Source organism: Rhodococcus sp. 14-2483-1-2, assembly GCF_002259405.1.
In the GTDB taxonomy this organism is placed as follows: Bacteria; Actinomycetota; Actinomycetes; order Mycobacteriales; family Mycobacteriaceae; genus Rhodococcoides.
The window spans coordinates 230686-288356 of sequence record NZ_NPFW01000022.1 but is presented as its reverse complement, the minus strand read 5'-3'; the positions used below and the strand labels follow the sequence as shown (position 1 = coordinate 288356).

The following is a 57671-nucleotide window of genomic DNA, read 5'->3' as shown; positions in this document are numbered from 1 at the left end:
CGCTGCCGCAGATGGCGCAGGGCGATGCGAACAAGGTGTGGATGATTCCGAGCGATTTCGGCGATGCGCTCAAGGGCTTCGCCAAGACGCTCGGTGCGCCCGGCGAGGACGGTGTGTTCCGCTACGAGCCCAACGAGTCGGCCGGCAACGAGCCCAAGCCCGAGGACGACTCGGACGAGGTGGCCGAATGGTTCGAGACCAAGACCGATCCGGCGGTCGCCGAGGCGGTCAAGGCTGCAGAAGCAGTGGCACGCAAGCCGGTAGACACCTCGTTGGCTGCGTCGCCCGAACTGTCGAAGGGTTTCGACGTCGGTGCCTTGGCGGCGTCGCCGGAGGCGGAGCCGGAACAGCGCTGAGGTCTGCCTCGGTCAGCTGATCAAGGCGGTTCCGACGCCGGCAGCGGCGAGGGCCCACAGCACGCTGGCGAAGGTGCCGATGATGAATTGTTCGGAGGCATGGGATTCGCGCAGTTCGGGATAGCGCGCGAGTCCCTTGACTGCCAGCACGATGGCGATCCCTTCCGGCCAGCCGGCGAGGATCGACACGGCGACGGCCACGCGTTCGAGGATGCCGATGGTCAGTCCACCACGAAGCGGCTCGACCGGATTTTCTCCGGTCGAGTCGTTCTGTCGTCGTGCGACACGAAACACTGTGGGTACCACTGCTGTTCCACCGAGGGCGGCAGCGGCGACGCTCAGGACGACTCCGATGGCATGGCCGAGACCGTAGGCCGGTCCGGCCACCGTGGCCAGGACTGCCGCTGCCGCGAGCAGACTCGACGCGGCCACGGTCGGCAACCATCGGCGAATTCCGGTCCCGGCGGGGACTGTGGCGGCAACTGCGGCCAGCGCGAGTAGCACCAGGGTTGCGACGATCATGGCCGATGGGTTCCCGTCGTGTTCGCGGCGTCGAGCAATCGAGTCGCCAGGGTGCGGCCCGCGTTCTCGACGTGCCAGCCGGCTACCGAGAGTCGCTGCGACATGGCTTGTTTGCTGATCTTCAATCGTTCGGCCGCGTCGGTCTGCGACAACCCTCGTGCCATGAGTTCGACCGCTTCTCGGCCCTGGTCCGAGCGTCTGATGACGAGCAGCGCAACCAACGTCGATGCGGTTTCCGCATCCTCGGCGGCAGCGGCGTCGGGTCCGCTGACGGCGAGTGCGGCCGGGGCGTTCTTGGCTCTGGTCACGGCGTCTCGGGCTGCCTCGAACGCCGGTCCGCGGCCGGCGCGCGTCGTCTCGGGGAGCGGGAGTTCGACGGAGCCGACGCCGACGCCGACGCTCCAGTGCGGGGTCGAGACCAGTTCGAGGGCGATCGAGACGACAGTGGCGGCGTCCTCGCACACTGCTTGCACTTCGTCCCCTGCGGTGCGCTCGAAGGGCCGGATCAGTTCGTGGTCGCGATAGTGATCGAGCAATTCGGGCACGCGATCGATGTCGCGTCTACTGCGTCGCTGGTCCACGGTCAGTACGAACATCTGGACAAGGCTAGATCGTTGATGTAATCAAGTCAAGCTTCAAGGCTTGATTCGTCCGAATCAAGGTTCCCGACCTGTCGACCGCCGACGGGTGCAGGCACGGACCGCGAACCGCGCGAGAGACGCCAATCCACGACCAGCCCACTCAAACCGATCGCGATACAGACCGCAGACAACACCAGCAGCGCCGGATGCGTCTCGCCTCCGATCGCTCCGCCGATCACGACGATTCCGAGAGTGCCCGGCAGCATCCCGACGGCCGTCGCCAGCGCGAACGGGACGGGCCGGACCGCCGACACACCACACGCGTAGTTCACCACCGAGAACGGCACCGGCGCAATCAGGCGCAGAGAGCCGACGGCCAGCCAGCCTCGTCGCCGCAAACTCTCGTCCACCGAATCCAGGACCGAATGGGACATCCGCGCTGCCACGGCGTCGCGGCCGATCGCGCGGACCAACAGCAACGCCAGAATCGCGCTGACCGTCGACGCGCCGATGGTGACCGCCAGACCGGTCAGGGGCCCGAACAGAGCTCCTGCACTGAGCGTGAACAGGGTTCTCGGGACGGGCGCGACGGTCACGATCGCGTGCACGGCGAAGAACACGAGCGGGAACGCCGGGCCGACGGAGACGCCCCAATCACGAATCTGTTCGACACTCGGATGGGGAGCGAACACCGCCACGAGAGCGAAGACGGCAACAACCGCCAGCAGCGCGATCAGTCGAACGTCACGCAGGTGCCGGGTCACGAGAGACCAGCGTACCGGCGCGAGACGACACCTCGGGGTTTAGGCGAGTTCGAGAGGGGAGCGGCACGACCGAACGTGAGGTGATCCTCACGATAACCTGCTATGCGGTGGGGTTAGCATCACTTCAAGTCGGGCTCAGTACTACCCGCCGAACCGAGGGAGCAGCACACGTGTCCATCGCGTCGCACGAAGATGCCGCACGCAGCGCTCATGCGGCCTGGCAGAAGGCAGTGGCCGGTGTTCTGGCCAAATCTCGTCGGGTCGAGGTGGCCGATCTGCCCGCCGACGCCGAACGTCTACTCGATTCCACGACGTACGACGGGATCACCGTGTCCCCGCTCTACACCGCATTCGACGAGCGACCGGAAGGTCCGCTACCCGGCCGATTCCCCTACCTGCGGGGACGTGACCCGCACCGCGACGTCAACGCGGGCTGGAAGGTGTGCACCCGCCACGGTTCGATCCGCGGTGACGGCGCCGACGACGCCTCCACACTCAACACTCAGATACTCGATTCGCTCTCCAACGGCACCAGTGCCCTGTGGTTGACGGTAGGCACCGGAGGTGTCGATCCGACTGCTCTGCCCGAGGTTCTGAGTGGTGTGTTCCTCGAGCTCGCCCCGCTGACGCTCGATGCGCGCGGGGATGTTCGCGCAGCGGCAGCCGCGGTGTTCGGGGTGCTCGATTCGGCCGAGGTCGACGAGCGCGCCGCAGTGGACATCCGGCTCGGCGTGTCCACTCTCACAGCCGGATTGGGCGGAACCGAGTCGATAGAGATGGCCGAGGCACTCGAGTTGGCTCGCGAGTCGATCGGTCGTGCCGAGACGGTTCGTACGATCACGGTCGACGGCACCGTGTTCCACAACCTCGGTGGCGGCGATGCACAGGAGCTCGGTGCGGCGATCGCCGCAGGTCTCGAGTACGTGCGGTCCATGACCGATGCCGGTATCGGCATCTCGGATGCTCTGCGCCAGATCGAGTTTCGATTGGCCGCCACCGACGATCAGTTCCAGACCATCGCCAAGTTCCGGGCCGCTCGCACGCTGTGGGCGCGCATCGCGCAGGTGTGCGGAGCGCCGGACGCCGGCGACGCTCCTCAGCATGCGGTGACCTCGGAAGCGATGATGTCGCAGCGGGATCCGTGGGTGAACATGCTGCGGACCACGCTCGCCTCGTTCGGAGCGGGAGTCGGCGGTGCCGATTCGGTGACCGTGCTCCCGTTCGATGCGGCACTCGACGGCGGCGCAGCCGGGGTGTCGAAGACGTTCGCGGCCCGCATCGCCCGAAACACCCAGCTGCTCCTGCTCGAAGAAGCGCATCTCGGCCGCGTTCTGGATCCGGGTGCCGGGTCCTGGTACATCGAAGAACTGACGGCAGCGGTCGCCGCGAAGGCCTGGGAGTTCTTCCAGACCGTCGAAGCGTCGGGTGGATTCCGAGCCGCCGTCGACGACGGTTCGCTCGTGGCTGCGATCGAGAAGACTCGCGCCGAACGAGATTCCGACATCGCCCACCGAGTGACTCCGCTGACCGGTGTCAACGAATTTCCCAATCTGGCCGAGGCACCACTGACTCCCCAGCAGACCGAACAGCAGGGCTCGGCCACCGTGTATCGCTACGGCCGGGCGTTCGAGTCCCTCCGGGACCGTTCCGATGTTTTTCTGGCCGAGCACGATGCGCGCCCCACCGTCCTCCTGGTACCGCTGGGCAGCGTCGCCGAACACAACGTCCGAACGACGTTCGCGTCGAATCTGTTGGCGTCGGGCGGAATCGAGGCCGTCAATCCCGGCCCCCTGACCGTCGACGGAATCGCCGGATCGGTCGAGACGTCCGGAGCTCACACAGCGGTGGTGTGCGGAACCGACAAGAGATACGCCGACGAGGCAGCCACTGCCGTGGATGCACTGCGGGCCGCAGGCGTCACGCAGGTGCTGCTCGCCGGCCCCGAGAAGATCTTCGCCGGCATCGAGGGCACCACACGTCCCGATGGATTCCTGACCGCGAAGGTCGACGCCGTCGCAGTGCTGACCGAACTTCTCGACACCCTGGGAGCCTGAGATGAGCGAGCCTGACATGAACAACGACGAGCGCCGAATCTCGCACACCATCGGAAGTTTCGCCGAGGTGCCACTGGTCGATCCCGACGAGCCGACTCCGCCGCCGCCGTCGACCGAGGACGTCACCGCCCATGTGCAGCAGGGCGCGAAGGCCAACTTCTACACACCCGAGCAGGTGGTGTGGTCCACCCCCGAGGGTATCGACGTCAAGCCGGTGTTCACCGAGGCCGACCGCGCAGCCGCCGAGGCCGAGGGCTACCCGTTGCACAGCTACCCGGGTGCCCCGCCGTTTCTCCGCGGGCCGTACCCGACGATGTACGTCAACCAGCCGTGGACGATCCGCCAGTACGCCGGCTTCTCCACCGCGGCCGAGTCCAACGCGTTCTATCGCCGTAACCTGGCGGCCGGCCAGAAGGGTCTGTCGGTTGCGTTCGACCTGGCCACCCACCGCGGCTACGACTCCGATCACCCGCGGGTGCAGGGCGACGTCGGAATGGCCGGAGTCGCCATCGATTCCATCTACGACATGCGGCAACTGTTCGACGGCATCGACCTCGGTAGCGTCTCGGTCTCGATGACGATGAACGGTGCGGTGCTGCCGATCCTGGCGCTGTACGTCGCGGCCGCCGAGGAGCAGGGCGTCGGGCCGGAGAAGCTCGCCGGCACCATTCAGAACGACATTCTCAAAGAGTTCATGGTGCGCAACACCTACATCTATCCGCCGAAGCCGTCGATGCGCATCATCTCGGACATCTTCGCGTACACCAGCGAGAAGATGCCCAAGTACAACTCGATCTCCATCTCCGGCTACCACATCCAAGAGGCCGGTGCCACAGCCGATCTCGAACTCGCCTACACCCTCGCGGACGGTGTCGAGTACATCCGGGCCGGTCTGGATGCGGGCATGGACATCGATACCTTCGCGCCGCGACTGTCGTTCTTCTGGGCCATCGGAATGAACTTCTTCATGGAGGTCGCCAAGCTGCGGGCCGGGCGTCTGCTGTGGGCCGAGCTCGTCCAGCAGTTCGAGCCCAAGAGCGCCAAATCCCGTTCGCTGCGCACTCATTCGCAGACGTCGGGTTGGTCGTTGACGGCACAGGACGTGTTCAACAACGTCGCCCGCACCTGTGTGGAGGCGATGGCGGCAACCCAGGGTCACACCCAGTCGCTGCACACCAACGCCCTCGACGAGGCACTCGCCCTACCGACGGACTTCTCGGCGCGGATCGCCCGCAACACCCAGCTGCTCATCGCTCAGGAGTCCAACACCGTTCGCCCGATCGATCCGTGGGGCGGCTCGCACTACGTCGAGTGGCTCACCCATCAGCTCGCGAATCGGGCCCGGGCACACATCGCCGAGGTCGAGGAAGCGGGCGGAATGGCTCAGGCCATCGGCGAGGGCATCCCCAAGCTGCGCATCGAGGAGGCCGCGGCCCGCACCCAGGCGCGCATCGACTCCGGCCGTCAGCCCCTGGTGGGCGTCAACAAGTACGTGCCCGACGAGCCCGACACCATCGAGGTGCTCAAGGTCGAGAACTCCAAGGTTCGGCGTGAGCAGATCGAGAAGCTCGAGCGGCTGCGGGCCGAGCGGGACACCGCAGAGGTCGAGGCCGCCCTGGCGAATCTGACCAGAGCTGCGGCGTCGGATCAGCCGGGGATGGAGAACAATCTGCTCGCACTCGCCATCGACGCGGCACGCAAGATGGCCACCGTCGGCGAGATCTCCGACGCGCTCGAGAAGGTCTACGGGCGCCATCAGGCCGAAATCCGGACAATCAGTGGTGTGTACCGCGACGAGGCAGGCAAATCCGAGAACATCACCCGCGCCACCGCGCTGGTCGAGCAGTTCGCCGAGGACGAGGGCCGTCGGCCTCGCGTCCTGGTGTGCAAGATGGGTCAGGACGGGCACGACCGTGGTCAGAAGGTCATCGCCACGGCGTTCGCGGACATCGGCTTCGACGTGGACGTCGGCCCGCTGTTCCAGACCCCCGAGGAGGTGGCCCGCCAGGCCGCCGACAACGACGTTCACGTCGTCGGAGTGTCGTCGCTGGCAGCAGGCCATCTGACGCTGGTGCCCGCCCTACGACAGGCCTTGGCCGACGTCGGCCGCGAGGACATCATGATCGTCGTCGGTGGCGTCATTCCGCCCGGCGATTTCGACGAGCTCTACGCGGCGGGTGCCGCGGCGATCTTCCCTCCGGGCACCGTCATCGCCGACGCAGCGATCGGCCTGGTGGAGAAGCTGTCCGTTGCGCTCGGGCACGCACCACGCGAGGCCAACGCCTGAGTATGGGTTCTCCGAACGACAACACGAGTTCCCCGACCGGAGCAGCGTCGCCGAGAGGCCGAACCATCGACATCGATGCGGTGGCCGACGCGGTCCGAGCGAACGAGAGATCCGGGCTGGCGCGTGCCATCACCCTGGTCGAGTCCACCCGATCGGATCATCGAGACCTGGCTCAGCAGTTGCTTCTTCGGGTTCTGCCCGATGCGGGTGGTTCCCATCGCGTGGGAATCACCGGCGTGCCGGGGGTCGGCAAATCGACCTTCATCGACGCGCTCGGAATGCGGTTGATCGAGAAGGGGCACCGGGTCGCCGTGCTGGCCGTCGATCCGTCGTCGACGCGGACCGGTGGTTCCATCCTGGGTGACAAGACCCGGATGTCGCGCCTCGCGGTGCAGGAGAACGCATACATTCGGCCGTCTCCGACGTCGGGAACCCTGGGCGGGGTCGCACGTGCGACGAGGGAGACGATCGTGCTCCTCGAAGCGGCAGGCTTCGACGTCATTCTGGTGGAGACGGTGGGCGTCGGGCAGTCCGAGGTGACGGTCGCGAACATGGTCGATTGCTTCACGTTCCTGACGCTTGCGCGCACCGGAGATCAGTTGCAGGGCATCAAGAAGGGCGTTCTCGAACTCGCCGATCTGGTGGCTGTCAACAAGGCCGACGGCAAGCATGCGACCGACGCGAAGAACGCGGCGCGGGAATTGGCGGGCGCGCTGCGGCTGATCTATCCGCACGACGCGATCTGGAAGCCCCCGGTGCTGACGATGAGTGCCATCGAGGGCACCGGACTCGACGAGTACTGGGACACAGTGCTGCGCCATCAGCAAGTGCTCAGTGACGCAGGCGAATTCGCAGAGAAGCGTCGCAAGCAGCAGGTCGATTGGACGTGGACGATGGTCAACGATCAACTGTTGCGAAGGCTGGCGCAGAATCCCTCCGTCAAGGCCATCCGCGGCGACGTCGAAGCCCGGGTACGCGACGGTTCTCTGACTGCCGCGCTGGCCGCCCAGGAGCTACTCGACGCCTTCGATTCCTGAACCTGCCTCGGCGACCGGGACCGCGGGATAGAGCCGGGCGGCGAGCGCTCCGACCCGTTCGATCAGTCGGTCGAAGAATGCCTCGGGATCGGTGTGCACGGCGATCGCCGCATTGGGGGCCTTGCCCCACATGCCGCGCCAGTCCGCGACGGTCGTTCCCCGCGTGAGGGTTCCGACGAGTTCGACGTCGACGGTCGCATGTCGATACTCGGCGATGTTCGGTTGCAGTGCCACCGCCGCCGCGAAGGGATCGTGCATGTGCGCCAGGAAACCCTGATCGTGATCGCGATGGAACTCCATGTAGAACCGCACCGCGTCGGAGAAGTGCCGCACGATCGGGTTCGACGCGATCGATCGAACACCCGGTGCGTCGTCGGTGGAGATCGACTCCACCGGAAGGCTTTCCGCCCGCGCGGCCAGTCGACCGACGTGTTCGGGAGTCATTTCGATGGTCTCGGTGATGTCGAGCGCGCAGACGACGGGATGCCGTTCCGGCGGTAGTCCGGAGAAGGCCGCGAACACTTCTGCGGCGGCCTCGGGGTCGACGGCAATGTTCCATTCGCTGGTCGGTGTCGTGTTGCCCTGGTGCTGAAATGCGCCGCCCATCAACACCAGTCGCTTCAGCAGTCGAGGTAGCTCGGGATCCCGACGGATCGCGAGAGCGAGATTGGTCAGCGGACCGGTGACCAGCCCGGTGATCTCGCCCGGTCGCGAACGAACCAGCTCCACCCACATCGTGGTGGCGTCCCGGTCGGACAGCGGCCGCGCCGACGTCGGAAGCTCCGCGTACCCGATACCTTGCGGGCCGTGGGTGTCCTCGGTGGTCATCAGCGGTGCGACGAGGGGTACCTGTGCGCCGAGCGAGACCTCGACATCGCCCGCGCGGCACAGGTCGAGCCAGGCGAGATTGTTCGCGGCAACCTGGTTCACCGGCACATTGCCCGCAGTGGATGCGATGCCGAGGATCTCGGCATCCTCGCTGGCCAGCAGGTACAGCAAGGCGAGAGAATCGTCGATTCCGGTGTCCACGTCGACTATCAAGGGGACGGTCACGACGCCACCTCCGTCGTCGGGGTGTGCCGCACCGGGAAATTGACCGATCGCGCGATGAAGCACTTCGACGACGCGGACGCGTGCAGTTTCTCGGCGCGCGGCACCATCGACGGGTCCACGACGGTCACGACCGGAGCCAGGGTGACCTCGACGAACTGACCCGAACCGTCGGATTGCTCGGTCATCACTCCGGTGGGGGAGTCGGTGTAGTCGGTGACGACCACTCCCGATGCAGCGGCGAGCCCGAGGTACCACAGCATGTGGCAACTGGACAGCGAGGCGACGAGCATCTCCTCGGGATTCCAGCGTTCGGGATTGCCGCGAAAGCTCGGATCGGAGCTCGCGTGCAGGTCGGGTTTCCCTGGTGCCGAGACGATGTGATCGCGGTCGTAGGCTGCGGCACCGGTGGTACCGGCGCCGCGGTTGCCCGTCCAGTTCAGCGTGAGTCCGTAGTTGTGGTTCGGCACGGGTCCATCGTGCCAGTACCCGCCCGTCCGGTGACAATCCGCCGCGGAGGCAGCTGTCCGCATTGACCGTAATGCCTCGATTGCCAAGGTGCTGTGGCACATTCGTCGTTGCACCCGTTCACCTGGGCATTCGTCGAGGTGTGTGCATCGATCTGCACCGCGGTCGTTTGAAAACGAATCGTTTGTCTGGCTAACGTTGAACGAATGACATCAGCGCCCAGTCTCGAACCCAGCCGAGAACAGGCCACGTGGGGACGCCGCCACGTCCAGCATCTTCGCCGCGACGCGTTCTCGAAACGGATGCGCACCAAGCCTGCGCTCTCGGAGGAGAGCATCACTGTCGTCGATCAGCCGATGCTCAAGCGCGCCGTCTCGGCAGCTGCTCTCGGCAACACGATGGAGTGGTTCGACTTCGGCGTCTACGGCTACCTGGCCGCGACGTTGGGCAAGGTGTTCTACCCCGACGCGACACCGGCAGTGCAGCTCATCTCGACGTTCGCCACGTTCGCGGCAGCGTTCGTCGTTCGTCCGCTCGGAGGTCTGTTCTTCGGACCGCTCGGGGACCGAATCGGGCGGCAGAAGGTGTTGGCCGCCACCATGATCATGATGGCGATCGGCACGCTTGCCGTCGGCCTCATCCCCAGTTACGCGACCATCGGTATCTGGGCACCGATTCTTCTTCTAGTCGCACGATTGGTCCAAGGATTCTCGACCGGCGGCGAGTACGGCGGTGCCACCACGTTCATCGCCGAATACTCACCGGACAAGCGGCGCGGCTTCCTCGGTAGCTGGCTCGATTTCGGCACCTTCGTCGGTTACGCCATGGGCTCGGGCCTGGTGACGATCCTCAACGCGGTGTTGGGCGACGCCACGATGGTCGAATGGGGTTGGCGCATACCGTTCTTCGTCGCAGGCCCGATGGGTCTGATCGGGCTGTACCTGCGACTCAAGCTGGAAGACACGCCCGCGTTCCGCAAACAACTCGACGAACACGACAACAAGGTCAAGGCGCAGGAGAGCGGTCGGAGGTCGATCGGAAAGATCTTCACCGATCATTGGCGGGCGCTGTTGATCTGCATGGGAATCGTGTTGCTGTACAACGTGACCAATTACATGGTGACGTCGTACCTACCCACGTACTTCACCGAGGTCGTCGGCCGCAGTCAGCTCAGTGCGGACTTGCTCGTCCTGTCGGCGATGGTCGTCGTGGTGAGCGTCATCGTGGGTGTCGGCAGGCTCACCGACCGAATCGGACGCAAACCGGTGTTCGTCTTCGGTGCCGTCGGGCAGATCGTTCTCGCCGTACCCTGCTTCTTGTTGCTGCGTAGCAGCGGGTGGCTGGGGCCGTTGATCGCATGCTTGCTGCTTGGCCTCGTTCTGGCCTGTTTCGCGGCGCCGAGCGCATCGACGCTACCGGCCCTGTTTCCGACCCGGATTCGCTACGCGGCGCTGTCGATCGGCTTCAACCTGTCGGTGTCGATCTTCGGAGGTACGACGCCACTGGTCACCTCCGCGTTGGTCAGCGCAACGGGTAGCCCGATGATCCCTGCGTACTACCTCGTCGTGAGCGGTCTCGTCGGCCTCGTCGCCGTCGGATTTCTGCGTGAGTCTGCCACCCAGCCTCTGGACGGCTCACCGCCACAGGTCGACTCGACCGAGGAAGCCAAGGAGCTCTATTCCGAGGTCTCCTCGGCCTCCGCGCGGTCGTAGCGGCCGTCGATCAGTTCCGCTTGGCCCAGATCTCCATTCCGGCCGCATTGAGACGGTCCACGAGGACGTCGCCGATCGCAGTGGCGGGAGTGAGCACTCCGCTGGCCTTCGGCAGGGCGTCGCCGCCGTATACGAGTGCGAGTGCCGACTCGGCCAGCATGATCGCGGTGGCCTTGTAGCCGGGGTCTCCCGACGCCTTGACCCGGGCCCGGTAGCGAGCCCCCGACGTGGTGAGGGTGTACAGGTCGACCGTGAAATGTCCCTTCTCGCGGGCTTTTTCACTGGGGCCGGTGCCCGGCTTGGGCAGAATGCGATCGAGCACCTTGGCCGGAAGCACAGTCATGGCGGACACGCCGACGAAGAGCCCCGCGGACAGAGCCCCGGCGAGGACGGGGCTGGCGAACGACGAGCCGACACTCATCACCTCGCTGTAGCGGAACTGCTTTCCGTAGGCCCAGTCGCGAAGTGCGTTGGTCCGCCGGACGACTCGCGTGTTGTACGAGGCCATCACGAAGGGGGCTTTCCAGCCACGCAGGCTCGGGTCGATCTTCTTGCCGTCGATCAGCACGGTGTCGAGCTGGCGACCGAGTTGCGGCTCGAGGCCGCGATCGGGACTGAGCGAGTACGGCCGCGCGGCGATGCGTCGGGCCCGCTTGTCCTTCTTCATCGCCTCGATCTGCCCACGCAGCGAGTCGATGGTGCCGCCGCTGACCCCACCGGACATCGACGTGACCACCAGGGTCGTGTCGGTCAGCTCACCGGCGTTGTCCGCGGTCACGGCCTCGTACAGGGCGTGTACGCCGATGTCGGACGGGATGGAATCGAAGCCGCACGAGTGGACGATGCGGGCTCCGGTGCGCTGAGCGATCTCGTGGTTGGTATCGATACTCTCGCGGGCGAACAGGACTTCGCCCGTGAGGTCGACGTAATCCGTCCCGGCCTCTGCACATGCCGTTGCCAGTTCCAAGCCGTACTTGGCGTACGGACCGACCGTGGTGATGACGACTCGGGTCGATCGGGCCATGGCCTCGAGCGATGCGACGTCGGTGGCGTCGGCCTCGAGAACGGACCACTGCTGAGCCCTGGAGCCCAGTTCCTTCCTGGCGGCCTCCACCCGCGCCGTCGAGCGCCCGGCAAGGGCGATCCGGGTGTCTGCCGGCGCGTGCTCGGCGAGGTATTTCGCCGTCAATTTCCCGACGAAGCCGGTGACGCCGTAGACGACGATGTCGTGAGTGCGATCGGGGGAGTCGGATGCAGGCGAGTTCATACCAGCGACACTAACGCGGGTCACCCCAGCGAGTCGACGCGCCGTCAGTTCGTCCAGGTGTGCACGGGTTCTCCGGCATTCATGAGGGTGACGTAATCACCGAGCATTCCCGCAAGCGCTCTATCGCGCTTCTCACCGGCGCGTTCTCGGGCGACGACGGCGTTGCGCTGCCACACCGAGCCGGACTGCTTGGCCAGGCACCGCGCTTCGATCACCCCGAGATAGCGGTCGCGGACCGTCGCGTCCACGCCGTAGGCGGCCAGCCCGGCGTCGGCCAGTGGCAGCAGCCGACGCAACACCAGTTCCTGCGGACTCACCCAGCCCACCTCGGGCCAGTAGAGCATCGAATCGAACCCGCCGCGGGCCGCAGAGTGCACGTTCTCCTCGGCGGCGTCGAACGACATCTGGGACCACAGCGGGCGGTCTGCATCGGCCAGTGCGCGGACGGTTCCGTAGTAGAACGCCGCGTCGGCGAGAGTGTCCACCACCGACGGTCCGGCCGGGAGTACACGATTCTCGAGCCTGATGTGGTGGCCGTCGCCGGACCGGTCGTAGATCGGCCGGTTCCACCGGTAGACGGTGCCGTTGTGCATGCGCAGTTCGGACAGCGACGGTGTCTTGCCCTCGGCCAGCGCAGCCTTGGGGTCCTCCTCGCTGCAGACGGGAAGCAACGCAGGGAAGTAGCGCGAATTCTCCTCGAACAGATCGAAGATCGAGGTGATCCACCGTTCGCCGAACCACACCCGTGGTCTGACTCCCTGATTCTTGAGCTCCTGCGGCCTGGTGTCGGTGGCCTGCTCGAACAACGGAATACGGGTCTCGTGCCACAGCGCGCGACCGGCGAAGAACGGTGAGTTCGCGGCGAGTGCCACCTGTACGCCCGAAAGAGCTTGCGCTGCATTCCAATACGATGCGAACTCGTCCGGAGCCACCTGCAGGTGCAGCTGAACCGACGTGCAGGCCGCCTCGGGCAGGATCGTGTCGGTCACGATGTCGAGGTCCTCGGCCGCAGCGGCACCGGGCAGCCGAACTCCGCCGATCTTCAGTTCGATGTCCTCGCCACGAGCGGCGAAGATCTGTTGGTTGAGGAGGTCGTAGCGCGGATTCGCCGAGAGCCACCGGTGCTCGAAGTGCTCCTCGTCCAGAGTCGGGAGCATGCCGATCATGGCGAGACGACTACCCGAGGTGCGGGCGCGTTCGTCCGCTGCATTCAGCGATCTGCGCAGGTCCGTCTCCAACTCGGCGATCGAGGCACCGCGCAGTGGCCGAGGGTCGACGTTGATCTCGATGTTGAACTGGCCGAGCTCGGTTTGATAATCGGGGTCGGCGATGGCGTCGAGCACCGCCGCGTTGGCCATGGACGGCTCCATGTCGTCGTCGACGAGATTGAGCTCGATTTCCATGCCGATCTGGGGTTCACCGACGTGGAAGGTCTCGTCGGCCAACATGACCGCCAGGGCATCGAGACAGTCCTGGACCTTCTGGCGGAACTCGTGCCGGTCCTGCCTGCTGAACTTACGGCGCTCGACGTCCTCGCCCATGGTGACCGCCTATCGGTGCGTGAAGAAGGGCCGTTCGCTCACGCGCAACGACCTCGAGTTACGAGTATCGCAGTCCGCGTTCACCGAGGGGGACGCACGCGAAAATCACCAGGGTGACGGCTGGTAGTCCTTGAGGAACGAGCCGTACAGATCGTTTCCGAGCTCTCCCTGCACGATCGGGTCGTACACCCGGGCGGCTCCGTCCACCAGGTCGAGTGGAGCGTGGAAACCTTCGTCGGCGAGCCGCATCTTGGTGGGGTGCGGTCGTTCGTCGGTGATCCAGCCGGTGTCGACGGCGGTCATCAGGATTCCGCTCTCGAGCATCTCCTTCGCGCTGGTGCGCGTCAGCATGTTCAGCGCGGCCTTGGCCATGTTGGTGTGGGGATGCCCCGGCCCCTTGTAGGCGCGGCCGAATTGGCCCTCCATGGCCGAGACGTTCACGACGTACTTGCGTCGTGCCTCCGAGGCCTCCATCGCGGTACGTAGCCGTGAGACCAGGATGAAGGGTGCGACGGAATTGCAGAGCTGGACCTCGAGCAGTTCCACCGGGTCGACCTGCTCGACGGTGTGGATCCAGCTGTTGGTCTCGGCGAGATCGGGCACCAGACCCCCGGCGTCGATGGCGAGCCCGCTCTCGATCCTCTCGGCCGTGACCGAGCCGGCGACCATGGCGAGCGAGGCCACGTCGTCCGCGCTCAGGGCAGCAGTCGATGTGCCGCCGATCGCGGTGGCGGGCAACGAACTCGCCAGTGACGCGGGGTGCGCATCGCTGGTCTTGCCGAACGTGATGCGCTCCGGACCTGCACCCTCGGTCAGGGCCGCGGGCAACGGTTCGGCTTCCGCATCGGCCAGTGCGCTGTAGGAACCGGGGGAGCGCTTGACGGTCTGTGCGGCGTTGTTGATCAGGATGTCCAGAGGTCCCTCGGCCGCGACGGAATCGGCAAGTGCCACAACCTGAGCCGGATCGCGAAGATCGATACCGACGACGCGCAGACGGTGCAGCCACTGATCGCTGTCGTCCATCGCGGCGAAGCGACGTACGGCATCGTTGGGGAAGCGAGTGGTGATCGTGGTGTGAGCACCGTCGCGGAGCAGTCGAAGTGCGATGTACATGCCGATCTTCGCTCGACCGCCGGTCAGCAACGCCCGCCGTCCGGACAGGTCGGTTCGAGCGTTGCGCTTGCCGCGATTGAGCGTCGCGCACCCCGGGCACAGCTGGTGATAGAACGAGTCGACGTGGGTGTAGCGCTGCTTGCAGATGTAGCAGGGGCGGGCCTTGATGAGCGTGCCTGCGATGTCCCCCTCGGCGCGGGAGGTGAGGGAGAGGCCTGCGGTCTCGTCGTCGATCCGGTCAGGGGATCCTGTTGCGGTGGCGGCGACGACGGCACGGTCGGCTGCGTTGACGGCGTTGCGCGCCGCGACGCGTCGAGCACGCTTGAGGTCCTTGAACATGGCACCGGAGGCGCGCTGGACAGCGATCGAATCGGGATGGTTCTTGTCCAGCTCTGCGGCCTGCTTCAGCACGCGCAGGCACGTCTCGAGATCGGTTGGGTCGATCGCGTTCATCGTCGGTCTCCTAGCATCGGCCCCTTCGAGCCGAAAGAAGCGAGTGCAGAACGAAAAAGACCCCGATTCCGAAGAATCAGGGTCCGTTTCGTCTGTCTCAACTCAGATCTGTGAAAATCTCTGTCTGGCTACATCTTTCAGACGGTGTCCGAGGGGGGACTTGAACCCCCACGTCCGTTAATAGGACACTAGCACCTCAAGCTAGCGCGTCTGCCATTCCGCCACTCGGACAAGTGCGACCACTGCCGCATATTCTTTTGTTGCTTTCACAGCCGGCCGCTGTGTGCTGCGTAAGATTATCCGACGGGTTCCCGATAACCCAAATCCCCACGTCAGTTCATGCTCGAGGCCGTTTCTCATGGTGCCCGGAGCGGATTCTGGTGGTAGGAACGACGTGTGCCCAACGATGTGAGCAATCCCGGAAACACAACCGATATCGACGCCACCGTTGCCCTCGACGAAGTCGTGGATCTCGTCAGTTCCCTCATCCGGTTCGACACCTCGAACACGGGGGAGCTCGACACCACGGTCGGCGAGAAGGAATGTGCCGAGTGGGTGGCGAGCAAGCTCGAGGAGGTGGGGTACGAGACGGAGTACGTCGAGTCCGGGGCCCCCGGTCGAGGCAACGTGTTCGCGTGGCTGCGCGGGTCGGACTCCTCTCGAGGCGCGCTGCTGCTCCACGGACACCTGGACGTCGTGCCCGCCGAACCCGCCGACTGGAGCGTGCATCCGTTCTCCGGGGCCGTCGAGGACGGGTACGTGTGGGGCCGGGGAGCAGTGGACATGAAGGACATGGTCGGCATGGCTCTCGCGCTGGCCCGCCAGTTCAAGTCCAACGGAACCGTCCCACCCCGCGACATCCTGTTCGCGTTCCTGGCCGACGAAGAGGCAGGCGGCAAGTACGGATCCCACTGGTTGGTCGACAATCGACCGGATCTGTTCGAGGGCGTCACCGAGGCGGTCGGCGAGGTCGGCGGCTTCTCCCTGACCGTCGCGCGCCCGGACGGCACCGAGAAGCGGCTCTACATGGTCGAGACGGCGGAGAAGAGCCTGGCCTGGATGCGGCTGACGGCAAAGGCTCGGGCCGGGCACGGATCGTTCCTGCACGACGACAACGCCGTGACGTACCTGGCCGAGGCAGTGGCCAAACTGGGCAATCACACGTTCCCTTTGGTGCTCACCGAATCGGTCTCGCAGTTTCTGCAGGCCGTCTCGGAGGAATCGGGTCTCGATTTCGACCCGACGTCACCGGACATCGACGGCACCCTGCTCAAGCTCGGCAGCATCGCGCGCATCGTCGGAGCGACCCTGCGCGACACCGCGAACCCGACGATGCTCTCGGCCGGCTACAAGGCCAACGTGATTCCGCAGACGGCGACGGCAGTGGTGGACTGCCGAGTGTTGCCGGGCCGGCAGGCGGCCTTCGAGAAGGAGGTCGACGAGTTGATCGGCCCGAACGTCGAACGCGAGTGGATCACGAAACTCGAACCGTACGAGACCACCTTCGACGGCGATCTCGTCGATGCGATGAACGACGCCGTCTTGGCACACGACCCGAACGGTCGAACTGTTCCTTACATGCTGTCCGGTGGCACCGATGCAAAAGCGTTCGCGCGCATCGGTATTCGCTGCTTCGGCTTCGCTCCACTGAAGTTGCCACCGGAACTGGATTTCGCGGCGTTGTTTCACGGCATCGACGAACGAGTACCCGTGGAATCGTTGGAGTTCGGTACACAGGTACTCGAACACTTCTTGCTGCACAGCTGATACGAAAGGAACCATCGTGGCGTACAACCCATACGACTCGCTTCCGGACCTACCGTCCTTCGAGTTGACGTCCGAGGACGTCGAGGACGGCCAGACATTGGCCGCTCAGCAGGTCAGTGGAATCATGGGAGCCGGTGGGCACGACAACTCTCCGCAGCTGTCCTGGTCCGGATTCCCCGAAGGCACCAAGAGCTTCGCCGTCACCGTCTACGACCCCGACGCGCCGACGGCATCCGGCTTCTGGCACTGGGCAGTGGCGAACATCCCCGTCGGGACGACCTCACTGGTGTCCGGCGCGGGCGACGACGGCGGGACCGGGGTTCCCAGCACCGCGGTGACGCTCAAGAACGACGCCGGTCTGTTCCGCTACATCGGTGCGGCTCCGCCCGCAGGCCACGGCCCGCACCGCTACTTCATCGTGGTTCACGCGGTGGACGTCGAACGGCTCGAAGTGGACGAGACGGCCACCCCGGCCTACCTCGGCTTCAATCTGTTCTCGCACGCCATCGGCCGTGCGGTCCTCACCGGCATCTACGAGGCCTGAGATCGATCGTCGGGTGTCGGAAGATTCGTTTCGACACCCGACGGTTCAGGACTGGTTCGCCGAGCCCACCGCATCGCTGATCGTGGCGAACCCGTGTTCCTCCAGCCGAGCCGCCAATCCACGGTGAATGCTCTTGATCCACAGCGGGCCGCCGTAGATGAACCCGGTGTAGCCCTGCACCAGTGACGCGCCCGCGGTGATGCGTTCCCACGCCTGCGCCTCGGTCTCGATACCGCCGACGGAGATCAGCGTCAGACGCGTTCCCACACGCCGGTACAGACGTCTGAGCACCTCGAGCGAGCGGTCGGCCAGCGGAGCACCGGACAGGCCACCTGCCCCTGCTGCGGCGACCACGTCGGCGTCGGTCCGCAGACCGGCGCGGGAGATCGTCGTGTTGGTGGCCACGATCCCGTCGAGACCGAGTTCGACGGCCAGGTCGGCCACGGCGTCGATGTCCTCGTCGGACAGGTCTGGGGCGATCTTGACCAGTACCGGGACCGTCACCACGGACTGAACCGCCTCCAGGATCGGCCGCAGCGATTCGACTGCCTGAAGGTCACGTAGTCCAGGGGTGTTGGGGGAGCTGACATTGACGACCACGAAGTCCGCCAACGGGCCCAGCAGCCGAGCGCTGGCCGTGTAGTCCGCGGCAGCACCGACCGGCTCCACGATCTTGGTCTTGCCGATGTTGGCACCGATCGGGATACCGGTGCGCCTGGCCCGGACACGCTGGGCGGCGTGCTCGGCACCGTGGTTGTTGAAGCCCATGCGGTTGACGATGGCGCGGTCCTGAGGCAATCGGAACAGTCGAGGCGTCGGATTACCCGGCTGGCTCTGCGCTGTCACGGTGCCGATCTCGGCGAAACCGAATCCGATGGGCCCCCACGCATCGATACCGTCGGCATTCTTGTCGAAGCCGGCCGCGAGACCGAGCGGAGCCGGGAAGTCGACGCCGAACACCGTCGAGCGCAGTCGCGGATCGTCGACCACGAACATCTTCTCGGCCAGGTAGCGGAGCGGCGGCACCACGGCGACGACGCGGAGCACCCGAAACGCCAGGTGATGAATCCTCTCCGGTGGAACGAGGAACATCAGGCGCAACAGAACTCGGTACAGACGGTCTCCCACGGTCTTCTCTCCGGTCGATCTGGCTCGGTCGAACACATACTGCGGTTTCAACGATCGTGCGGTCGAACAGTACTGCGAAATGCTCAGATTCCGGGCTCGGGGATGTGATGCGCGGTCTTCTTGCGTTTGAGCAACACACGCCTGCTGCCGTCCGTGTACAGCCGAACCCGCGACAGTTCCCAGCCGCCGAACTCGGCCTGAATCGCCAGGCGCATGGAAGCTGTCACACGGGTCACATCCGGTGGCAGCCGCAACGGCACGTACTCCCAATCGTCGGACGGAGACACTTCCCATCCGACGGGCATCTTCGCGCGCCCAGGTGCCGAATTGTCATGCGCGTCCATATGCCTCCTCAGTCCGTATCGGTCGTTCCTGCAGGCTCCACTCCTGCCCTATCGGTCGTTCCTGCAGGCTCCACTCCTCGGTCCCTGTAGGTCAACGACCGGCAGCAGGGATCCGCTGCAGTCCGTCACCGGTTGCCGAACCCACGTACAGGTCGCCGGTGTCGGCGTCGACAGCAACCGAATTCGGCTGCCGCACAGTGGCCAACCGCTCGGCCTCGACCGGAATTCCGGTGTCGAGTGTGTACCCGACCACCTCGTTGGACGCGGGAAGCGTCACCCATGCGACACCGGACTGCTCATCGTAGGCGATCGCCCACGGCTGCGACCCGACCGGAAACCGTTGCCGCATCAGCAGGTCGTGCGAAGTGAAGACGAGCAACTCGGTCCCGGTCGAATCGGTGACCAACAGGCGTCCGAACTCGTCGCTCGTCATCTCCGCGGCACCTTCGCCTGCGCGCAGGGCCACTCCGAGGGTGCCGTCGTCCAGGTTCAGGTCGGTCACCGACGTCTGGCGACGATCGAGAACCGAGACCCCGTTCGGTGTGCTGGCCAGAGCATCGGCCGAGGTCACGTTGCCGCCGGAGACCGTGGTGGTGACCTGACCGCTCGTGTCGAGAACGCGGACCGCTCCGGTGTCGTCGCCGACGGCCGTCGTTCCGTCGGGCAGGTCTGCTGCGGACAATGCGTCACCGTCGACAGGCACGTCGGTGCGCTGTCCGTCCGCCACGGCGACCCTCGCGACGGCGCCGTCCATGGGCACCAGCACTGTCGAGTCCCGCCCGGCGACGAGTGCTGCTCCCGTGGAGCCCAGATCGACCACCCGGGTCTGCGCCGTGGCTCCGTCGCGGACCAGAGTCACGGTTGTCGATGCGTCGGTCAGCGCCACCAGGGTGCGGGTGGCGGGGTCGAACGTGAGGGCGTCCACGGGCGCGAACGCGCTGACGGTTCCGGCGGGGGTCACGGTCGCCTCGGGGGACTCGGCCGGCGGTCGGGGTTCGACGGAGATGTCTTCGGCGTTCTCGTCGTCGCTGGAGCACCCGCCGATCGACAGGACGGTGACGACGGCGAGCGCAGACGCGACTGCCGCTCGAATCGAACGAGCCGACGGTGTTCGCATGAGGCCGAACCTACTTCCTCGAGAAGACGCTGCCTGTGGAGGCGTTGCCACATCTGTACCAGCGCGCAGCGATCTCGGCGAAATCGACCACGCCGGATCGGTTGTCGTCCGGTCGCATCCGAGGACGCGGTAGCGTGATCGTCCGAGGTGAGTGCACGACATGGGAGTGGACGTGGGAACCGAGGAAACACACTTCGTCGTCGAGGAAGTGAACGCCGGAACGCATCCGAACGGCTTCGGGCGCACCGACGACGGCCGAGCGTTCGCGTTTCGTGTGCATCGAAGCACCCTGTACGTGGAGATATACCGCGCCGATGTGCAATCTCCTGTGCCGGACCGGTCCGAGGTCGAAGCGGTGGCCGAGCACTCGGTGACCGAGGTCGATCTGACGGACGAGCGCAGCATCGTCGGTGTGGTGCGTGACGCGGTCGCTCATGCGCAGCAGCTGTCCGATACGTCACAGCGGGACACCACAGCAGTACGTGCCTTCTTCAACCGGGTCAATTCCGTGCTGGAGGGTTTCTGACACGGTGGGGAACCACCAACTGTTCGCCCGTGTCCGGATGATCGAATACGTCGACGGGGTGCCGGTAGACCCGGGCCAGCCGCTCGGCGGTCAGCACCTCCCGCGGCGGACCGGTTGCAATCAGTTCACCCGAGTCCAGGATGGCGACGCGGTCGGCGTAGGCCGCCGCGAGGCCGAGATCGTGCAGCACGACGACCACCGCACGGCCCGCGGCAGCGAGTGAGCGCACCACGGCCATCACCGACTCCTGATGGCCCAGGTCGAGAGCGGCAGTGGGCTCGTCCAGCATGATCGTCGCGGTGTCCTGGGCCACGACGCGCGCCAGCGCAACCCGGGCCTGCTCGCCACCGGAGAGCGACGCGAACGGTCGGTGCGAGAAATCCGCTACATCGCACGCGGACATGGCTGCGGCAACGCGGTCGTCGTCGTAGCGCGCTGCCGATGTACCGACCCAGGGGGCTCGACCCATTCGGACGATCTGGCCGGCCGAGAACGCGAACCCGACGCCGTGTTGCTGAGGCAGCACAGCGCGTCGCCTGGCCACATCGACCGTGCGGAAGCGGGTCAGTGGTTCGTCGCCCAGTAGAACCGATCCGGCGCTGGGGTCGGTGTCTCCCGCCAGAACGGAGAGCAGCGTCGATTTGCCGGCGCCGTTGGGGCCCACCAGCGCCAAGATCTCGCCCGCGACCACGTCGAGGTGGACGTCGGACAACACCGTCGCATCCCCGCGCCGTGCGGAGACTCCGCGGGCGACGAGGGTGCTCGAACCCGGTTCGGGGGTGGCCGGGATCTCGCGCCGCGCCGCGCCGATTCGTTTCGTCACGCCCAGCCGCCCTGGCGAGCACGGGTACGGCGGAGCAGCCAGAAGAAGAACGGGGCACCCGCCAGTGAGGTGACCATGCCGAGCGGCAGGTCGACGTTCGCTACGAGGGTCCGGGTGACGAGATCGGCAGCGAGCAGCACGACGGCCCCGGCGAGGGCGCTGGCCGGGATGAGCAGTCGATGCGCGGGGCCGAGCACCATCCGCATGGCGTGCGGGACCACCAGACCCACGAACAGGATGATCCCCGTGAACGCGACGCCGGATGCGACGAGCAAGGCGACGACGACGATGGCGAACTGTCTGAGTCGTTCGACGTTCACTCCCAGATGGCGTGCCACGTTCTCCCCGAGCGTAAGCAGGTCGAGTCGGCCGGCGATCGCCAGGGAGGCTCCGATTCCGAGCAGAGCGAGCGGGCCGACCACGGCCACCGACTGCCAGGTTGCGCCGGCGAGCGACCCCAACTGCCAGAACACGATCTGATCGCGGGCGGCGGGACTGGCGACGAACGTGAAGAACGCGATGACACCGCCGGCGAATGCATTGACCGCAACGCCGGTGAGGATGAGAGTCACCACTTCGGTGCGGCCGGCGTTGCGAGCGAGGAAATACACGGCGATCGTGGTGATCAGCCCGCCGACGAATGCTGCGAACGCCACACTCCAGACTCCGGCGAAGCTGCCACCGAGCACGATCACCGAGCTGGCACCGACGGCAGCGCCCGAGGAGACTCCGACGACACCCGGCTCTGCCAGTGGATTGGCGAACACTCCTTGAAGCAGCGCGCCCGCGCACCCCAGACACGCGCCGACGACGATTGCCAGAGTCAGCCGCGGGAATCTGACCTGCCACAACGTCACCTCGCCGCTGGGATGCGCCGGCATCGGGCCGATGTCGAGTCCCACCCGATGCGCGAGGCTGCCCAGCACTTCGAGCGGAGTGGTCGGCACCTGTCCCACGACGGCCGAGATCAGGGCCAGGCACACCAGTGCCACAACGAGGGCTCCGAATGTCGCGAGAACCCGTCCTCGGCCCGTGCCCGGTTCGGCGAGTGTGCGGTCGGTCATGACGCCGGGTCGTACACGGCCTTCGACAGTGCGCCCAACACCTTTCCCGTGTTCGGGCCGAAACTGAGGATGGTGCCGTCGTCCATGTCCACCACCCGGCGTTCTCGGCCTGCGGGGGTCTGAGCGATTCCGGGGATCTGCTCGAGACCCTCGATTCCGCCGATCGATTCCAGGCCCTTGGTCATCATCAGAATGACGTCGGGTGCTGCGGCGATCAAGGCTTCGCTGGTGACCGGCACGAATTGTTCGGTCAGACCCGATTCGACACCTGCGTCCCTGGCACCGAGAGCCTCGATCAGTGCATCCGCTCCGGAGCCGGGCCCGGCAAGCATCTTGATCGCCGGGCCGCGCATGTACAGAAACGCGATCTTCGGTGGTTCGGTGGACTCGGGTGTGGCGTCCGCCGCTGCCGATATCTCGGTGTTCGTTCGTTCGGCGAGATCGGCACCGGCGTCGGGCACACCCAGAGCGGCTGCCACGGCCTCGATCTGGGTGGCGACGCCTGCCAGAGTGCGCGTGGGGTCGAAGTACACGACCGGAATGCCCGCGGCTCGGATCTGATCCTGCACAGCGCGGGGACCGATGCTGGTGTCGGTCAGGACGACGGTCGGCGAGAGCGCCAGAATCCCCTCGGCACTCAGAGAATGGCCGGTCGGGGTGACATCGGGCACGTTCTCGGCCGCAGGAAATGCAGCAGACGTGTCACGTCCGACGAGGTTGTCGCCGAGTCCGAGCGCGAAGACGGTCTCGGCCAGCGTGCCGTACTGGTCGGCCGCGACGATGCGGCTGTTGTCCGTCACCGTGACGGCGACGCCGTCGAATCCGGTCACGGTGACGGGAAGTACCTCTGCCGGATCGTCGGTGATGGGTTCCGGATTCGGATCGTCGACGACGGCGGTGCGGGGGCCGACGGAGTCCGAGGATCCTGCGCCGGGGGTGTTCGCCGAACAGGCGACCAGGAGTCCGGCGACGAGGAGCACGGCGGCGAGACGGTTGACGATCACAACGGAAGGTTAGCCTGTCCGATGTTTGTGGGGGATCAGGCGCTGACGTCGTCCAGGGCCGACGCGATCGCCGGCGGCAGCTCCAGTTCCTCGGCCATCAGTGCGCCCATCAATTGCGCGAGGTCCCGCGCTCCCACGATCGCGCTGCTCACACCTGGTCGGTCCCGCGCCCACGCGAGTGCGACCACCAGGGGAGACGTGGCCAGACCGTCGGCAGCGGTGACGGCCGCGTCGACGACGCCCACCGCGGAATCGGTCAGGTAGGCGTGCACGGCCTCGGCGTGCAGCTCGTCGGCCCCGCGGGAGTCCGCGGGGACGCCGTTGCGGTACTTGCCCGTCAGGACGCCGCCCGCCAGGGGGACCGCCGCGAGGATGCCGATGCCGTGGTGGTGCGCGGCGGGAACCAGCTCGTCCTCGATTCCGCGCGCGAGCAGCGAGTACTCCGCCTGCGTGGCCACGATGTGCCCGGTACCGGCTGCGCCTGCTGCTGTCGCCAGTTGCCAGCCGAGGTAACCGCGGGCTCCGGTATAGCGGACCCGTCCGCTGGTCACGGCGTAGTCGAGCGTTGCGGCGACCTCGTCGACGGGCGTCATCGGGTCCCAGGTCGCGACCTGCCACAGGTCGAGGTAGTCGGTTCCCAGTTCGCGCAGCGTGGCGTCGAGTTGGCCGAGCAGTCCGCGCCTCGAGCAGTCCACGTGATAGCGGCCGTAGCGCGAACTGAGGCCCGCTGCGCTGCTGATCACCAATTCGTGCCGCGGGACCACGTCGTCGAGCAACTCGGCGAGCACTCGCTGCGCGCGTCCATCCCCGTATGCCGGAGACGTGTCGACGAGCGTGCCGCCTGCCTCGGCGAACGCCGACAGCTGTGCTGCGGCGTCGTCACCGTCGGTTCCGCTTCCCCATCCGAGGGTGCCGAGGCCGAGTCTCGAGACTCGAAGTCCGCTGGTGCCGACCGATCTCTGCTTCATATGTGCCGATTGTCCTTTTACGTGTGATCGTCGGTGTCGAACTGCACTGCCGCCAGTGCACAGTAGTGCGCCGCGCCGCTCGGTGCGTACGTGCCGCGCCGGGTACGGTCGTGCCCGTGAATCGCGAATTCAGGGGGCAGGCCGGCGGCCTCGCATCGACAGTGGACAGTCCATCGACGCTCATCTCGGAGGGTGGCCCCGCATGATCGACATGACGTGGCTGCAGGCGATCATCCTCGGCGCAGTCCAGGGCCTGACCGAATTCCTGCCGATCTCCTCGTCCGGGCACCTGCGCATCGTCTCCAGTGTGTTCTGGAACGAGGACGCCGGTGCCTCCTTCACCGCGGTGACCCAGCTCGGCACCGAAGCTGCAGTGCTGCTGTTCTTCTGGCGAGACATCGTCAGAATCGTCAAGGCCTGGTTCGTCGGCCTGACGAAGAAGGAAGAACGCGGTCTCGACTACCGGATGGGGTGGTACGTGATCATCGCCACCATTCCCATCGGCATTCTCGGCCTGTTGTTCAAGGATCAGATCCGAACCGGTGCCCGCAACCTGTACCTCATCGCGTTCATGCTCATCGCCTTCGCCATCGTCATCGCGATCGCCGAGAAGGTCGGCCGCAAAGAACGTCCGATCGAGAAGCTGACCACCCGGGACGGCATCGTCATGGGTCTGGCGCAGTGTCTCGCCCTGATCCCCGGAGTCTCCCGTTCCGGGGCGACGACCAGCGCAGGCCTGTTTCTCGGACTCGAACGCGAAGCAGCTGTGCGATTCTCGTTCCTGCTCGCCATCCCGGCGGTCACCGCCTCCGGTCTGTTCTCGCTGCCCGACGCCTTCGAGCCCGTCGGCTCGGGGCTGGCCGCGTCGGGCCCGCAGCTGCTGGTGGCCACGATCATCGCCTTCGGCCTCGGCTACGCCTCGATCGCCTGGCTGCTGAAGTTCGTTGCGAACCACTCGCTGTACTGGTTCGTCGGGTACCGCATCGTGCTGGGCGTCGTCGTGCTCGGTCTGCTGGCCGGCGGGGTTGTGTCTGCAACGTAGGTTCACCTTCATTACTCTCGATGCAATGACAGTCATCTTGCTTCGGCACGGCCGCTCGACGTCGAACACCGCAGGCACGCTCGCGGGTCGAAGCGCTGGAGTCGAGCTCGATGATCGTGGGCGCGAGCAGGCGCAGGCGGTGGCGGATCGTCTCGGCGAGCTGCCCGTGTCCGAGATCGTGCGCTCTCCGTTGCTGCGATGCGAGCAGACGGTCGAGCCGTTGGCTGCCAAGCTCGGGCTCTCGCCGGTGGTCGAGGATCGGTTGGTGGAGGTCGACTACGGGCAGTGGACCGGCCGGACGATCAAGGAGCTGCTGGCCGAGCCGCTGTGGAAGGTGGTGCAGCAGCATCCGTCGGCTGCGGTGTTCCCGGAGGGTGAGGGCTTGGCGACGGTGCAGCAGCGCGCGGTGCAGGCCGTGCGCGAGCACGACGCTCGGTTGGCCGCGCAGCACGGACGCGACGTGTTGTGGGTGGCTTGCTCGCACGGTGACGTCATCAAGTCGGTGCTCTCGGACGCGATGGGTGCTCACCTCGATTCGTTCCAGCGCATCGTCGCCGACCCGGCATCGATCAGTGTCGTTCGCTACACCTCGACGCGGCCCTTCGTACTGCGGACCAACGACACCGGGTCCGATCTGAGTGCGTTCGTGCCGAAGGCCGAGGAGCCCAGCACGCCGGAACCGGGCAACGCGGACTCGTCCGACGCGGTCGTCGGTGGTGGGGCAGGCAGCTAGAGCGCCGATTCGGCGCTGACACCCCGATCGGTGGCAGGCTGGAGGGCAAGCAATACCGTCCATGGTCGATCTGTGGCCGATAATGAAAGTTCCGAGAATTGTTTCGCGGAGCTGTTCGAGTCGTTAGGAGGTGCAATGCCGCGCGCCATACACGTTTTTCGCACCCCTGATCGTTTCGTTGCCGGGACCGTTGGGGAACCGGGCGACCGAACGTTCTTCCTCCAGGCGGTGCACGACGCCCGCGTGGTGTCGGTCGCCTTGGAGAAGCAGCAGGTCCAGGTACTCGCCGACAGGATGGGGCTGCTCCTCGAAGAAGTGCACCGCCGCTTCGGAGCCGACGTTCCGGCCGAGGAGACCGATCCGGTCGACACGAGTCCGCTGTTGACTCCGATCGACACCGAGTTCCGCGTCGGAACGATGGGACTCGGCTGGGATGCCGACGCCAACGCCGTCGTGGTGGAACTTCTCGCCGTCAGCGAAGTCGAGGTGGACGAATCGGTCGTTCTCGACGACACCGACGAGGGCCCCGATGCAGTCCGGGTGTTCCTTACTCCGGTGCAGGCCCGCGAATTCGCGGTGCGGTCCGAGCGCGTCATCGCGGCGGGCCGTGCACCGTGCCCGCTGTGCGGGCAGCCGCTGGCTCCCGAGGGACACGTCTGCATCAGAACCAACGGCTACCGCCGCGGTGCGACGTTCGGACCGGTGACCGAGGTCGACGAGTCTTGACCGTCGAACTGCCGCCGTTCGAGGGCCGCGAAACCATGGAGACCGGCGACCTGACAATCGTCGGTCGCGTGGTGTCGGCCAGCAACGCCACGCTGGTGTGCGAGGCGGGCGAAGGCGACTCGGCCGTGCGGTGCGTGTACAAACCCGTTCGCGGTGAAGTGCCGCTCTGGGACTTTCCGGACGGCACTCTCGCGGGTCGCGAAGTGGCGTCCTACGAAATCTCCGAGGCCCTGGGTTGGGGTGTCATTCCACCGACGGTCCTGCGCGACGGGCCGTTCGGCCCCGGCATGGTGCAGAAGTGGATCGACACGCCCGACGATCACGCCGAGGGACGCGTCGACCTCGTCGATATCTGCCGTCCCGATCTCGTGCCGGCGGGATGGATTCCGGTACTGCAGGCGTACGACGGCGAAGGCGAGGAGATCGCGCTCATCCACGCAGACGATCCGCGGCTGCAGCGGATGGCGGTTCTCGACGTGATCCTCAACAACGCCGATCGCAAGGGTGGCCACGCACTCGAAGGTCTCGACGGCTACGTGTACGGAGTCGATCACGGCATCTGCCTGCACGCCGAGAACAAGTTGCGCACGGTGCTGTGGGGGTGGGCTGGCCAGGCCGTGGACGATGCACTGATGACCGACGTGGTCAGGTTCGTCGAGACGTTCGACGCGGTCACCGCACCCCGATTGGTCGACAAGATCACCCTGACCGAAACGGTCGCAGTGCTCGACCGAGCGCAGGAACTGATCGCCCGCCCCATCATGCCGGAGCCCCGCTCGAGCAGACCCATACCCTGGCCCGCCTTCTGATCGGGCTCGGATAGGCTCGGATACATGCATTCTTGGTCGAGCCCGGAGATCCCGACAATTCCAGGACAGGGTCCAGCGCTTCGATTGTTCGATACCGCAGACCGCCAGGTAAGACCGGTCACTCCCGGTTCGACGGCTCGGATGTACGTCTGCGGAATCACCCCGTACGACGCCACCCACCTCGGGCACGCGGCGACGTACCTGACCTTCGACCTGATCTACCGGCTGTGGCTGGACGCGGGCACGGACGTGCACTACGTGCAGAACGTCACCGATGTCGACGATCCGCTGTTCGAGCGCGCCGACCGTGACGGCGAGGACTGGCGCGATCTGGGAGCTCGGGAGATCGAACTCTTCCGCGCCGACATGGAAGCGCTCCGGGTACTCCCTCCGCGCGACTACATCGGTGCCGTCGAGTCCGTCGACGAGGTCGTCGAACTGGTGGAGAAGCTGGTCGCGTCCGGTGCCGCGTACGTCGTCGACGACGCCGAATACCCGGATGTGTACTTCCGTGCCGATGCCACCGAGCAGTTCGGCTACGAGTCCGGTTACGACCGCGCCACGATGGACACGTTCTTCGCCGAACGCGGCGGCGACCCCGATCGGGTCGGTAAGCGGGATCCACTCGACGCGTTGCTCTGGCGCGCGGTGCGGCCGGGTGAGCCGTCGTGGCCGTCGCCGTGGGGTCCGGGTCGGCCCGGGTGGCACATCGAATGCGCCGCCATCGCGCTCAACCGCATCGGTACCGGCTTCGACATTCAGGGCGGCGGAAGCGATCTCATCTTCCCGCACCACGAATTCTCGGCCGCACACGCCGAGGCGGCGACCGGTGATCCGCGCTTCGCCCGGCACTACGTGCACACCGGGATGATCGGGCTCGACGGCGAGAAGATGTCCAAGAGTCGCGGCAATCTGGTGTTCGTCTCCAAGCTCCGGGCCGAGAACGTCGATCCAAGCGCCGTGCGACTCGGTCTGCTCTCCGGTCACTACCGGCAGGATCGGCCCTGGTCCGACGAGGTCCTCGAACGGGCTCACACCCGGCTCGCACTGTGGCGGCGGGCTGCGGCCCTCGAGAGCGCAGCATCTGCCGACGATGTGATCAATCGGTTGCGGCAGCATCTGGCCGACGATCTGGACACCCCCAAGGCGCTCGATGCGCTCGACGCGTGGGCGAGTTTCGCCGTCGAGCGTGGCGGATCGGATGCGGGCGCACCCGGCGCCTTCGCCGATGCGGTCGACGCGTTGCTCGGAGTTCCGCTGCGTTAGTCCGCGGGTCCCAGGCGTAGGTCCGTCAGCAGATCCGGGACAAGTCGATCTTCCATGACTGCTCGGCCCGAGTCACGAAGGGCAGCAGCCAGTTCCGGGTCCCACGGACTGTCCGTCGGATGGCCCTTCAGCGGTTCGGAATTCCGTGCATCGAGCGCGTGCCGGTAGGAGTCGACGTCCATGCGCCACGGCGTCGCGTCGTATCGGTCCACTGCGTTTTTCACCATGTTCACTCCGGCCCAGTCGAAGTCGGCACGCCATTCGATCGTGGTGCCGGGCGCGCGGGAGGCCAGCAACCGGTGTACCGCGGCGGAGGGCTGACCGTCGGTGCAGATCAGGCTCGCGCAGTTCGCCCCGAGAGTGCGGGCTGCAGCGGCGAGAACCGCCACGTTCTCGCAGACGAACACTGTCGACGAGCTGTTGGTGAGCGTCCCGCGCATGAGCATGTCCACGGTGACGGGGAAGGGGATGCCCTCGTCTGCTGCATCGTTCAGCCAACGGGCCACCGAGTGGGTCTCGTCGACGCGGTAGCCGAGCACCAGCACCCGGCTGGACACCGCGTCCACCGACACACCCGCGGTCTCCCACAGCGCCCTGATGCCGACCGGATCGACGGGCCGGGGCACGTTCTCGCGCAACGACAATGCATCGAGGACAAGTTTCGGGGCCCCGCCGCCCGAGAGCGCCTTCGGATCACCGCAGGAAAGTTCCGCGAGCTCGGTGAGGGACATCCCGTCCACCGGCAGCATTGCGAGGACCTTCGTGGCCACCTCGAGCGCATCGACGGCGACCCGGCCGCCGAGGGTGCCGTCCTGATTGAGCAGTGACGCGATCCAGTGCTCGATCCACTCTCGATCGGTACCGCCGCCGAGAACCTCCCTGGCTCGATCGAGTGCATCGGCACGCACCTGAGCCTTGTCTGCGGCGATCCGTTTCTTGTCCTGCAACGGGGCCTGCGAAGTGAGGGTGTCGATCAGTCCGAGGCCACCGTTGAGCGGATGGCTCAGCCACGCGTCGAACCGCTCGAGGTCGAGCCTGGTGCTGCGCGCCCGAGAATGCAGACTGGAGTTGGACCGAGAGATCGCGCTGCACAGACGCCACAGCTCCTGGGCGTCGCTCAGATCGACGGTGATGTTGCCGCCGACGCGAAGCCAGTTGGACTCCAACTTCTTTCGTGCCGCATCGAGCAGCGCATCCAATTCGACGCTGCCGCGCCACTCGCTGTTACCGCTCAAACTCCAGCCCACCTTCGGTTCGGGTCGGCACACGGCGCGTCAGCGGTGACCCGAGTGCGGCAGCGAGGTCGGTACCGTCGTGCTCGGCGAACAGTTCACCGTTCTCCCACACCAGAAGTGCTGCGCTGACGGTGTTCTCGGCCGTCGAATGCGCCAGGTCGTAGTGAGCGCAGCCGGGGACGTCCCCGTAGGTGATCCACAGGTCGTATCCGGTCATGAACAGATCGAGATCGAATTGCACACTCAGGCCGAGCAATTCGCTGCGTCCGTTGTCGTCGACACCGGCGAACGCCTCGTCCAGCGCGAGCAGCCGAGGTGAATGTGGATCGGCGGACGAGAGCATCACGTGCGCCGCGGCGAACAGTGGCAGGTGCAGCGACACCGACTGCTCACCGCCCGAGAGCGCACTGTGGCGTGCGACGGTGAGACGATCCTCGTTGCCGTCACCGCTGATGAGCGTGAAAGCGAACACGCGCCAGCGACGGTAGTCCAGTGTCGTGGACAGGATCTCGGGGTAGGACCGTTCCGGATGTGCCGCGCGAGCGATTCTGATCTCCGACGCGAAGTGGGCTCGCATCGCGGCCAGATCGTCCTGGCTCAACGCCGAGGCGTCGCGGTCGAGCAGTTTGGACACCGCCCGGGCCCCGTCGTCGAGGTTGTCTGCGAGCACCCAGTGCACGCCGATCGTGTTGCCCGAGGACATGCGGCGCTGCTTCATCTCGGTGGACATCTGGGCGATCAGCTCGCGTGCGTCGACGGTGCGCTCGTGAATCTGCTGCGCCAGGCCGGTCAGCAATGCATCTTCGAGAATTCGGCGCTCCTGCTCGGTCAGCAGCAACTCCTGATCGGCCCTCGCCGAACCGATTCGATCGGCGAAATCTCCGACCGACGAGTAGCCCTGCTCGTCCTGGACGCGGACCACGGTCAAACCGTCCGGCGCATCCCACTGCAGGCGGTAGTCCTGACCCGATGCGGCGAGTTGCGAGTCGAACTCCTGCAGCGCACTCGTCAGCGCAGTCCGGGTCGACTTCCGGCTCGAGTCACTGACTTTCACCGACGCCGTCGCTGCGTCGAGTGCCGAATGCAGTGCGCGCACCACCGGTGGAAGTACCGGAACCTCGTCGTCGGGACCGTCGGCCTGCTGGACTCGGTAGAGAATCTGCTCCACGGTCAACCAGGCGGAATCACTGGCCGGCCAGGCGTACGCCTCGTGGACGCCGAGGATGCCGAGCAGGTCCTTACGAGCGTAGGGCGCGAGCCGTACGGCGTCGCCCAGGGTTTCGGTGACGGCACCGCGCAGGCTTTCCAACGCTGTGTTGCAGGCACCTTCGGCCTTGCCGATTGCTTCGCCGGCTTCCTTGTCCGCTTTACGCGCGGCCCGCTGCTCGGCGCGGCACTTCTCGATGCGTTCGCGTGCGTTCTCGAGATCGGCGTCGATCTGTTCGGCGGTGGCACCGAGCTTCTCACTCAGGAGCTCGAGGCGTTGCACCTGCTGCCGGTAGTTCTCGTCGGCTATCGCGGCTTCCTCGGCGAGCTCTTCGGCCAGGCCACTCGCTTCTTCGAGCCGGTTGGTTGCTTCGCGAGCGCGTTCTGTTTCACGCGTGTGATCGCCGCGCTTGCGGATCACCATCGAGCCCTGATGCTCGAAATGCCGAATCGCAGCGGCGAGGGCGTCGATGTCTCGACCGATGTGTGGGGTTCGGTGAGCAACGGCGACGGTGCGCAGCTGCTTCTCCTTCGCCGACAGGTCCGCGATCGCCTGGTCGAACTCACGGTCGGCTGCGGCAGCACCCTCCGTGGAGGTGCGCAGCGCCCCGGCGGCGGCAGTGACGGCGCGTTGCGCTTTCACGATGGCCGAGACCCGGGGAAGCCGCTTCGCGGCCGCACTCAGTGCCTGAACCGATTCGCGGGCAGATCGCTCGTCGGCCGTTGCGGTCTCCAGCGCGGCGGTCGCGGTGTTTATCGCGGCGCCGAGCTCGGCGATGCGTTGCTCTCGCCGACGCGCCCGCGCCGTCGCGCCGATGTACTCGGCATCGGTCTTGGTGTGGCGCCCCTGCTGTACACCCTGCCAGTACCGACCGTCGACGCCTACCGAGACGGCACAGTCCGAGAATGTGCCCTGGTCCTGTTGCAATGCAACCGAATTCAGCACGTCGAGTATGCGTGATTCCGATACCGCGGTACCGGGCTCGGGTTCGAGGACGGACGCCAACGTGGTCCCGGTCGGCCTCGAGGCCTCCGGCAGCGGCGACAGATACTGCTCCGAGTTCGATTCGCCCGGGAAGTCCGCGATCGGGTGGATCCAGCCGTCGAGCAGATTCGACGCCTGCAGCGCGGATTCGATCCCCGCCGCGTCGGCAGGGGATACCGAGTCCGCGAACCGAACCAGCTGCCACAGTGGAGCACCCGAGAGTTCGACCCGAGAGTCGGTTCGGGCCACGAACGGCGGCGGCGCGTCATCGTGTTCGGCCCGAACCAGGGACAGTTCGTCGCGCAGCGCGTTCAGCTCGGTAGTGCGGGTCGACACGTCGACGCGGGCCTGTGCCTGCCGGGCACGAAGCGCGTCGACCCCGTCCGCGGTCTGGTCCGACAGCACCGATTCCAGGCTCGGAGCGTCGTCGTCGCCGATGTCTGCCAACGCGGCGTCGAGGGCCTCGAACGCTGCGGAGGTGATGCCCGCTGAGGAGTAGAGCGCGGAATGGGTCGACCACCAGGCCCGCAGCCCCGAAGCGAACTGCGCCTTCTGCAGGTCGACGGTCGCCTCGGCTTCGGTGACCGCAGCCGACGCGGCCTCGAGCATCTCGCGAGCCTTCGAGGCGGCCTTCTCCGCACGAGCGCGTTCCGTCGACGCCTTCTCGACGGTTCCCAACGCCTCACGAACTGCTCGCACGTCGCCGTCGCGTTCCTCGGCATGGCCACGCAGCGCGGTGCTGATCTGATCGCTGCGGGCTGTTCCCGGCAGTGGGGTCCAGACGATTCCGGCATCCTCGGCCGCAGTCTGCAGCTCCTCCTCGGCGCGGGTCACCCCGGCAATCGAATCCCGGAGGGCGGAATCGGCCCGAGCTGCTTCGGTGGTGCGCTGTTCCAGTTCTGCTCGAGCCTTGCGTGCGCGGTCGGCCTGTTGGGCGGTCGAGATCTCCAGCTTCGCAGCGGACTCGGCCAGGTCGTCCAGTTGCTGCTTGCCCTCGTATGCGCTCGAGCGCTGCAGGGTCTCGCGGTCTGCAACGGCCTGATCCAGTGCGCGTTCGGCCTCGTCGAATCGAGTTTCCGCAGCCGCTCGCTCCAGCAGACGCCGGTCCTTCAGGGCGGCGGCGGCGAAGTGTGCGGTGGTCGCATGAGTGACTGCCTCGAGCCGGCGCGAGACCTGCTCGACATCCGAACGAGTCTGCACCCGAAGGTATTTGGAGTACACCGAGACGAAGTTCTTGGCGGCATGATCGGCCTGCGCCAGTCCTTCGAGCGCCCGGCCCACCTCCTCCATGTCGCTGAAGGAGCGCGCAGCTTCGAGCACCAACTGTTCGTCCAACGGGCGCAGGCCGTCGGTCAACGCCTGCGAGAGCCCCTTGGGGTCGAGGTTCTTGGCCAATTGCGGGCGGCGAAGCGTCAGAATCAGATTGATCAGCTGGTCGTAGCGCTGCGCGCCCAGTCCGAACATCCGGGCATCGATCGCGGCGCGATAGTCAACCGGGCGATCGGTCAACGCGTCGGTGCCCAGCTGTTCGCCGAGTTGCTTCTTCGTCAACGGCCGGTCGTCGGAACCCAACAACGAGAAGTCCACGCCCACTCTGCCGTCGGCCACGAAGTACCAGCGGGTCACCTTGTCGTTGTGGCGGCTCGCCCGCATACCGATGCCGACCGTCACCGATTCGGGATCGGCGCGTGAACCGCGGCCGAACTCCATCCACACGTACGAGTGCGCGCTTTCCTGCCCCCGATAGAGCAGGTTGGATTTCATCGTCCGCTCTTCTCCGGCAAACGGATTGAGCCGGCGCGGTTCGATACGACCGTCGAGGACGAACGGGAACAACACTTCGAGCGCTTTGGTCTTCCCTGATCCGTTGGGACCACGCAACACCAGCCGACCGTCGGCGAAGGAGAACTCCTGATCGCGGTAGTCCCAGAGGTTGACGATCCCTGCTCGCGTCGGCCGGAAACGTGTCGAGTGTGTGGTCATCTACTCAAGCCTCTACTTCGGATGGATCGGTGCTGTCGGCCTGGTCGGTACTGGGGGCCTGTTCGGTGCCGAAAAGCGAGTCCTGCGGGGTCCGATCGCGCACACTCACCATCACGTCTCGGTAGCGCGCGATCACCGGCAGCACCAGCACGCCGCCGGACACGCTGTGTATCAATCGAAGTCGGTGCAACAGCGCAATCGCCCGCAGCCGCAGGCCGTCCCGATCGGTTTGCCACTGAGCAGCGAAGGTGCGGCCGAAGCGTTCGACGAGATCATCGACGACCGTTGTCAGCCAACTGTCCTCGATCAGCGGATACCGCGTCGCGCCGTCCGCATTTTCGGCTGTCGCGGAATCGGAACCGAACCCGAACTCGGCAAGATCGCCGAATACTCCGCCGTCGGGAATCGCGTCGTCCAACTGCTCGATCAGGGCGTCACCGTCGGGAAGGGGGTAGGTCGCCAGCGCGGGTGCATCCGGATCGATCACTCGGTCCGAGATCTCGCCCGCGATCAACAATGCGACCTGGGCAATGGTTCCGGTGCTGGGGAATCGGTAGTCCGAGAGACGTCCCGAGGTATCGATGAGCGCCACTCCCTCGGCGCGCCGCTCGGCAACGAGGCCGGTGAGCAACTCGACATCGGCAACGGTGCGCGACGCGGCCAGGGCGGTACGGCCGTCCGAGTCGAGATCGTCGAGATAGACGACCGGGTGCTCGACCAACGCCCGGCGTACCGCACGCAGCGTTTCCTTCGGGTCTGCCTCACGTCCGGAATCGGTGTGTGCCGAATCGAACTCCTCGGGATCGATCGGGGCGTCCGAGCCGGCCAACAAACCGCGAATCGATCGCAGATGCTGGACGGCGCGAGGCGGCCTGAACAGGGCGACGACAACGGGTCGGTCGATGTCGTAGAGCGCCTCGCCTGCGGACGGGTTGTTCGCCCAGCCGGTTGCGTCACCGTCGGCCAACGCGATGGCCCCGCGGGTCGCCAACCAGCCGATCGCGTCGACGAACGCGTCTCGGTCGCTCGCCCGGTCGGTCGTCAGTTCGACACCGTCGACCTGACTCGCCTCTGCTGCAACATGATCGGCGAGTTCGGACAGAGTGACCTGGTTGCCCGCCCGGCCGAGTGCAGCCAGAGCCAACGCCAGGTACGCGTACCTGCGGCGGTCGAAGATTCGGTCGGTGGACGTCCGCGCGGGTTGACTGTCGTCGAGTGCGTCGATCACCGGGAAGAGTCGGGCCGTGGTCTCGGTGACCTCGAGGCGATACCCGAACAGTTCGAGCAGGTCCTCGCGCAACTCGGTGGCCCATCTACGCAGCAGTGGCAGCGCGATCCGATCGGGATACGTCGTGGTCACCAGGTGATTCGACAGCGCGACCCGGGCGGCCCGCTGGTAGGAATCCAGTGCGAGGGTGGAGATCTCGCGAGCTCTCATCGGCGTGCCACCTCGCTGACGTCGAGCGCGAGGCGATCCAGATGTAGCCGGCCTCTGCTGGTCCGCACGATCGTCGAACGGTCGCTGTCGCTGAGCGTCAGGCGCACGCCGCTGTCCGATCCGGACGAGTCGGAGGTGCGTCCGCTCACGCGCACCCGCGCCGTGAGTGCAGCGTTCAGCAGGCTCAACAGCACCTCGGTTTCCTGCTCGTCGAGAATTCGGTCGTGGATTCCGGCCGAGGCAAGCGATTGTGCTGCGGCACTGCGTGATCGCTGCGACTCGAGTTGTTGCTCCCGAAGCCGTCTGATGCCGCCGTCGTTGCGCTGCACCCGTCCCGGAACACCGGGGGTCGGAGTGCGTCCGGTCTCGGCCAGGGTGCGTGAGATCTCGACCGGTGGTGCCTCCCACCACGATCGGGACGTCGGGATGATGTCGGCGTCGGGATGCACCATCGACAGATGCCGTGGTTTGCCAAGGCCGAACACGGCATGGAACAGGGCGTGCGCGCTGTCTTCGGTCGGTGCGGCAGCGAACCAACCGGCGAGGTGGCGCAATTGACTCTCGCGACTGACTCCGCCCTTGCGGGTTTCGGTGACCCGACGCAGCAGCGACAGTACGGCCGCGATCGCGCTCATCGTGCCCTCGCGGAGTCGTTCGGACTCGCTGAGTTCGGACTCGGCCGAGACGAACCAGTGTGAGAGGCCGGCCCAGCGGTCGGTCCAGTCGGCGCGGCGTTCGGCGACGGTGAGAAAGACTCGTTCGTCGCTGATCGCGGCGCGCTCGACGAGCTCCTCGATACCGGTGCTCTCGACGAGTGCTATCGCCTCGGCGAGCTTCGGTGCGTAGCGGGTCAGATCGGAGCTGAATTCACGCATATGCGTCAGCAGGGCGTCCTTGTGGACCAGAAACGACTCCGGCGTGATCTCGGTGGTGCGCACGAGATCGCCGAGCACCAGATAGAAGTGGGCGGCACGGGTCGCCATCTCCGACAGTGTCGAATCGAGTCGGCTGAGCTTGCGGTAGATGCGATCGCCGTCGGCCAGACGGTTCGCCTCGGCCAGCTCGTGCATGTCGGCCAGCAGCTCGGGCAGCACCAGCCGCGACAGCGCGGCGTCGTCCAGGCGGGCCCCGAGCACGTCCTCGACCGCACGGTAGGCCTTGTAGCCGGCTTGGCCGAACTGGTAGACGAAGTGACGGTTGCGGTACTCGGCGAGAGTTGCGGCGCGGGTGCCGTCGTAGCTGCGTTCGAGCAGGCCCCAGGCGTGGAGCTGATCGAGGAGAGGCGCGATGTCGAGGGTTGTCAGTGCTTCGTGGCGCCCTGCACTGCGTGCCATGAGGTCGGCCACGTCTCCGGAGTGCAGCAGGACGACGTAGTTGGCTCGTGCGGTGTCGAATGCCCGGAGAACGGCCAGGTACTCGGAGCGCTTCTCGGCAACGGCGAACGAGAAGAGACCGAGACGATCTTCCTCCACGAACGCATTCACGACTCCCTGCCGCGCGTCCTCACCTGATTCGCTCACTGGAACAGGGTAGGTGTTCAGTGCCCCAGTCGTTGAACCGTGCCGGTTACAGCTCCACGGTCACTTTTCCGTTCACCACTGCGGCGGGGTAGGTGCGCACCGAATCGATGCCGCTGGGGCAGGTGCCGTCGTCGAGCGAAAAGGTGTACTGGTGCATCGGACACACGACGATGGATCCGTCGATCTGACCGTCTGCCAGTGGCCCGCCCTTGTGTGGGCACACGGCGTCCATCGCCCGCACCGAGCCGTCGCTGAGCAGGAACACAGCGACCTGCTTGCCGTCGACCACGTAGGCCCGTCCCTCGCCGGGTGTCAGGTCCTCCAGCGCACCCACCGGCACGCTCATCGGACCGGCACCTGTGGCAGCGGAAGCAGTGGCAGCGACGGGGTGAACTGGGCGGCCGACTTGGGTGCCGCGCGATCCTGCCATGGGTCGATGTACCCGTCCACCGATGCCTGCATCCGCTCGTCGAGTCCGGCCACGATGCCGTCGCGGTCGTCGATCAACACGCTCTGCAGTTCCTCCAGGCCGAGGCGTGGCACCCACGCGTACGTTCGCTCGAGCCACTGGGCGTTCTCGCGGTAATGCTGGATGAACCTGCCTGCCACGGCCAGAACCTCCTCGGCTCCCGTCACGGTGGCCAGTAGATCGCCCTTGCGAATGTGCGCACCGGCCGCGCCGCCCACGTAGATCTCCCACTTGTCCTCGCCGACCGAGACCACGCCGAAGTCCTTGCACAGTGCCTCCGAGCAGTTGCGCGGGCAGCCCGCGACCGCGAGCTTCAACTTCGCCGGAGTCTCCAAGCCCTGGAATCGCTCCTCGAGGGCGATGCCCAGTGCCGTCGAGTCGCCGAGACCGAAACGGCAGAAATCGCTGCCCACGCAGGTCTTCACCGTGCGCATGCTCTTGCCGTACGCGAAGCCCGAGGGCATGTCCAGATCTCCCCACACTTTCGGCAGGTCTTCCTTCTTGATGCCGAGGAGGTCGATCCGTTGGCCGCCGGTGACCTTGACCAGCGGTACGTGGTACTTGTCTGCGACGTCGGCGATCTTGCGCAACTGATCCGGGGTGGTGACGCCGCCCTTCATCTGCGGAACCACCGAGAACGTGCCGTCGCGCTGGATGTTGGCGTGGACTCGGTCGTTGATGAACAACGCCCCGCGCTCGTCCACCCAGTCCGGGCCCCACACCGTCCGCAGCAACGACGCCAACGGCATCTTGGCTGCGGCGTCCTCCGCTCCGCCGGTCGCCAACGCCGCGAACACCGCCGACACCGCGCGAAGATCCTGCGCTCGAACGGCCTCGATCAGTTCCGGCTTGGTCATGGGGATGCAGGGGACGTACCAGTCCGCTGTGGGATCGGCCTCGACGGCACCGCCCGCTGCGCAGGCGATGATGTCCTTGACCAGACCCTTGCACGATCCGCACCCCTTGCCCGCCCGGGTCTTCGCGGTTACGTCGCCGAGGTTCTTCGCGCCCGCGTGTACGCAGGCCACGATGGCACCCTTCGTCACGCCGTTGCAGTTGCACACCTGGACGTCGTCGGCCAATTCGGCGGCTCCTGTTGCCGCAGAGGGCGTTCCCATGTCGAAGAGCATGCTGATGCGCTCGTCGGGTAGCGGCACTTTCTCGTCGAACGCCTGGGTCAGGAAGTTGGCCTTGGAGATGTCGCCGAGCAGGGTGGCGCCGACGAGTTTGTTGCCCCGCACGATCACCGATTTGTACGTACCACTGCGTGGCTCGTAGAACTGGACGAACTCGTCGTCGTCACGTTCGGGGGAGGTGATCCCCATCGACGCGACGTCGACACCGGCCACCTTGAGCTTGGTGGTCAAACGCGAACCATGGTATGCCGCAGTGGGATCGGCTCCGGTGAGTACGTCGGCCAACACGACGGCCTGTTCCCACAGTGGTGCGACGAGACCGTAGACCTCACCTCGATGCTGACAGCATTCACCGACGGCATAGATGGAACCCTCGTCCTCGCACCGCAATTGGTCGTCGACGACGATTCCGCGTTCGATGACCAACCCGCCCGCGCGAGCGAAGTCGACGCTGGGACGAATGCCTGCGGTGACCACGACCATGTCTGCGGCGAGCGAGGTGCCGTCGTTGAACCCCACACCGGTCACGACGCCGTCCTCGGAGCGCAACACCGAGGTGGTCCGCTTGGAGGTGTGTACGCCGACGCCGAGCGACTCGATCTTGTTGCGCAGCACGCGTCCACCGCGTTCGTCGAGCTGCTGGTTCATCAGGTGACCGGGGGAGTGCACCACGTTCACTTCGAGGCCCTGGGTGCGCAGACCGTAGGCGGCTTCGAGCCCGAGCAGTCCGCCGCCGATGACGACGGCCGAGACGTCGTCGCGTGACTGCGCCATCTGCAGCATGCCGTTGGTGTCGGCGATGGTGCGGAAGCCGAAGACGCCGCGCGCCAGCCTGCCGTCCGACTCACGCAGGCCGTCCATGTTGGGGAAGAAGGTGTTACTGCCGGTGGCAATGATCAGCACGTCGTAGTCGACGGACCGACCGCTCTCGCAGACGACGGTCTTGGAGAAGCGGTCGAGTGAGATCGCGCGGTCCCCGGCGTGCAGTGTGACGCCGTTCTCGCTGTACCAGCTCATCGGATTGAGGATCAGATCCTCGTCGTCGACGGTGGCCTCGCCGGACAGCACGTGCGAGAGCATGATTCGGTTGTAGTTGCCGTACGGCTCGTCGCCGATCATGGTGATCTCGAACAGCGCGCTGCCGTCGCGTTTGATGATCTCCTCGACCGCCCTGGCACCGGCCATCCCGTTGCCGACCACCAGCAGTCGCTGCTTGCCCTCGGTCATCAGATCAGCACCAGACCGAAATCGACGACGACCTCTCCGCTGGTTCCGGCAGGGGCGGCGACGACCAGTTCCAGCACCGTGTCCGGATCCACGTCCTCCACCACCCGCAGCGGAATGTTCACTCCGTCCTTGGCGCCCATCGGGAACATGCGCATCGGGCTGCCGTCGCGCAGCAAGGTCACGACCACCAGCTCGTCGCTGGAATTTCCGCCGCGAAAGTACAGCGGCTGAGCCGTCGCACCCTCGGGGACGACGAAGCTGAGGCTTGGATCGATCAGCTCGGGCTTGTCCAGACCGTGCCCGGTGAAGGAGAAGATGCCCTGCAGGAATCGCGGTGTGCTGGCCATACCCACGAGGTTGCGGGGTCGGGGTGACGTCACCGCTGCGGTGACGTTACGTCGGGATCAGAAAGACCTCACCGGCTCCCGGTCCCTCGTGTGCGGTCGGTCAGAGCCCGAAGTTGCCCGGACCGCGGCGCCTCAGGTACTTCTCGAACTCGGCCGCGATGGCGTCGCCGTCGATCTTGGCGATTGCATCGGACATGTCCACCTCGGCGTCGCCCCGCTCTTCGAGGCTGCGCACATACTCGCTGATCTCCTCGTCTTCCTTTGTCATCTCGGTCACCGCCTCTTCCCATTCCTCGGCCTGGGTCGGCAGTTCGCCGAGCGGTACCTCGATGTCGAGCACGTCCTCGACCCTCTGCAGCAGCGCCACGGTGGCCTTGGGGTTGGGCGGCTGAGAGACGTAGTGTGGAACAGCAGCCCAGAAGGAGACCGCCGGCACCCCGGCCTTGACGCACTCGTCCTGCAGAACACCGGTGATCCCGGTCGGTCCCTCGTAGCGGGTCTGTTCGAGGTTGAACTGTTCTGCCGACTCCGTGCTGTAGGCGGTGCCGGTCACCGGAACTGGCCTGGTGTGCGGAGTGTCGGCCAGCAGCGCTCCCAGGATCACCACGGTCTCGACGCCGAGCTGTTCGACGAATTCGAGCAGGTCGTCGCAGAAACTGCGCCAGCGCATGTTCGGCTCGATACCGCGCAGCAGCACCACATCGCGCGAGCTGCCGGGAGGCGAGCACACCGACAGTCGAGTCGACGGCCACTCGATCTCGCGAGTGACACCGTCCACCTGGCGGACCGTCGGGCGGTTGACCTGGTAGTCGTAGTAGTCCTCGGAGTCCAGTTCGGCCAGCGGGCTGGCGTCCCAGATCAGTTCCAGATGTTCGATCGCGCCGCTGGCGGCATCGCCTGCGTCGTTCCAGCCCTCGAAGGCAGCCACCAGGATCGGGGAGCGCAACTCGGGAATGACGTCGTCGAGATCGTCGAGATCGTCGATGTCTGTGGCGTTGGCCACAGCGTCGTGGACGGCCTCGATCAATGCGGCATCCAGAGGCACATCCGATCCGGAACCTGAAATGTCCGTATTTTGGGTTCCGTCGTCGATCGGGGACTGGTCATCGAGGTTTCGGGGACTCACCACGACAGCCTACGACCCGACGTGACTTCGGTGCCCACTACTCTGTAGTGATGCCCGCTCAACACAAGCCCAGTCTGCTCGATGCGATTTCACGTCGCGTTGTCATCGGCGACGGTGCGATGGGCACGATGCTCCAGGACGCCGACCTGACTCTCGACGACTTCATCGGTCTCGAGGGCTGCAACGAAATCCTCAACGACACCAGGCCCGACGTCCTGCGCGAGATCCACCGCGAGTACTTCGCGGCCGGCGCGGATGCCGTGGAAACCAATACGTTCGGGTGCAACCTGCCCAACCTGGCCGATTACGACATCGAGGACCGGATCCGTGAACTCGCGGAGAAGGGCACCCGGCTGGCCCGTGAGGCGGCCGACGAGATGGGTCCGGGCCGCGACGGGATGGACCGTTACGTGCTGGGCTCGATGGGGCCGGGCACCAAGCTGCCCACTCTCGGTCACGCGCCCTTCGCCCGACTGCGCGACGCGTACACCGAAGCCGCCCTGGGCATGATCGACGGCGGTGCCGACGCCATCCTGGTCGAAACCTGCCAGGATCTTCTGCAGGTCAAGGCCGCGATCATCGGCAGTCAACATGCGATGGACAAGCTCGGTGTCCGTATACCGATCATCACCCACGTCACCGTCGAGACGACCGGCGCGATGCTCGTCGGCAGCGAGATCGGTGCCGCACTGACGGCACTCGAACCCCTCGGTATCGACATGATCGGGCTCAACTGTGCGACCGGCCCGGCCGAGATGAGCGAGCACCTGCGCCATCTGTCCAAGCATTCACGTCTTCCGGTGTCGGTGATGCCCAACGCCGGCCTGCCGACACTGGGCGCGAAAGGTGCCGAGTACCCACTGACCGCCCCCGAACTGGCCGCGGCCCTCAGCGGTTTCGTCAGCGAGTACGGCCTGGCCCTGGTCGGCGGTTGCTGCGGCACCACGCCCGAGCACATCCGCCAGGTTGCCGACATGGTCCACGGGGCAACGAAACTCGAACGTCGGCCTGCGCCCGAGCCGGGCGTCTCCTCGCTATACACCGCCGTTCCGTTCGAGCAGGACGCCAGCATCCTGATGATCGGCGAGCGCACCAACTCCAACGGATCCAAGGCATTTCGCGACGCCATGCTCGCCGAGGACTACGAGAAGTGCCTCGACATCGCCAAGGATCAGACACGCGACGGCGCGCACATGCTCGATCTCAACGTCGACTACGTCGGCCGCGACGGTGCCGCCGACATGGCCGCGTTGGCCAGCCGCCTGGCGACGGCGTCGACCCTGCCGATCATGCTCGACTCCACCGAACCTGCCGTTCTCGAAGCAGGTTTGGAGCACCTCGGTGGCCGCAGCGCGGTCAACTCGGTCAACTACGAGGACGGCGACGGGCCGGACTCGCGATTCCAGAAGATCATGCGTCTGGTCAAGGAGCACGGTGCCGCTGTCGTTGCTCTGACCATCGACGAAGAGGGACAGGCACGGACGGCCGAGTGGAAGGTGCGTGTCGCAGACCGGTTGATCACCGACATCACCGAGAACTGGGGCCTGCGCCACGAGGACATCATCGTCGACACACTCACCTTCCCGATCTCGACGGGCCAGGAAGAGGTGCGACGCGACGGCATCGAGACCATCGAGGCCATCCGGCAGCTCAAGGAGAAGTACCCGAAGGTGCACACCACCCTCGGGCTGTCGAACATCTCGTTCGGTCTCAATCCCGCTGCGCGCCAGGTGCTGAACTCGGTGTTCCTGCACGAATGCACGCAGGCCGGCCTCGACACCGCCATCGTGCACGCGTCGAAAATCCTGCCGATGAACAAGATTCCCGACGAGCAGCGAGAGACTGCCCTCGATCTGGTGTACGACCGTCGCGCCGAGGGCTACGACCCGCTGCAGAAGCTCATGCAGCTCTTCGAAGGTGTCTCCGCGGCGTCGGCGCGAGAATCCCGCGCCGAGGAGCTCGGCCGACTGCCGCTGTTCGAGCGACTCGAACGACGCATCGTCGACGGTGAACGCAACGGCCTCGACGCCGATCTCGACACCGCGATGACCGAGAAGCCACCGCTGGAGATCATCAACGAGACCTTGCTCTCGGGGATGAAGACCGTGGGTGAACTGTTCGGCTCCGGCCAGATGCAGCTGCCGTTCGTGCTCGCCTCGGCCGAGGTGATGAAAGCTGCTGTTGCGTATCTCGAGCCACACATGGAGGCGACCGACGACGACGGCAAGGGCCGCATCGTGCTCGGTACCGTCAAGGGCGATGTGCACGACATCGGCAAGAACCTCGTCGACATCATCCTGAGCAACAACGGCTACGAGGTGGTCAATCTCGGTATCAAGCAACCGATTTCGACCATTCTGGAGGCCGCGATCGACAAGCGCGCCGACGTGATCGGCATGTCCGGGCTGCTGGTGAAATCCACCGTGGTCATGAAGGACAACCTGATCGAACTCAACTCGAAGGGTGTCGCCGAGCAATTCCCCGTTCTGCTGGGCGGAGCGGCGCTGACGCGGTCGTATGTCGAGAACGATCTGCAGGACGTCTACGAGGGCGACGTGCACTATGCACGTGATGCGTTCGAGGGCCTTCGGTTGATGGACACCATCATGACCACCAAGCGCGGCGGCGGACCGGCCCCGGACAGCCCCGAGGCACTCGCCGCGAAGGCCAAGACGGCCGAGCGCAAGGAACGCCACGAGCGCTCCAAGCGCATCGCCGAGAAGCGCAAGGCCGCCGAAGCACCGGTGGTCGTGCCCGAGCGATCCGATGTCGCTGCCGACATCGACATCCCAGTGCCGCCGTTCTGGGGCACGCGCATCGTCAAGGGCGTGTCACTGTCGGAGTACTCGGGGCTGCTCGACGAGCGGGCCCTGTTCCTGGGGCAGTGGGGTCTGCGCGGTGCCCGCAAGGGCGAAGGTGCCACGTACGAGGATCTGGTGGAATCGGAAGGCAAACCGCGCCTGCGGTATTGGCTGGATCGACTGAGCACCGACGGCATCCTCGCGCACGCGGCGCTGGTGTACGGGTACTTCCCGGCGGTCTCGGAGGGTGACGACGTCGTCGTACTCACCGAACCCGAACCCGATGCGCCCGAACGCTTTCGGTTCACGTTCCCGCGGCAGCACCGCGACCGCTTCCTCTGCATCGCGGACTTCGTTCGATCGCGTTCGGCTGCACGGGAATCGGGCAAGGTCGATGTTCTGCCGATGAACCTGGTGACGATGGGCCAGCCCATCGCGGACTTCGCCAACGAGCTGTTCGCCGCCGACTCGTACCGTGACTACCTCGAGGTCCACGGAATCGGCGTCCAGCTCACCGAAGCCTTGGCCGAGTACTGGCATCGCCGGGTACGCGAGGAGCTGAAGCTGTCCGACGGCAATTCCGTTGCCTCGGAGGATCCCACCGAGGCCGAGGGCTTCTTCAAACTCGAATATCGGGGTGCTCGTTACTCGTTCGGCTACGGCGCGTGCCCGGATCTCGAGGACCGCATCAAGCTCGCCGCTCTTCTCGAACCCGAGCGAATCGGCGTGAAGCTGTCCGAGGAACTGCAGCTACATCCCGAACAGTCGACCGATGCGTTCGTACTTCATCACCCGGAGGCCAAGTACTTCAATGTCTAGCGCAACTCACCTGCACGGTGTCCTGTGGGACATGGACGGCACACTGCTCGACTCGGAGAAGATCTGGGACGTCGCCATCGGTGAGTACTCCCGCACACTGGGAACGGAACTCAGCGCGGAGGTGCGCGAAAGTACCCTCGGCAACTCGATGTGGGATGCCCTGCGCAAGGTATTGGCGAATGCCGCGGTCGAGGTCACCGACGAGCACCTGATCCAGGGCCGCGAGTGGCTGACCACGCGAGTCGGGGATCTCTTCGCCGAGGGGATTCCCTGGCGCCCCGGTGCCAAGGACGCTCTCGCTCTCGTGCGCGAGATGGGTCTGTCCACGGGGCTGGTCACCAACACCGAGCGGGGTCTGGTCGAGCGGGCTCTGGACACCTTGGGTCGCGAGTACTTCGACATCACGGTGACCGGCGACGAGGTCGAGGCAGGCAAGCCGCATCCGGCGCCCTACCTGCGCGGAGCTGCACTGCTGGGACTGGATGCCGCCTCGTGTCTTGCGGTCGAGGATTCACCCACCGGGTCGTTGTCGGCGCACAGTGCCGGCTGCCCGGTGCTGGTGGTTCCGTCCGAAATCGCAGTGCAGGCCGCACCGGGATACACGATTCGCGACGGTCTCGTCGGACTGACCGCGGACGACGTCAGACGGGCATGGTCGTCCTGATCTCGACCGATTCGCACCCCTGATCGACGACGTGAAAGAATATGCAGCCGTGAAGACTTTCGATTCCCTGTTCGCCGAGCTCACCGACCGCGCGAAGACCCGTCCCGAGGGCTCGGGCACTGTCGCAGCGTTGGACGCCGGAGTTCATTTCCAGGGCAAGAAGGTCCTCGAAGAAGCTGGTGAAGTGTGGATCGCGGCCGAGCACGAGAGCGACGAGGCGCTCGCCGAGGAGATCTCGCAGCTTCTGTACTGGGTTCAGGTGATGATGGTGGGCAGAGGCATCGAGCTCGAGGACGTCTACCGACATCTGTGAGGCAAGGTCCGCACCTCTCCTACGAATTCACCGATGAAGGAAAACTCCATGCTGCGCGTAGCCGTACCCAACAAGGGCGCACTGTCCGAGTCCGCCGCCGAGATTCTCAGCGAAGCCGGCTACCGACGCCGAAGCGACTCGAAGGACCTGACGGTTCTCGATCCGGCCAACGGCGTCGAGTTCTTCTTTCTCCGTCCCAAGGACATCGCAATCTACGTCGGATCCGGCCAGCTGGATCTGGGCATCACCGGGCGTGACCTGGCGCTGGATTCCGGTGCCGCGGTCGAGGAGCGGCTGGCACTCGGATTCGGTCGTTCGACCTTCCGCTACGCCGCGCCGGCGGGCAAGGAGTGGGCACCCGAGGACCTGGGCGGACTGCGCATCGCGACGTCCTATCCCAACCTGGTTCGTAAGGATCTGGCCGCCCGAGGACTCGAGGCAACCGTCATTCGCCTCGACGGCGCAGTCGAGATCTCCATCCAGCTCGGGGTCGCCGACGCGATCGCCGACGTCGTGGAGTCGGGACGATCGCTGCGTCAGAACAACCTCGTCGCCTTCGGTGAATCTCTCTGCGATTCGGAGGGCGTGCTGATCGAACGAGCAGGCACCCCGGGCACCGACTCCGCACGCAAGCAACTGATCGCCCGCGTACAGGGTGTGGTCTTCGCGCAGCAGTATCTGATGCTCGATTACGACTGCCCCAAGTCGATCCTCGACGAAGCAGTCAAGATCACTCCTGGAATCGAGTCGCCGACTTTGGCACCGATGGTCGACGACAACTGGGTTGCCGTGCGCGCCATGGTGTCTCGTAAGGTGCACAACAACGTCATGGATCAGCTCGCCGAGCTCGGTGCCAAGGCCATCCTCGCCTCCGACATCAGGTCCTGCCGCGCCTTCTAGATCCGACACGGCTACCGGTGGACGTATGACATCCGATACCTCCGAGGACGACCTCGCTCGACGGGCGAGGGCGATATTCGACGCTCAACCGTTCACCACTCTGCTCGGTGCCGAGCTGGTCTCCACCGACAGTGGCAACGTCGAGGTCCGCCTTCGAAACCGACCGGAGCTCCGGCAGCAACACGGCTTCGTGCATGGCGGCGTCATCAGCTATCTTGCAGACAACGCCGTGACCTTCGCCGGCGGAATCGCGCTCGGTGGCGACGCGGTGACCGCGCACTGCACGGTCGACTTCGCGAGGCCGGCAACGGGCGAATATCTGATCGCCCGCGCGCACGCGATCTCGACGACCCGAAACCAGGCCATCTGCCACTGCACCGTGTATTCGGTCGACGGGGACAGCGAGCGGATCGTCGCGGTGGCTCAGGGCACCGTCGTCACAGCGCGAACGTCGTGACCGGACTGGACAGTCAGCTCCGACGCCGAACCAACACCGTCTGAGCGATGCGACCGACCGGACCCAGTTCGTCGCTGAGTGTGCCCGCACACATGGCGATGCCGTCGGACCCGGTGGAGGTCTCCGCCGACACCCCGATCCATTCGCCCTGCGGCAGGCGGAACACGTGCACGGTCAGGTCGGTGTTCAAGAACGTCCACTCGTCGATCGGGAGCTTCGCTCCGATTCCGTTGGCGATGTCCGCGATCGAGAAGAGCCTTTCGAGGGGCGTCATCGATTCACCCTGCACGAGAACAGGTGTGGGCCTGGCCCAGATCTCGCCCGGCCCATCCGCACCGAGCCCGGTGAGCATCTTGAACTCGACGGCGTCGAGATAGCCCGACGACCAGGTGCCACCGAAGGCGTAGTCGACACCGTCGCTCACCGGTCGCATCACCGGATCGCCCGAGTGTGCAACGTCGTCGGTCGGTACGGTGCGCATGCGCCATGCGCTGCCGCGGGCCACCGCGCGCGCAGTTCCCGAGGCGCCTTCCGCCCAGAGCTCCGCGACGACGAGTTCGATATTGGCACCGGGTCGCTCCGTCCATGCCCGGATCTCGATGTCCCCGACAGGAATCGGCCCGAGAATGTCGACGGCCACGCGACTGATACGGGTGTCCTCCCTGGCGTCCACTCGCTCGAGCGCACGGACCAACAGGGCCGACGGTGGAGCGCCGTGCTGCATCGTCGGTGCCCACAGGCTGACGGTGTGCTCGGTGGCGGTGACCCTCTCGTGGCCTTCTCTGCCGACCCCGGCGGGAACGAAGAAGGCATTCGGAACCGTCACAGCTCGGCGCCCGTCGGTTCGGCAGCGGCCGTGGGCCAACCCGGATAAGCCGGGGGAGTACCGCCGAACTCCGGACACAGCGCCTGGTGGTCGCACCACTTGCACAGTGCGCCTTTCTTGGCGCGGAAGTCACCGGTCTCACCCGCCGCCAGAATCGCCTTCCAGATCGCGGACAGCATGCGCTCGAACCTTCGCAGTTCACCCTCGTCGGGGGTGTAGGTCAGCTCCTGCTTGTCGGAGAGATACATCAACTTCAGTTGCGCTGGAACGACTCCACGCATCCGCATGATCATCAGGGCATAGAACTTCATCTGGAACAGCGCCTTGGACTCGGTGAACTCCCGTGGAGCCCGGCCCGTCTTGTAGTCGACGACGCGGATCATCCCGTTCGGTGCCACGTCGATCCGATCGATGAATCCGCGCAGCGGCGTACCGTCGTCGAGCACGACCTCCACTCGTTGTTCACAGGACTCGGGCTCGAACCGAGTGGGGTCTTCGAGTTCGTAATAGCCGGCGACCAGCGCACGAGCCCGGTCGAGAAACGCCGGTCGTTCGTCCACCGGGACCAGAGTCTCTATGTCGGGTGACCGAGCGACCACTCGCTCCCAGGCCGGATCGACGAGCTCGCGCGCAGTGGTCGGCACACGATCCTGTGCGGGCAACGCGTACAGGGCCTCCAATGCGGCATGCACCACAGTTCCCTTCACCTGAGCTTCGGTGGAGACCTCGGGAATCCGGTCGACGGCACGGAGGCGATAGAGGAGTGGGCACTGCTTGAAATCACCTGCGCGCGAAGGCGACAACGCCGGCGTACTACGAGAACCGGTCGTCGACGGCGACGGGTGCGCAGTGTCGCCGAGATCGAGTAGAGGCAAGTCGATGGGCGTCGACACGGAAATACTCACGACTGCGAGACTATGCCGTTGGTCCGACATCTTCGGTCAAGGCCGTAGTCTGGCACGTCGAGTCGTCCCAGGTGTCGGACCGAACAGGTCGGGCGTCCAACAGAGCAACGAAAGCAGGTTCCGCTGTGCCGTCCGGTGATGCTGTGTCCTTCGGTGATTCCGCGTCCGCGTCTACCGACGGGTCCGAGGTCGACGCGATCGTCGATGCCCCGGTCATCGGTGCGGACGAAGTGGTCACCGCGAGTGTCGACGAAATCGAACTCGACGAAGCTTCGACGGCCGACGACGGCATCCCGGTCGAGCCGGTTCCGACCGGACCAGCCCGCAGCGGGCCGTTCCGCGTCGGAGATCGAGTCCAGCTGACCGACGGGAAGGGCCGCCATTACACGGTGGTGCTCGAGGCGGGCAAGGAGTTCCACACCCATCGGGGCGGAATCACCCACGACAAACTTCTCGGTGCCCACGAGGGCAGCGTCGTCACGTCCGTCAACGGCACCCCTTACCTCGCGCTGCGGCCCCTGCTGACCGACTACGTGCTGTCGATGCCGCGAGGCGCGCAGGTCATCTACCCCAAGGACGCAGCCCAGATCGTGCACGAGGGTGACATGTTTCCCGGGGCGCGCGTGCTCGAGGCCGGTGCCGGATCGGGCGCTCTGACGTGCTCGCTGCTGCGTGCGGTCGGCACGGCAGGAACGGTCATCTCCTACGAGATCCGCCAGGACCATGCCGACTACGCGATCAAGAACGTCGAGACCTTCTTCGGCGAGCGGCCGTCCAACTGGCACCTGACGGTGGCCGACGTGGATCAGTTCGGTGTCGACCGTCCCGGTGAGCAGGTCGATCGGGTCGTCCTCGACATGCTCGCGCCCTGGGACGCACTGCCCGCCGTGTCGAAAGCTCTCGTTCCGGGCGGCGTGCTGCTCGTCTACGTCGCCACGGTGACGCAGTTGTCCAAGGTCGTCGAAGCCCTTCGGGCGCAGGAGTGCTGGACCGAACCCCGTTCGTGGGAGTCGATGGTGCGGGGTTGGCACGTCGTCGGACTGGCGGTTCGTCCCGAGCATCGGATGCAGGGGCACACGGCATTCCTCGTCAGTGTCCGACGCCTCGCCGAAGGCACTGTCACGCCGAAGCCGCAGCGTCGATCCGGCAAGGGCTGACGACAAGAGCCGCCACCGGCGATTCCCGACCTCGGTCTAGGCGCAGGGAGCCTGCCCCATCGCGAGGATCTGGCAGGTGCTGGCATCGGATAGCTTCCAGTCGCCGTCGATCAGCACCCAGGTCTGCGGGGATGGAGCTGCCGTTCCCCGAGGAGTGGCAATAGCGACGTCGGCGGTGGATGTCTCGCCCTCGACCGTCGGTTCGGCCACCTCGAAGGTGATCGCGCCGTAGTTCGCCAGGGCCGCGGTCATCGTTTCGAGGTTGGTCAAGCGTGCCTGTCCGTTCTCGACCGCGGCCGCCTTCGTCGCCGCGTCGACGTCCGGGGCCACCAGCTGCACCAGAGATGCTTCGAGTTCGCCGGAGGTCGGCGGCGCGACGGCGGGTGCATCGGTTGCCGTGGCGCTGCTCTCGGCGGCCGACGTCGAATTGTGATCGGTCCGATCGGATTCGTCGGCCGAGCTGCACCCGGCTACCGACGTCACTGCTGCCGCGAGCGCGACACCTGCCGAGAAAATGCGCATCTTCACTGGTGAAGCCCCTGATTCCGTGGTCGGTCCGCTGTTTGGTCAGGTGAGGCTAACATGAACTCGACCGACGCTCGGGTGCGGTCGAACACACTGCTTCTCCGTCCCGATCGTGGTGTCGGTCCGCACATTCGGGCCGGTGCCGGTAGCGTTGATAGATCGTCACTGGGAGGAGTCGCTCATGAGCTCAACAGACAATCCGGATGTGGCCGCGGCCAGAGCCGAACTGGACGCCGTGCGAGCCGAAGCTGCTTCACTGCGCCGTCAACTGGGGGAGTCCCCCGAGCAGGTACGCGAACTCGAAGGTCGCGTCGATTCGCTCTCGCTCCGCAACGCGAAGCTGATGGACACCCTGAAAGAGGCCAGGCAACAGCTCATCGCGCTCCGCGAGGAAGTGGACCGCCTCGGCCAACCACCGAGCGGCTACGGCGTTCTGCTGAGCGTCTTCGACGACGGAACGGTCGACGTGTTCACCTCCGGACGCAAGATGCGGCTGACGTGCTCACCCAACATCGAGGCCGACTCGCTGGCACCGGGACAGACGGTGCGCCTGAACGAAGCGTTGACCATCGTCGAGGCCTGCACCTTCGACCAGGTCGGCGAGATCAGCACTCTGCGTGAGCTTCTGGGTGACGGATCGAGGGCGCTCGTCGTCGGTCATGCCGACGAGGAGCGAGTCGTGTGGCTGGCCAAGCCGTTGATCGACATGGTCAACGACGAGGGTCCCGTCGACCCGGACGAACCGTCCCGCAAACTGCGCCCGGGCGATTCCCTGCTCGTCGACACCAAGGCCGGCTACGCCTTCGAGCGAGTCCCCAAGGCCGAGGTGGAGGACTTGGTCCTCGAAGAGGTGCCGGACGTCGGGTACGAGGACATCGGTGGTCTCGGTCGACAGATCGAGCAGATTCGCGACGCCGTGGAACTCCCGTTCCTGCACAAGGATCTGTTTCGCGAATACTCGCTGCGTCCGCCCAAGGGTGTTCTGCTCTACGGTCCTCCCGGCTGCGGAAAGACGTTGATCGCCAAGGCTGTTGCCAATTCGTTGGCCAAGAAGATCGCCGAGGCACGCGGGCAGGACGCCAAGGAAGCGAAGTCGTTCTTCCTCAACATCAAGGGCCCCGAACTGCTCAACAAGTTCGTCGGCGAGACCGAACGTCACATCCGCATGATCTTCCAGCGAGCACGGGAGAAGGCGTCCGAGGGCACCCCGGTCATCGTGTTCTTCGACGAGATGGACTCGATCTTCCGCACCCGTGGTTCGGGAGTCTCGTCCGACGTCGAGACGACGGTCGTTCCGCAGCTGCTCGCCGAGATCGACGGCGTGGAGGGGCTCGAGAACGTCATCGTGATCGGTGCCTCCAACCGTGAGGACATGATCGACCCCGCGATCCTGCGGCCCGGTCGTCTGGACGTCAAGATCAAGATCGAGCGGCCCGACGCCGAATCGGCACAGGACATCTTCTCCAAGTACCTGACCGATTCGCTGCCGGTCAACGCCGACGATGTTGCAGAGTTCGGTGGAGACCGCGCTGCGTGCATCCGAGGGATGATCGACCGCGTCGTCGAGCGCATGTACGCCGAAAGCGACGACAACCGCTTCCTCGAGGTCACGTATGCCAACGGAGACAAGGAAGTTCTGTACTTCAAGGACTTCAACTCCGGTGCCATGATCCAGAACATCGTCGACCGCGCGAAGAAGTACGCCATCAAATCGGTACTGGAAACCGGCAACGGCGGTCTACGAATTCAGCACCTGTTCGACTCCATCGTCGACGAGTTCGCCGAGAACGAAGACCTGCCGAACACCACGAACCCGGACGACTGGGCTCGAATCTCCGGCAAGAAGGGCGAGCGGATCGTCTACATCCGCACGCTGGTCACCGGCAAGAACGCCAGCGCGAGCCGGGCGATCGACACCGAGGCCAACACCGGCCAGTACCTGTAGATCCTGCACAGAGCAGTATCGGGGCGCGTCCGCACAGGGCGCGCCCCGATCTGCGTCCAGGTGCCGTCTAGGCTCGACTCATGCAGCGCATCATCGGTATCGAGGTCGAGTACGGCATTTCTTCGCCCACCGAGCCCACCGCCAATCCGATCCTGACGTCGACCCAGGCAGTGTTGGCCTACGCGGCCGCTGCAGGGGTACCGCGGGCCAAGCGCACGCGCTGGGATTACGAGGTCGAGTCGCCTCTGCGTGACGCTCGCGGCTTCGACCTCGGACGCTTCAGCGGCCCCGCCCCGGTGATCGACGCCGACGAGATCGGCGCAGCCAACATGATTCTCACCAACGGTGCTCGCCTGTACGTCGATCACGCTCACCCCGAGTACTCGGCTCCGGAGGTACGCGACCCGCTGGATGCAGTGATCTGGGACAAAGCCGGCGAGCGCGTGATGGAAGCTGCCGCCCGCCATGCGTCGAGCGTCCCGGGAGCACCGCGCCTTCAGCTGTACAAGAACAACGTCGACGGTAAGGGTGCGTCGTACGGCACCCACGAGAACTACCTGATGTCGCGCGAGACACCGTTCTCGGCCGTCGTCGCCGGTCTGTCGCCGTTCTTCGCCTCGCGGCAGGTCATCACCGGGTCGGGACGTGTCGGAATCGGCCAGTCCGGTGACGAAGCGGGCTTCCAGCTCTCGCAGCGGGCGGACTACATCGAGGTGGAGGTGGGCCTGGAGACCACCCTCAAGCGCGGCATCATCAACACGCGCGACGAACCGCACGCGGATGCGGACAAGTACCGCCGCCTGCACTGCATCATCGGCGACGCGAATCTCGCCGAGATGTCGACCTACCTCAAGGTCGGCACCACAGCGCTCGTGCTCGACCTCATCGAAGCGGGGGTCGACCTGTCCGATCTGCAGCTGGCCAGGCCGGTGACCGCAGTCCATCAGATCAGCCACGATCCGACGCTGCGCAAGGCCGTCGCTCTCGCCGACGGTCGCGAACTGACGGGTCTTGCGCTGCAGCGGATCTACCACCAGCGCGTTGCGAAATTCGTGGCTGCCGAGGGCAGCGACGATGCGCGCGCACTGGACGTGCTCGACAAGTGGGCCATGGTTCTCGACCTTCTCGAACGAGATCCGATGGAGTGCGCACATCTGCTGGACTGGCCGGCGAAACTGCGCCTGCTCGAAGGGTTCCGCCAGCGGGAGGGGCTCGGGTGGTCGGCTCCGCGGCTGCATCTGGTCGACCTGCAGTACTCCGATGTGCGGCTGGACAAAGGACTCTACAACCGGCTGGTTGCTCGTGGGTCGATGGATCGACTGGTCACCGAGCAGCAGGTGCTCGATGCCGTCGGCACCCCGCCGGACGATACGAGGGCGTACTTCCGCGGCGAGTGCCTACGCAAGTTCGGGGCCGATATCGCTGCAGCGAGCTGGGACTCGGTCATCTTCGATCTCGGCGGCGACTCCCTCGTTCGCATCCCGACCCTCGAGCCGCTCAGAGGCACCAAAGCGCACGTCGGGGCACTGCTCGAGTCGGTCGACAGCGCCGCAGAACTCGTCGATCAGCTCACCAACTGACGCACCCGAGAACCGGTGCCGACTATTCGCGGTGTCTTGCCAACCGGCGGAGTCGGTCTGTCGGTAGGGTAAAGGTCCGTGCACTTTCGGCGGAACGTTCGGTTGCACTTGCACATCCACGACGGTGCACCTGGAATCGACCGGTGAGAGTGCAGTAGATCTGTTTTCTCGATATACGGAGGAGGTCGGCGACTATGGCACAGGAGCAGACACGGCGCTCGGGCGGCGGCGACGACGATGAGGTTCCCGGCGACACCGGAGCCGGTGGTCAGGAACGACGCGAGAAGCTGGCCGAGGAGACCGACGACCTTCTCGACGAGATCGACGACGTGCTCGAGGAAAACGCCGAGGACTTCGTCCGCGCCTACGTTCAGAAGGGCGGCCAGTGACGGTGGATCGTTCGGACCCGCGGTCGGTCGGCGACGGCACGGCGATCCCCTTCGGGTCCAGCAGCTCGTCGTTCTCCGATTACCTGCGTCAGCACGCCCCTCATCTGTTGCCCGAGAGCGGTATCGCAGCGGATCTGGCGTCTCACACCGCGAACGGCGGCTCGGACAAGTCCGGCATCGCTCCGCACGGGACGACGATCGTCGCACTGACCTACGCGGGCGGAGTTCTGATCGCCGGTGATCGGCGTGCCACGCAAGGCAATCTGATCGCCAATCGCGACATGCAGAAGGTCTACGTCACCGACGACTACTCCGCTGCGGGCATCGCCGGGACGGCAGGCATCGCGATCGAACTGGTACGGCTCTTCGCTGTCGAACTCGAGCACTACGAGAAGATCGAAGGCGTGCCGCTCACGTTCAACGGCAAGGCCAACAAGCTGTCGTCGATGGTGCGAAGCAACCTCGGTGCCGCGATGCAGGGGCTCGCCGCCGTCCCGTTGCTGGTCGGATTCGACATCGACATCTCGGATCCGGATCGAGCCGGACGGATCGTGTCCTACGACGTGGTCGGTGGGCGATACGAGGAGCGTTCGGGCTACCACGCGGTGGGATCGGGATCGCTGTTCGCCAAGTCCGCGCTCAAGAAGCTCTATCGCCCCGGAATGACCGAGGAGGAGGCGATACGTGCGGCGGTGGAATCGCTGTACGACGCCGCCGACGACGATTCGGCCACCGGTGGTCCCGACGTCACCCGCGGGATCTACCCGACGGCCGTCGCCATCACCAGCGTCGGGGCGGACGATGTTGCGCACGAGCGAATTTCGGCTGCAGCTCGGTCCGTCCTCGCGGAGCGAACCGAGAGTGCAGCGCATTCCGGCGGCGCCGAGCATCACACCCGGGCCGGCCAACAAGTGAGCGAAGGGGGTAGCGCACCATGACGATGCCGTACTACGCATCTGCCGAACAGATCATGCGCGATCGTTCGGAGTTGGCGCGCAAGGGAATCGGCCGCGGCCGCAGCGTCATCGTGCTGACGTACGCGGACGGGGTGCTGTTCGTGGCCGAGAACCGTTCGACAGCGTTGCACAAGGTGAGCGAACTCTACGACCGGATCGGCTTCGCGGCCGTGGGCAAGTACAACGAGTTCGAGAACCTGCGCAAGGCCGGTATTCAGCACGCCGACATCAAGGGATACACCTACGATCGGCGTGACGTGACCGGCCGTTCGCTCGCCAAGACGTATGCGCAGGCACTCGGCACGATCTTCACCGAGCAGCTCAAACCGTACGAGGTCGAGATCTGTGTCGCGGAGGTGTCGCATCAGGACGAGCCGATCGCGACGCAGCTCTACCGCATCACCTACGACGGATCCATCGTCGACGAGCAGGATTTCGTCGTCATGGGCGGGACGACCGAGCCGATCGTGGCTGCACTGAAGGACACGTACCGCTCCGGGCTCGATCTCGCCGACGCGGTTCGTGTCGCCGTCGACGCACTCACGGCAGGTCCGGCGACACCGCCTGCGGCGGGCGGCGAGCCGGAGAAGAAGGTTCTCGAGGTGTCGGCGCTCGAGGTTGCGGTGCTGGACCAGGGGCGGCCGCGACGAGCGTTCAGACGCATCGCCGGAGCTGCGTTGGAGGACATGTTGCCGACGCCGACTGCGGCGGTCGAGACGGTACCCGACACCGAGGGTGCACCGCCTTCCTGACGGTCGGTCCCCACACTCGTACGGCCTCGTGCGCTACCGCTTCCGGTAGAGCGCGAGGCCGTTCTTGTCACTGGTGAACTCGAACGACGTTCCGTCGCCCACCACTTCGCCGTCGGCCGCGAGCGCGACGGCGGCACCCTCCACCTCGACGGTCAGCTTCTTCACCGCTCGACGGACGTAGGCGGGCGACGAGCCGAGGGTACCGGTCAACGTTGCACACAGCAGTCTGGTCCTGGATGCCTTCGGCTCCGACGGCAGAAACCGAACATCGAGCGTTCCGGTGTGAATGCTGCTGCGAGACATGGGGACTTGGTCTGTCGGTACGTAGTTGCCGTTACCGACGAACAGCATCCAGACCGAGTGCCTGGTGCCGTCGAGCCGGATGTTCAGCGGTTCGGCAGCAGCCAGCACCCTCGTCATCGCGATCGCGGCGGCCGGCCATTTGCCGATTCGGCGCTGCAGCTTCTGACGCAGCCGCACCGAGTCGGGGTAGCCACCGAATGTGGCGGTGTTGACGAACGACACGCTGCGGCCGTCGACGGACACCTCGGCGATGTCCACCAGTTCGGCGGTGCCCGCTTCGACGGCAGCAGCAGTGTCCTCCACGACGGTCAGCCCGGTGTCGCGAGCGAAGTGGTTGAGGGTGCCACCCGGAAATGCTGCGAGCGGCAAGCCGTTCCGTACCGCCGATGCGGCAACACTGACCACCGTGCCGTCGCCACCGCAGACACCGAGGGCGCGCGGAGACGTGCTTCGAATCCGCTGCTCCAGTTGCTCGTTGAAGTCCTGATCGGGATCGGGCACGAACAGATCGGCGTCGGGAAGTGCTCGACGGATCGCATCGGGCACCGCTTCCGAATCGTCGCCCGAACCCGGATTGACCAGCACCAGCAGCCCCCGGCCGCCATGCAGTGGCTCGACCTCGGCCGGGGAGCCCAGATCGG

The 57671-nt window shown here is 65.8% G+C and carries 51 protein-coding genes and 1 tRNA gene (2 of these 52 only partly in view); 24 read left to right on the top strand and 28 right to left on the bottom strand.

All coding sequences use genetic code 11. The features are described from left to right. A protein-coding gene (locus tag CH295_RS22330) for an SPFH domain-containing protein (RefSeq protein ID WP_094634383.1) crosses the window boundary here: on the top strand, positions 1-356 show its final stretch. 829 nt of this gene lie to the left of the window's left edge; only the last 356 of its 1185 coding nucleotides appear in the window; its start codon lies off the left edge, out of view; it ends in the stop codon at positions 354-356. A gap of 12 nt (positions 357-368) precedes the next feature. Here the strand turns inward: CH295_RS22330 and CH295_RS22325 are convergent, their stop codons facing one another. The 3 genes from CH295_RS22325 to CH295_RS22315 are packed head-to-tail and all read right to left on the bottom strand — an operon-like array spanning position 369 to position 2223. Next, positions 369-878, bottom strand: a complete 510-nt coding sequence (locus CH295_RS22325) for a hypothetical protein (protein ID WP_094634384.1) — start codon at positions 876-878, stop codon at positions 369-371. Beyond that, complete coding sequence (locus CH295_RS22320; protein WP_094634385.1) at positions 875-1474, bottom strand: hypothetical protein; 600 nt, start codon at positions 1472-1474, stop codon at positions 875-877. The genes CH295_RS22325 and CH295_RS22320 overlap by 4 nt, the downstream gene beginning before the upstream one ends. Before the next feature lie 32 nt (positions 1475-1506). Beyond that, entirely contained in the window at positions 1507-2223 is a 717-nt protein-coding gene (locus CH295_RS22315; RefSeq protein ID WP_094741963.1) for a TVP38/TMEM64 family protein, read from the bottom strand. A gap of 170 nt (positions 2224-2393) precedes the next feature. On the opposite strand from CH295_RS22315, the gene mutA reads away from it, so the two are divergent. Genes mutA through meaB form a run of 3 tightly spaced genes read left to right on the top strand, consistent with a single transcriptional unit; the run spans position 2394 to position 7601 of the window. Beyond that, positions 2394-4277, top strand: coding sequence for a methylmalonyl-CoA mutase small subunit (gene mutA, locus CH295_RS22310; protein ID WP_094741962.1), 1884 nt, complete (start codon positions 2394-2396; stop codon positions 4275-4277). A 16-nt stretch (positions 4278-4293) separates the two neighbouring features. Beyond that, on the top strand, positions 4294-6564 hold the full coding sequence (gene scpA / locus CH295_RS22305; RefSeq protein WP_037190034.1) for a methylmalonyl-CoA mutase: 2271 nt from the start codon (positions 4294-4296) through the stop codon (positions 6562-6564). Positions 6565-6566: 2 nt separating this feature from the next. Next, entirely contained in the window at positions 6567-7601 is a 1035-nt protein-coding gene (meaB, locus tag CH295_RS22300) for a methylmalonyl Co-A mutase-associated GTPase MeaB (protein WP_037189340.1), read from the top strand. On the opposite strand, the gene CH295_RS22295 is transcribed toward meaB, so the two are convergent. Next, complete coding sequence (locus CH295_RS22295; RefSeq protein ID WP_094742183.1) at positions 7578-8654, bottom strand: nucleoside hydrolase; 1077 nt, start codon at positions 8652-8654, stop codon at positions 7578-7580. The genes meaB and CH295_RS22295 overlap by 24 nt on opposite strands. Continuing rightward, a complete protein-coding gene (locus tag CH295_RS22290; RefSeq protein ID WP_037189339.1) occupies positions 8651-9121 on the bottom strand; it encodes an OsmC family protein in 471 nt (156 codons plus the stop codon). The genes CH295_RS22295 and CH295_RS22290 overlap by 4 nt, the downstream gene beginning before the upstream one ends. A gap of 204 nt (positions 9122-9325) precedes the next feature. Here CH295_RS22290 and proP point away from each other — a divergent pair, with 204 nt between their 5' ends. Further along, positions 9326-10831: a glycine betaine/L-proline transporter ProP gene (proP, locus tag CH295_RS22285; protein WP_052047490.1), complete on the top strand. Its 1506-nt coding sequence runs from the start codon at positions 9326-9328 to the stop codon at positions 10829-10831. 10 nt (positions 10832-10841) lie between these two features. On the opposite strand, the gene CH295_RS22280 is transcribed toward proP, so the two are convergent. From CH295_RS22280 to CH295_RS22265, 4 genes are all read right to left on the bottom strand, one after another. Further along, positions 10842-12098 carry a saccharopine dehydrogenase family protein gene (locus tag CH295_RS22280; protein ID WP_037189337.1) on the bottom strand — a complete coding sequence of 419 codons (1257 nt, stop codon included), beginning with the start codon at positions 12096-12098 and terminating at the stop codon, positions 10842-10844. 44 nt (positions 12099-12142) lie between these two features. Next, complete coding sequence (locus tag CH295_RS22275) at positions 12143-13639, bottom strand: glutamate-cysteine ligase family protein (RefSeq protein ID WP_094741961.1); 1497 nt, start codon at positions 13637-13639, stop codon at positions 12143-12145. Between the two features lie 105 nt (positions 13640-13744). Then, positions 13745-15205: an SDR family NAD(P)-dependent oxidoreductase gene (locus CH295_RS22270; RefSeq protein WP_094741960.1), complete on the bottom strand. Its 1461-nt coding sequence runs from the start codon at positions 15203-15205 to the stop codon at positions 13745-13747. A 145-nt stretch (positions 15206-15350) separates the two neighbouring features. Beyond that, positions 15351-15436: transfer RNA gene (locus CH295_RS22265), tRNA-Leu, on the bottom strand. A gap of 204 nt (positions 15437-15640) precedes the next feature. On the opposite strand from CH295_RS22265, the gene CH295_RS22260 reads away from it, so the two are divergent. Together CH295_RS22260 and CH295_RS22255 are read left to right on the top strand one after the other, a co-directional pair. Next, positions 15641-16972, top strand: a complete 1332-nt coding sequence (locus tag CH295_RS22260) for a M20/M25/M40 family metallo-hydrolase (protein ID WP_082323607.1) — start codon at positions 15641-15643, stop codon at positions 16970-16972. 16 nt (positions 16973-16988) lie between these two features. Beyond that, complete coding sequence (locus tag CH295_RS22255; RefSeq protein ID WP_037189334.1) at positions 16989-17516, top strand: YbhB/YbcL family Raf kinase inhibitor-like protein; 528 nt, start codon at positions 16989-16991, stop codon at positions 17514-17516. 45 nt (positions 17517-17561) lie between these two features. On the opposite strand, the gene CH295_RS22250 is transcribed toward CH295_RS22255, so the two are convergent. The 3 genes from CH295_RS22250 to CH295_RS22240 all read right to left on the bottom strand — a co-directional run bounded on the left by CH295_RS22250 (position 17562) and on the right by CH295_RS22240 (position 20105). Continuing rightward, positions 17562-18632: a quinone-dependent dihydroorotate dehydrogenase gene (locus tag CH295_RS22250; protein ID WP_094742182.1), complete on the bottom strand. Its 1071-nt coding sequence runs from the start codon at positions 18630-18632 to the stop codon at positions 17562-17564. A gap of 95 nt (positions 18633-18727) precedes the next feature. Further along, positions 18728-18988, bottom strand: a complete 261-nt coding sequence (locus CH295_RS22245) for a DUF5703 family protein (protein WP_052047489.1) — start codon at positions 18986-18988, stop codon at positions 18728-18730. A gap of 91 nt (positions 18989-19079) precedes the next feature. After that, the gene (locus tag CH295_RS22240; protein ID WP_094741959.1) at positions 19080-20105 is read right to left on the bottom strand and encodes a YncE family protein; all 1026 of its coding nucleotides are present in this window, start codon (positions 20103-20105) and stop codon (positions 19080-19082) included. Positions 20106-20265: 160 nt separating this feature from the next. Here CH295_RS22240 and CH295_RS22235 point away from each other — a divergent pair, with 160 nt between their 5' ends. Continuing rightward, a complete protein-coding gene (locus CH295_RS22235) occupies positions 20266-20631 on the top strand; it encodes a hypothetical protein (protein ID WP_037189332.1) in 366 nt (121 codons plus the stop codon). Here the strand turns inward: CH295_RS22235 and CH295_RS22230 are convergent. Genes CH295_RS22230 through CH295_RS22215 form a run of 4 tightly spaced genes read right to left on the bottom strand, consistent with a single transcriptional unit; the run spans position 20606 to position 24490 of the window. After that, on the bottom strand, positions 20606-21460 hold the full coding sequence (locus tag CH295_RS22230; protein WP_094742181.1) for a heme ABC transporter ATP-binding protein: 855 nt from the start codon (positions 21458-21460) through the stop codon (positions 20606-20608). The genes CH295_RS22235 and CH295_RS22230 overlap by 26 nt on opposite strands. Then, the gene (locus tag CH295_RS22225; protein ID WP_094741958.1) at positions 21451-22518 is read right to left on the bottom strand and encodes a FecCD family ABC transporter permease; all 1068 of its coding nucleotides are present in this window, start codon (positions 22516-22518) and stop codon (positions 21451-21453) included. Before CH295_RS22225 ends, CH295_RS22230 begins: the two co-directional genes overlap by 10 nt. Continuing rightward, positions 22515-23519: a heme/hemin ABC transporter substrate-binding protein gene (locus tag CH295_RS22220; protein ID WP_094742180.1), complete on the bottom strand. Its 1005-nt coding sequence runs from the start codon at positions 23517-23519 to the stop codon at positions 22515-22517. Before CH295_RS22220 ends, CH295_RS22225 begins: the two co-directional genes overlap by 4 nt. Positions 23520-23557: 38 nt before the next feature. Then, positions 23558-24490: an aldo/keto reductase gene (locus tag CH295_RS22215; protein ID WP_037189329.1), complete on the bottom strand. Its 933-nt coding sequence runs from the start codon at positions 24488-24490 to the stop codon at positions 23558-23560. A 211-nt stretch (positions 24491-24701) separates the two neighbouring features. Here CH295_RS22215 and CH295_RS22205 point away from each other — a divergent pair, with 211 nt between their 5' ends. The 5 genes from CH295_RS22205 (at position 24702) to mshC (ending at position 29066) form a co-directional block, all read left to right on the top strand. After that, the gene (locus CH295_RS22205) at positions 24702-25532 is read left to right on the top strand and encodes an undecaprenyl-diphosphate phosphatase (protein ID WP_371828432.1); all 831 of its coding nucleotides are present in this window, start codon (positions 24702-24704) and stop codon (positions 25530-25532) included. Positions 25533-25557: 25 nt separating this feature from the next. Beyond that, positions 25558-26265, top strand: a complete 708-nt coding sequence (locus CH295_RS22200) for a histidine phosphatase family protein (RefSeq protein WP_094634392.1) — start codon at positions 25558-25560, stop codon at positions 26263-26265. A gap of 135 nt (positions 26266-26400) precedes the next feature. Further along, positions 26401-26991, top strand: coding sequence for a DUF3090 domain-containing protein (locus CH295_RS22195; protein ID WP_037189325.1), 591 nt, complete (start codon positions 26401-26403; stop codon positions 26989-26991). A gap of 35 nt (positions 26992-27026) precedes the next feature. Beyond that, positions 27027-27800: an SCO1664 family protein gene (locus tag CH295_RS22190; protein ID WP_170946058.1), complete on the top strand. Its 774-nt coding sequence runs from the start codon at positions 27027-27029 to the stop codon at positions 27798-27800. Between the two features lie 24 nt (positions 27801-27824). After that, positions 27825-29066 (top strand): cysteine--1-D-myo-inosityl 2-amino-2-deoxy-alpha-D-glucopyranoside ligase, encoded by a 1242-nt coding sequence (gene mshC / locus CH295_RS22185; protein ID WP_037189321.1) that lies wholly within the window; start codon positions 27825-27827, stop codon positions 29064-29066. On the opposite strand, the gene CH295_RS22180 is transcribed toward mshC, so the two are convergent. From CH295_RS22180 to CH295_RS22145, 8 genes are all read right to left on the bottom strand, one after another. Continuing rightward, complete coding sequence (locus CH295_RS22180) at positions 29063-30301, bottom strand: DUF2399 domain-containing protein (protein WP_252342143.1); 1239 nt, start codon at positions 30299-30301, stop codon at positions 29063-29065. The two genes, mshC and CH295_RS22180, sit on opposite strands and share 4 nt — an antisense overlap. Further along, positions 30291-34475 (bottom strand): TIGR02680 family protein, encoded by a 4185-nt coding sequence (locus CH295_RS22175; RefSeq protein ID WP_094741956.1) that lies wholly within the window; start codon positions 34473-34475, stop codon positions 30291-30293. Before CH295_RS22175 ends, CH295_RS22180 begins: the two co-directional genes overlap by 11 nt. Before the next feature lie 4 nt (positions 34476-34479). Beyond that, positions 34480-35913, bottom strand: coding sequence for a TIGR02678 family protein (locus tag CH295_RS22170; RefSeq protein ID WP_252342142.1), 1434 nt, complete (start codon positions 35911-35913; stop codon positions 34480-34482). After that, positions 35910-37397 carry a TIGR02677 family protein gene (locus CH295_RS22165; protein WP_353955488.1) on the bottom strand — a complete coding sequence of 496 codons (1488 nt, stop codon included), beginning with the start codon at positions 37395-37397 and terminating at the stop codon, positions 35910-35912. Before CH295_RS22165 ends, CH295_RS22170 begins: the two co-directional genes overlap by 4 nt. Positions 37398-37479: 82 nt before the next feature. Next, positions 37480-37779, bottom strand: a complete 300-nt coding sequence (locus tag CH295_RS22160) for a Rieske (2Fe-2S) protein (RefSeq protein WP_094634396.1) — start codon at positions 37777-37779, stop codon at positions 37480-37482. After that, a complete protein-coding gene (nirB, locus tag CH295_RS22155; RefSeq protein ID WP_094741954.1) occupies positions 37776-40265 on the bottom strand; it encodes a nitrite reductase large subunit NirB in 2490 nt (829 codons plus the stop codon). Before nirB ends, CH295_RS22160 begins: the two co-directional genes overlap by 4 nt. After that, positions 40265-40612 carry a hypothetical protein gene (locus CH295_RS22150; RefSeq protein WP_037189311.1) on the bottom strand — a complete coding sequence of 116 codons (348 nt, stop codon included), beginning with the start codon at positions 40610-40612 and terminating at the stop codon, positions 40265-40267. The genes nirB and CH295_RS22150 overlap by 1 nt, the downstream gene beginning before the upstream one ends. 100 nt (positions 40613-40712) lie before the next feature. Continuing rightward, on the bottom strand, positions 40713-41615 hold the full coding sequence (locus CH295_RS22145; RefSeq protein WP_094634599.1) for a PAC2 family protein: 903 nt from the start codon (positions 41613-41615) through the stop codon (positions 40713-40715). 173 nt (positions 41616-41788) lie between these two features. On the opposite strand from CH295_RS22145, the gene metH reads away from it, so the two are divergent. From metH to CH295_RS22120, 5 genes are read left to right on the top strand one after another with little or no spacing between them, the layout of a single operon-like run. Beyond that, positions 41789-45358 carry a methionine synthase gene (gene metH / locus CH295_RS22140; protein WP_094741953.1) on the top strand — a complete coding sequence of 1190 codons (3570 nt, stop codon included), beginning with the start codon at positions 41789-41791 and terminating at the stop codon, positions 45356-45358. Further along, positions 45351-46022: an HAD family hydrolase gene (locus tag CH295_RS22135; RefSeq protein ID WP_094741952.1), complete on the top strand. Its 672-nt coding sequence runs from the start codon at positions 45351-45353 to the stop codon at positions 46020-46022. Before metH ends, CH295_RS22135 begins: the two co-directional genes overlap by 8 nt. A gap of 49 nt (positions 46023-46071) precedes the next feature. Further along, positions 46072-46335, top strand: coding sequence for a phosphoribosyl-ATP diphosphatase (locus tag CH295_RS22130; protein WP_032378490.1), 264 nt, complete (start codon positions 46072-46074; stop codon positions 46333-46335). 48 nt (positions 46336-46383) lie between these two features. After that, positions 46384-47235, top strand: a complete 852-nt coding sequence (gene hisG / locus CH295_RS22125; protein ID WP_037190018.1) for an ATP phosphoribosyltransferase — start codon at positions 46384-46386, stop codon at positions 47233-47235. 25 nt (positions 47236-47260) lie between these two features. Beyond that, complete coding sequence (locus CH295_RS22120; protein ID WP_094741951.1) at positions 47261-47692, top strand: PaaI family thioesterase; 432 nt, start codon at positions 47261-47263, stop codon at positions 47690-47692. A gap of 13 nt (positions 47693-47705) precedes the next feature. Here CH295_RS22120 and CH295_RS22115 read toward each other — a convergent pair whose 3' ends face one another. Both CH295_RS22115 and CH295_RS22110 read right to left on the bottom strand, forming a co-directional pair. After that, complete coding sequence (locus CH295_RS22115; RefSeq protein WP_094741950.1) at positions 47706-48518, bottom strand: thioesterase family protein; 813 nt, start codon at positions 48516-48518, stop codon at positions 47706-47708. Then, positions 48515-49393: a RecB family exonuclease gene (locus CH295_RS22110; RefSeq protein WP_502694539.1), complete on the bottom strand. Its 879-nt coding sequence runs from the start codon at positions 49391-49393 to the stop codon at positions 48515-48517. Before CH295_RS22110 ends, CH295_RS22115 begins: the two co-directional genes overlap by 4 nt. 320 nt (positions 49394-49713) lie before the next feature. Between CH295_RS22110 and CH295_RS22105 the strand changes: the two genes are divergently transcribed. Beyond that, positions 49714-50580 carry a tRNA (adenine-N1)-methyltransferase gene (locus CH295_RS22105; RefSeq protein ID WP_094742178.1) on the top strand — a complete coding sequence of 289 codons (867 nt, stop codon included), beginning with the start codon at positions 49714-49716 and terminating at the stop codon, positions 50578-50580. Positions 50581-50616: 36 nt separating this feature from the next. Here CH295_RS22105 and CH295_RS22100 read toward each other — a convergent pair whose 3' ends face one another. Next, entirely contained in the window at positions 50617-51102 is a 486-nt protein-coding gene (locus tag CH295_RS22100; RefSeq protein ID WP_094742177.1) for a WKL family lipoprotein, read from the bottom strand. Between the two features lie 184 nt (positions 51103-51286). On the opposite strand from CH295_RS22100, the gene arc reads away from it, so the two are divergent. The 5 genes from arc to prcA all read left to right on the top strand — a co-directional run bounded on the left by arc (position 51287) and on the right by prcA (position 56727). After that, the gene (gene arc / locus CH295_RS22095; RefSeq protein WP_037190008.1) at positions 51287-53050 is read left to right on the top strand and encodes a proteasome ATPase; all 1764 of its coding nucleotides are present in this window, start codon (positions 51287-51289) and stop codon (positions 53048-53050) included. 80 nt (positions 53051-53130) lie between these two features. Beyond that, entirely contained in the window at positions 53131-54630 is a 1500-nt protein-coding gene (dop, locus tag CH295_RS22090) for a depupylase/deamidase Dop (protein WP_037189306.1), read from the top strand. Positions 54631-54824: 194 nt separating this feature from the next. Further along, entirely contained in the window at positions 54825-55019 is a 195-nt protein-coding gene (locus CH295_RS22085) for a ubiquitin-like protein Pup (protein ID WP_008716348.1), read from the top strand. Continuing rightward, positions 55016-55957: a proteasome subunit beta gene (prcB, locus tag CH295_RS22080; protein ID WP_037189305.1), complete on the top strand. Its 942-nt coding sequence runs from the start codon at positions 55016-55018 to the stop codon at positions 55955-55957. Before CH295_RS22085 ends, prcB begins: the two co-directional genes overlap by 4 nt. After that, entirely contained in the window at positions 55954-56727 is a 774-nt protein-coding gene (gene prcA / locus CH295_RS22075) for a proteasome subunit alpha (RefSeq protein WP_094634402.1), read from the top strand. Before prcB ends, prcA begins: the two co-directional genes overlap by 4 nt. A gap of 33 nt (positions 56728-56760) precedes the next feature. Here the strand turns inward: prcA and CH295_RS22070 are convergent, their stop codons facing one another. Next, positions 56761-57671: the 3' portion of a bifunctional phosphatase PAP2/diacylglycerol kinase family protein gene (locus CH295_RS22070; protein ID WP_037190002.1), read on the bottom strand. Its footprint extends 559 nt past the window's final position; 911 of the gene's 1470 nt are visible here — the last part of the coding sequence; its start codon lies off the right edge, out of view; it ends in the stop codon at positions 56761-56763.

Bases quoted from the DNA above. Each gene is read 5' to 3' on its own strand.
- CH295_RS22190 (WP_170946058.1), top strand. From the start codon at position 27,027: ATGGAGACCGGCGACCTGACAATCGTCGGTCGCGTGGTGTCGGCCAGC.
- CH295_RS22100 (WP_094742177.1), bottom strand. From the start codon at position 51,102: ATGCGCATTTTCTCGGCAGGTGTCGCGCTCGCGGCAGCAGTGACGTCG.
- CH295_RS22085 (WP_008716348.1), top strand. From the start codon at position 54,825: ATGGCACAGGAGCAGACACGGCGCTCGGGCGGCGGCGACGACGATGAG.
- CH295_RS22175 (WP_094741956.1), bottom strand. From the start codon at position 34,475: ATGACCACACACTCGACACGTTTCCGGCCGACGCGAGCAGGGATCGTC.
- CH295_RS22120 (WP_094741951.1), top strand. From the start codon at position 47,261: ATGACATCCGATACCTCCGAGGACGACCTCGCTCGACGGGCGAGGGCG.
- meaB (WP_037189340.1), top strand. From the start codon at position 6,567: ATGGGTTCTCCGAACGACAACACGAGTTCCCCGACCGGAGCAGCGTCG.
- CH295_RS22320 (WP_094634385.1), bottom strand. From the start codon at position 1,474: ATGTTCGTACTGACCGTGGACCAGCGACGCAGTAGACGCGACATCGAT.
- metH (WP_094741953.1), top strand. From the start codon at position 41,789: ATGCCCGCTCAACACAAGCCCAGTCTGCTCGATGCGATTTCACGTCGC.
- scpA (WP_037190034.1), top strand. From the start codon at position 4,294: ATGAACAACGACGAGCGCCGAATCTCGCACACCATCGGAAGTTTCGCC.
- CH295_RS22245 (WP_052047489.1), bottom strand. From the start codon at position 18,988: ATGGACGCGCATGACAATTCGGCACCTGGGCGCGCGAAGATGCCCGTC.
- CH295_RS22195 (WP_037189325.1), top strand. From the start codon at position 26,401: ATGCCGCGCGCCATACACGTTTTTCGCACCCCTGATCGTTTCGTTGCC.
- CH295_RS22225 (WP_094741958.1), bottom strand. From the start codon at position 22,518: ATGACCGACCGCACACTCGCCGAACCGGGCACGGGCCGAGGACGGGTT.
- CH295_RS22160 (WP_094634396.1), bottom strand. From the start codon at position 37,779: ATGAGCGTGCCGGTGGGTGCGCTGGAGGACCTGACACCCGGCGAGGGA.
- arc (WP_037190008.1), top strand. From the start codon at position 51,287: ATGAGCTCAACAGACAATCCGGATGTGGCCGCGGCCAGAGCCGAACTG.
- CH295_RS22270 (WP_094741960.1), bottom strand. From the start codon at position 15,205: ATGAACGCGATCGACCCAACCGATCTCGAGACGTGCCTGCGCGTGCTG.
- mshC (WP_037189321.1), top strand. From the start codon at position 27,825: ATGCATTCTTGGTCGAGCCCGGAGATCCCGACAATTCCAGGACAGGGT.
- CH295_RS22280 (WP_037189337.1), bottom strand. From the start codon at position 12,098: ATGAACTCGCCTGCATCCGACTCCCCCGATCGCACTCACGACATCGTC.
- CH295_RS22325 (WP_094634384.1), bottom strand. From the start codon at position 878: ATGATCGTCGCAACCCTGGTGCTACTCGCGCTGGCCGCAGTTGCCGCC.
- CH295_RS22235 (WP_037189332.1), top strand. From the start codon at position 20,266: ATGGGAGTGGACGTGGGAACCGAGGAAACACACTTCGTCGTCGAGGAA.
- dop (WP_037189306.1), top strand. From the start codon at position 53,131: ATGCAGCGCATCATCGGTATCGAGGTCGAGTACGGCATTTCTTCGCCC.
- CH295_RS22170 (WP_252342142.1), bottom strand. From the start codon at position 35,913: ATGAGAGCTCGCGAGATCTCCACCCTCGCACTGGATTCCTACCAGCGG.
- prcA (WP_094634402.1), top strand. From the start codon at position 55,954: ATGACGATGCCGTACTACGCATCTGCCGAACAGATCATGCGCGATCGT.
- CH295_RS22215 (WP_037189329.1), bottom strand. From the start codon at position 24,490: ATGAAGCAGAGATCGGTCGGCACCAGCGGACTTCGAGTCTCGAGACTC.
- nirB (WP_094741954.1), bottom strand. From the start codon at position 40,265: ATGACCGAGGGCAAGCAGCGACTGCTGGTGGTCGGCAACGGGATGGCC.
- CH295_RS22205 (WP_371828432.1), top strand. From the start codon at position 24,702: ATGACGTGGCTGCAGGCGATCATCCTCGGCGCAGTCCAGGGCCTGACC.
- CH295_RS22135 (WP_094741952.1), top strand. From the start codon at position 45,351: ATGTCTAGCGCAACTCACCTGCACGGTGTCCTGTGGGACATGGACGGC.
- CH295_RS22240 (WP_094741959.1), bottom strand. From the start codon at position 20,105: ATGCGAACACCGTCGGCTCGTTCGATTCGAGCGGCAGTCGCGTCTGCG.
- proP (WP_052047490.1), top strand. From the start codon at position 9,326: ATGACATCAGCGCCCAGTCTCGAACCCAGCCGAGAACAGGCCACGTGG.
- hisG (WP_037190018.1), top strand. From the start codon at position 46,384: ATGCTGCGCGTAGCCGTACCCAACAAGGGCGCACTGTCCGAGTCCGCC.
- CH295_RS22150 (WP_037189311.1), bottom strand. From the start codon at position 40,612: ATGGCCAGCACACCGCGATTCCTGCAGGGCATCTTCTCCTTCACCGGG.
- CH295_RS22200 (WP_094634392.1), top strand. From the start codon at position 25,558: ATGACAGTCATCTTGCTTCGGCACGGCCGCTCGACGTCGAACACCGCA.
- CH295_RS22275 (WP_094741961.1), bottom strand. From the start codon at position 13,639: ATGGGCGAGGACGTCGAGCGCCGTAAGTTCAGCAGGCAGGACCGGCAC.